49 protein-coding genes (2 of these 49 cut by a window edge) are annotated in these 57,671 nt (G+C 72.4%); 27 read left to right on the plus strand and 22 right to left on the minus strand.

The features are described 5' to 3' along the window. The 5 genes from EDF28_RS14035 to EDF28_RS14055 all read left to right on the plus strand — a co-directional run. On the plus strand, positions 1–1,456 hold the 3' portion of the coding sequence (locus EDF28_RS14035) for a glycoside hydrolase family 6 protein (RefSeq protein ID WP_185094248.1). Its footprint begins 215 nt before the window's first position; the window shows 1,456 of its 1,671 coding nt (coding positions 216–1,671); its start codon lies beyond the left edge, outside the window; its stop codon occupies positions 1,454–1,456. A 225-nt stretch (positions 1,457–1,681) separates the two neighbouring features. Further along, positions 1,682–2,779, plus strand: coding sequence for a hypothetical protein (locus EDF28_RS14040; protein ID WP_123938708.1), 1,098 nt, complete (start codon positions 1,682–1,684; stop codon positions 2,777–2,779). A 54-nt stretch (positions 2,780–2,833) separates the two neighbouring features. After that, a complete protein-coding gene (purE, locus tag EDF28_RS14045; protein ID WP_216834593.1) occupies positions 2,834–3,301 on the plus strand; it encodes a 5-(carboxyamino)imidazole ribonucleotide mutase in 468 nt (155 codons plus the stop codon). A gap of 212 nt (positions 3,302–3,513) precedes the next feature. Next, complete coding sequence (locus EDF28_RS14050) at positions 3,514–3,792, plus strand: hypothetical protein (RefSeq protein ID WP_123938709.1); 279 nt, start codon at positions 3,514–3,516, stop codon at positions 3,790–3,792. Between the two features lie 250 nt (positions 3,793–4,042). Next, positions 4,043–4,798 carry a glycoside hydrolase family 16 protein gene (locus EDF28_RS14055; protein ID WP_123292215.1) on the plus strand — a complete coding sequence of 252 codons (756 nt, stop codon included), beginning with the start codon at positions 4,043–4,045 and terminating at the stop codon, positions 4,796–4,798. A 38-nt stretch (positions 4,799–4,836) separates the two neighbouring features. On the opposite strand, the gene EDF28_RS14060 is transcribed toward EDF28_RS14055, so the two are convergent. The 6 genes from EDF28_RS14060 to EDF28_RS14085 all read right to left on the minus strand — a co-directional run bounded on the left by EDF28_RS14060 (position 4,837) and on the right by EDF28_RS14085 (position 12,090). Continuing rightward, positions 4,837–5,979, minus strand: a complete 1,143-nt coding sequence (locus EDF28_RS14060) for a glycosyltransferase family 1 protein (protein ID WP_123938710.1) — start codon at positions 5,977–5,979, stop codon at positions 4,837–4,839. A gap of 179 nt (positions 5,980–6,158) precedes the next feature. Continuing rightward, the gene (rfbD, locus tag EDF28_RS14065) at positions 6,159–7,010 is read right to left on the minus strand and encodes a dTDP-4-dehydrorhamnose reductase (RefSeq protein WP_123938711.1); all 852 of its coding nucleotides are present in this window, start codon (positions 7,008–7,010) and stop codon (positions 6,159–6,161) included. Next, positions 7,007–7,993 (minus strand): dTDP-glucose 4,6-dehydratase, encoded by a 987-nt coding sequence (gene rfbB / locus EDF28_RS14070; protein WP_111086003.1) that lies wholly within the window; start codon positions 7,991–7,993, stop codon positions 7,007–7,009. Before rfbB ends, rfbD begins: the two co-directional genes overlap by 4 nt. After that, complete coding sequence (locus tag EDF28_RS14075; RefSeq protein ID WP_123938712.1) at positions 7,990–9,603, minus strand: glycosyltransferase family 39 protein; 1,614 nt, start codon at positions 9,601–9,603, stop codon at positions 7,990–7,992. Before EDF28_RS14075 ends, rfbB begins: the two co-directional genes overlap by 4 nt. Beyond that, positions 9,600–11,159 (minus strand): glycosyltransferase family 39 protein, encoded by a 1,560-nt coding sequence (locus EDF28_RS14080; protein WP_123938713.1) that lies wholly within the window; start codon positions 11,157–11,159, stop codon positions 9,600–9,602. The genes EDF28_RS14075 and EDF28_RS14080 overlap by 4 nt, the downstream gene beginning before the upstream one ends. Continuing rightward, a complete protein-coding gene (locus EDF28_RS14085) occupies positions 11,149–12,090 on the minus strand; it encodes a glycosyltransferase family 2 protein (protein WP_111086000.1) in 942 nt (313 codons plus the stop codon). Before EDF28_RS14085 ends, EDF28_RS14080 begins: the two co-directional genes overlap by 11 nt. A gap of 98 nt (positions 12,091–12,188) precedes the next feature. On the opposite strand from EDF28_RS14085, the gene EDF28_RS14090 reads away from it, so the two are divergent. The 3 genes from EDF28_RS14090 (at position 12,189) to EDF28_RS14100 (ending at position 15,511) form a co-directional block, all read left to right on the plus strand. After that, complete coding sequence (locus EDF28_RS14090) at positions 12,189–12,797, plus strand: dTDP-4-dehydrorhamnose 3,5-epimerase family protein (protein ID WP_111085999.1); 609 nt, start codon at positions 12,189–12,191, stop codon at positions 12,795–12,797. Positions 12,798–12,818: 21 nt separating this feature from the next. Further along, on the plus strand, positions 12,819–13,682 hold the full coding sequence (rfbA, locus tag EDF28_RS14095) for a glucose-1-phosphate thymidylyltransferase RfbA (protein WP_111085998.1): 864 nt from the start codon (positions 12,819–12,821) through the stop codon (positions 13,680–13,682). Between the two features lie 119 nt (positions 13,683–13,801). After that, positions 13,802–15,511, plus strand: a complete 1,710-nt coding sequence (locus EDF28_RS14100) for a glycosyltransferase (RefSeq protein WP_185094249.1) — start codon at positions 13,802–13,804, stop codon at positions 15,509–15,511. Positions 15,512–15,639: 128 nt separating this feature from the next. Here the strand turns inward: EDF28_RS14100 and EDF28_RS14105 are convergent, their stop codons facing one another. The 6 genes from EDF28_RS14105 to EDF28_RS14130 form a co-directional block, all read right to left on the minus strand. Further along, a complete protein-coding gene (locus EDF28_RS14105) occupies positions 15,640–16,185 on the minus strand; it encodes a DUF805 domain-containing protein (protein WP_185094250.1) in 546 nt (181 codons plus the stop codon). Between the two features lie 50 nt (positions 16,186–16,235). Further along, positions 16,236–17,090, minus strand: coding sequence for a glycosyltransferase family 2 protein (locus EDF28_RS14110; protein ID WP_123292223.1), 855 nt, complete (start codon positions 17,088–17,090; stop codon positions 16,236–16,238). Further along, a complete protein-coding gene (locus EDF28_RS14115) occupies positions 17,087–18,241 on the minus strand; it encodes a glycosyltransferase family 1 protein (protein WP_221182565.1) in 1,155 nt (384 codons plus the stop codon). Before EDF28_RS14115 ends, EDF28_RS14110 begins: the two co-directional genes overlap by 4 nt. A 74-nt stretch (positions 18,242–18,315) precedes the next feature. Then, positions 18,316–19,455: a glycosyltransferase family 2 protein gene (locus EDF28_RS14120; protein ID WP_221182566.1), complete on the minus strand. Its 1,140-nt coding sequence runs from the start codon at positions 19,453–19,455 to the stop codon at positions 18,316–18,318. Further along, a complete protein-coding gene (locus EDF28_RS14125; RefSeq protein WP_123292226.1) occupies positions 19,374–20,603 on the minus strand; it encodes an ABC transporter ATP-binding protein in 1,230 nt (409 codons plus the stop codon). Before EDF28_RS14125 ends, EDF28_RS14120 begins: the two co-directional genes overlap by 82 nt. A 3-nt stretch (positions 20,604–20,606) precedes the next feature. Continuing rightward, positions 20,607–21,509 carry an ABC transporter permease gene (locus EDF28_RS14130; protein WP_123292227.1) on the minus strand — a complete coding sequence of 301 codons (903 nt, stop codon included), beginning with the start codon at positions 21,507–21,509 and terminating at the stop codon, positions 20,607–20,609. A 190-nt stretch (positions 21,510–21,699) separates the two neighbouring features. Here EDF28_RS14130 and EDF28_RS14135 point away from each other — a divergent pair, with 190 nt between their 5' ends. After that, positions 21,700–22,293, plus strand: coding sequence for a hypothetical protein (locus EDF28_RS14135; RefSeq protein WP_123938717.1), 594 nt, complete (start codon positions 21,700–21,702; stop codon positions 22,291–22,293). After that, positions 22,293–24,848 carry a hypothetical protein gene (locus EDF28_RS14140; protein WP_123938718.1) on the plus strand — a complete coding sequence of 852 codons (2,556 nt, stop codon included), beginning with the start codon at positions 22,293–22,295 and terminating at the stop codon, positions 24,846–24,848. Before EDF28_RS14135 ends, EDF28_RS14140 begins: the two co-directional genes overlap by 1 nt. Before the next feature lie 173 nt (positions 24,849–25,021). On the opposite strand, the gene EDF28_RS14145 is transcribed toward EDF28_RS14140, so the two are convergent. Further along, a complete protein-coding gene (locus EDF28_RS14145; RefSeq protein WP_185094251.1) occupies positions 25,022–26,338 on the minus strand; it encodes a glycosyltransferase in 1,317 nt (438 codons plus the stop codon). Positions 26,339–26,475: 137 nt separating this feature from the next. On the opposite strand from EDF28_RS14145, the gene EDF28_RS14150 reads away from it, so the two are divergent. Both EDF28_RS14150 and EDF28_RS14155 read left to right on the plus strand, forming a co-directional pair. Then, on the plus strand, positions 26,476–28,965 hold the full coding sequence (locus EDF28_RS14150) for a glycosyltransferase (RefSeq protein ID WP_123938720.1): 2,490 nt from the start codon (positions 26,476–26,478) through the stop codon (positions 28,963–28,965). Next, positions 28,962–29,708: a polyprenol monophosphomannose synthase gene (locus EDF28_RS14155; RefSeq protein ID WP_123938721.1), complete on the plus strand. Its 747-nt coding sequence runs from the start codon at positions 28,962–28,964 to the stop codon at positions 29,706–29,708. The genes EDF28_RS14150 and EDF28_RS14155 overlap by 4 nt, the downstream gene beginning before the upstream one ends. 291 nt (positions 29,709–29,999) lie before the next feature. Here the strand turns inward: EDF28_RS14155 and EDF28_RS14160 are convergent, their stop codons facing one another. Then, positions 30,000–31,286, minus strand: coding sequence for an O-antigen ligase (locus tag EDF28_RS14160; protein WP_123938722.1), 1,287 nt, complete (start codon positions 31,284–31,286; stop codon positions 30,000–30,002). A gap of 131 nt (positions 31,287–31,417) precedes the next feature. On the opposite strand from EDF28_RS14160, the gene EDF28_RS14165 reads away from it, so the two are divergent. Then, positions 31,418–32,776 carry a hypothetical protein gene (locus EDF28_RS14165; protein ID WP_123938723.1) on the plus strand — a complete coding sequence of 453 codons (1,359 nt, stop codon included), beginning with the start codon at positions 31,418–31,420 and terminating at the stop codon, positions 32,774–32,776. Positions 32,777–32,833: 57 nt separating this feature from the next. Here the strand turns inward: EDF28_RS14165 and EDF28_RS14170 are convergent, their stop codons facing one another. Further along, complete coding sequence (locus EDF28_RS14170) at positions 32,834–34,213, minus strand: O-antigen ligase (protein ID WP_123938724.1); 1,380 nt, start codon at positions 34,211–34,213, stop codon at positions 32,834–32,836. Positions 34,214–34,278: 65 nt separating this feature from the next. Between EDF28_RS14170 and manA the strand changes: the two genes are divergently transcribed. The 5 genes from manA to EDF28_RS14195 all read left to right on the plus strand — a co-directional run bounded on the left by manA (position 34,279) and on the right by EDF28_RS14195 (position 41,459). Then, positions 34,279–35,487: a mannose-6-phosphate isomerase, class I gene (manA, locus tag EDF28_RS14175; protein WP_123938725.1), complete on the plus strand. Its 1,209-nt coding sequence runs from the start codon at positions 34,279–34,281 to the stop codon at positions 35,485–35,487. 75 nt (positions 35,488–35,562) lie between these two features. Continuing rightward, entirely contained in the window at positions 35,563–36,525 is a 963-nt protein-coding gene (galE, locus tag EDF28_RS14180; RefSeq protein ID WP_123292353.1) for a UDP-glucose 4-epimerase GalE, read from the plus strand. A 188-nt stretch (positions 36,526–36,713) separates the two neighbouring features. Continuing rightward, entirely contained in the window at positions 36,714–37,046 is a 333-nt protein-coding gene (locus EDF28_RS14185) for a WhiB family transcriptional regulator (protein WP_374114433.1), read from the plus strand. Positions 37,047–37,221: 175 nt separating this feature from the next. Continuing rightward, on the plus strand, positions 37,222–40,059 hold the full coding sequence (locus EDF28_RS14190) for a glycosyltransferase family 2 protein (protein WP_123938726.1): 2,838 nt from the start codon (positions 37,222–37,224) through the stop codon (positions 40,057–40,059). Then, complete coding sequence (locus EDF28_RS14195; RefSeq protein ID WP_123938727.1) at positions 40,056–41,459, plus strand: DUF5719 family protein; 1,404 nt, start codon at positions 40,056–40,058, stop codon at positions 41,457–41,459. Before EDF28_RS14190 ends, EDF28_RS14195 begins: the two co-directional genes overlap by 4 nt. A 37-nt stretch (positions 41,460–41,496) precedes the next feature. Here EDF28_RS14195 and EDF28_RS14200 read toward each other — a convergent pair whose 3' ends face one another. Then, positions 41,497–41,937 (minus strand): metallopeptidase family protein, encoded by a 441-nt coding sequence (locus tag EDF28_RS14200; RefSeq protein ID WP_123938728.1) that lies wholly within the window; start codon positions 41,935–41,937, stop codon positions 41,497–41,499. Positions 41,938–42,015: 78 nt separating this feature from the next. Between EDF28_RS14200 and EDF28_RS14205 the strand changes: the two genes are divergently transcribed. Continuing rightward, entirely contained in the window at positions 42,016–42,231 is a 216-nt protein-coding gene (locus tag EDF28_RS14205) for a DUF3499 family protein (protein WP_111085977.1), read from the plus strand. 104 nt (positions 42,232–42,335) lie between these two features. Further along, positions 42,336–43,814, plus strand: coding sequence for an adenosylhomocysteinase (gene ahcY / locus EDF28_RS14210; RefSeq protein ID WP_123938729.1), 1,479 nt, complete (start codon positions 42,336–42,338; stop codon positions 43,812–43,814). A gap of 16 nt (positions 43,815–43,830) precedes the next feature. Here the strand turns inward: ahcY and EDF28_RS14215 are convergent, their stop codons facing one another. Continuing rightward, positions 43,831–44,700 carry an RDD family protein gene (locus EDF28_RS14215; protein WP_123938730.1) on the minus strand — a complete coding sequence of 290 codons (870 nt, stop codon included), beginning with the start codon at positions 44,698–44,700 and terminating at the stop codon, positions 43,831–43,833. Positions 44,701–44,742: 42 nt separating this feature from the next. On the opposite strand from EDF28_RS14215, the gene EDF28_RS14220 reads away from it, so the two are divergent. After that, the gene (locus EDF28_RS14220) at positions 44,743–45,741 is read left to right on the plus strand and encodes a stage II sporulation protein M (RefSeq protein ID WP_123938731.1); all 999 of its coding nucleotides are present in this window, start codon (positions 44,743–44,745) and stop codon (positions 45,739–45,741) included. A 13-nt stretch (positions 45,742–45,754) separates the two neighbouring features. Here EDF28_RS14220 and EDF28_RS14225 read toward each other — a convergent pair whose 3' ends face one another. The 5 genes from EDF28_RS14225 to EDF28_RS14245 are packed head-to-tail and all read right to left on the minus strand — an operon-like array spanning position 45,755 to position 51,411. Continuing rightward, complete coding sequence (locus EDF28_RS14225; protein WP_123292241.1) at positions 45,755–47,107, minus strand: DUF58 domain-containing protein; 1,353 nt, start codon at positions 47,105–47,107, stop codon at positions 45,755–45,757. Beyond that, positions 47,107–48,150, minus strand: a complete 1,044-nt coding sequence (locus EDF28_RS14230; protein WP_260155001.1) for a MoxR family ATPase — start codon at positions 48,148–48,150, stop codon at positions 47,107–47,109. Before EDF28_RS14230 ends, EDF28_RS14225 begins: the two co-directional genes overlap by 1 nt. After that, complete coding sequence (locus tag EDF28_RS14235; protein WP_123938732.1) at positions 48,147–49,379, minus strand: DUF4350 domain-containing protein; 1,233 nt, start codon at positions 49,377–49,379, stop codon at positions 48,147–48,149. Before EDF28_RS14235 ends, EDF28_RS14230 begins: the two co-directional genes overlap by 4 nt. Further along, a complete protein-coding gene (locus EDF28_RS14240) occupies positions 49,376–50,017 on the minus strand; it encodes a DUF4129 domain-containing protein (RefSeq protein ID WP_123938733.1) in 642 nt (213 codons plus the stop codon). Before EDF28_RS14240 ends, EDF28_RS14235 begins: the two co-directional genes overlap by 4 nt. After that, positions 50,014–51,411: a glycerophosphoryl diester phosphodiesterase membrane domain-containing protein gene (locus tag EDF28_RS14245; RefSeq protein WP_123938734.1), complete on the minus strand. Its 1,398-nt coding sequence runs from the start codon at positions 51,409–51,411 to the stop codon at positions 50,014–50,016. The genes EDF28_RS14240 and EDF28_RS14245 overlap by 4 nt, the downstream gene beginning before the upstream one ends. Positions 51,412–51,562: 151 nt before the next feature. Here EDF28_RS14245 and mtrA point away from each other — a divergent pair, with 151 nt between their 5' ends. From mtrA to secA, 6 genes are all read left to right on the plus strand, one after another. Continuing rightward, positions 51,563–52,237 (plus strand): MtrAB system response regulator MtrA, encoded by a 675-nt coding sequence (mtrA, locus tag EDF28_RS14250; RefSeq protein WP_123292246.1) that lies wholly within the window; start codon positions 51,563–51,565, stop codon positions 52,235–52,237. A 5-nt stretch (positions 52,238–52,242) separates the two neighbouring features. Then, positions 52,243–53,964 (plus strand): MtrAB system histidine kinase MtrB, encoded by a 1,722-nt coding sequence (gene mtrB / locus EDF28_RS14255; RefSeq protein ID WP_243649914.1) that lies wholly within the window; start codon positions 52,243–52,245, stop codon positions 53,962–53,964. Next, complete coding sequence (locus EDF28_RS14260) at positions 53,964–55,658, plus strand: GerMN domain-containing protein (protein WP_123292247.1); 1,695 nt, start codon at positions 53,964–53,966, stop codon at positions 55,656–55,658. The genes mtrB and EDF28_RS14260 overlap by 1 nt, the downstream gene beginning before the upstream one ends. Before the next feature lie 100 nt (positions 55,659–55,758). After that, a complete protein-coding gene (locus EDF28_RS14265) occupies positions 55,759–56,427 on the plus strand; it encodes a ComF family protein (protein WP_123938735.1) in 669 nt (222 codons plus the stop codon). Positions 56,428–56,587: 160 nt separating this feature from the next. After that, positions 56,588–57,289 (plus strand): ribosome hibernation-promoting factor, HPF/YfiA family, encoded by a 702-nt coding sequence (gene hpf / locus EDF28_RS14270; protein WP_123938736.1) that lies wholly within the window; start codon positions 56,588–56,590, stop codon positions 57,287–57,289. Positions 57,290–57,460: 171 nt separating this feature from the next. Next, a protein-coding gene (secA, locus tag EDF28_RS14275) for a preprotein translocase subunit SecA (RefSeq protein WP_123938737.1) crosses the window boundary here: on the plus strand, positions 57,461–57,671 show its 5' end (the start). The gene runs 2,570 nt beyond the window's last position; 211 of the gene's 2,781 nt are visible here — the first part of the coding sequence; it begins with the start codon at positions 57,461–57,463; the stop codon falls past the right edge of the window.

The following is a 57,671-nucleotide window of genomic DNA, read 5'->3' on the forward strand; positions in this document are numbered from 1 at the left end:
CTCGGACCCCGCTGGTGCCGCCGCGGCGTCGACCATCGCCCGGTACCCCGTCGCGACGTGGCTCGGCGAGTGGACGCAGGGGACCCAGCTGACCAAGACGATCAGCACGGCGGTCTCGGGGGCCGAGCAGTCCGGCACCACCCCGGTGTTCGTGCTGTACGCGATCCCGGACCGGGACTGCGGCGGGTACTCCGCCGGCGGGTTCTCCGAGGCCTCCTACGACGCCTGGGTCGACCAGGTCACCGCGGCACTCGCCGGACACCGCGCCGCCGTGATCGTCGAGCCGGACTCCCTCGCGATGCTCAGCAACGCGAAGTGCAGCACCACGCTCGACGAGCAGCGCTACCGGATCCTGTCCCGCACCGTCGCCGGGCTCACCGCCGCCGGGGTGCCCGCCTACCTCGACGCCGGCAACTCGAACTGGGTGCCGCCCGCGACGATGGCCGCACGGCTGAACAGTGCCGGCGTGCAGCAGGCCCGCGGGTTCTTCACGAACGTCGCGAACTACTACCCGACCGCGCAGGAACAGGCCTACGCGCAGAAGGTCTCCGGTGCGACCGGGGGATCGCACTACGTGATCGACACCTCGCGGAACGGGCAGGGCTGGCGGGGGACCTGGTGCAACGGCCCCGGCGCCGGACTCGGCACCTCGCCCCGGGTCGCCACCGACGGCACTGCGCTCGACGCCCTGCTGTGGGTGAAGACCCCCGGCGCGAGCGACGGCACCTGCAACGGCGCCCCCGCCGCGGGCAAGTGGTGGTCCTCCTACGCCCAGGCCCTCGTCGCGAACGCCCGGCTCGGGGTCCCCGCGGCCGACCTCGCGCCGCAGGGTTCGCTCGAGGTCGTCGCCGGCACCGGTGGCGGCGTCCGGGTCCGGGGATGGGCCTTCGACGAGGACGACCCCACGCAGCCCGTCCGGGTCCGTGCCACCGTCGACGGCGTCGCCGCTGGAGCCGTGACCGCCGGACTCCGCCGCACCGACGTCGACGCCGCCGCGGGCGTCGGGGCGACCCACGGCTTCGAGGCCGTCGTCCCGACTGCCGCCGGCGCGCGCCGGGTCTGCGTGACCGCGGTGAACATCGGCGCTGGGTCGGACACCACGCTCGGGTGCGCCACCGTCCGCGCCTTCCGGGACGACCCCTACGTCGCGCTCGAGTCGGTGACGGGGAAACGGGGCGGCATCAGCGTCCGTGGCTGGGCCTTCGACGGTGACGCCGTGTCCTCCGCCAGCACGGTCGCGATCACGGTCGACGGCAGACGGGTGACGTCGTTGTCGGCGGGACGCGTGCGCGCCGACGTCGACCGGACGTGGGGGTCCGGGACGAAGCACGGCTTCGCCGGCACCGTCGCCCTCAAGGCCGGCAAGCGGACCGTCTGCGCGGTCGCGCGGAACACCGGCACCGGGAAGGACCGGAAGGCGAGTCCCTGCCGGACGGTGACGGTGGCGCGGCGCTGACCGCTCGGGCCCGTTCCGCTGGCAACCCCGCACCGTGCGAGGTGCGAGGTGCCGGTGCTGCCGTCGCACGGTGCGGCACTGCTCAGTCGGTGCGAGGTTGATCGCTGGGTGCGGTCATGCAGGCTCGCACGGATCGGTCAGCGGGCTCCCCGGCGACGAACTCCGCACGGTGCGCGTCCGATCACTGCGTGCGAGCCAGGTCGCCCGGTGCGAGAGGATGGGCACATGCCGCGTGATCTCGTCCGCCGGGCCGCTCGTCGACTCCGCCGGGTCGTCGCCGGGACGCCCCCCGTGCCCGCTCCGCTGCCGGTCCTCGGCTACGTCGTCGCGGGCGGTGACGGCGCCCACCCCGCATCCGCCCACGTGCGCGTCGTCCGGCGTACCGAGCACCTGGCGGCCAGCGGCACGGCCGAGGTCCGCCAGGTCGACCCCGTCGCGTTCGTCGACGGGACCGACACGACGTCGTACGCCGCCGTCCTGGTGCAGCGCGACATCCTGCCGCGCGACGCCGTGCAGCCCTTCCTCGCGGCGGCTGCGGCCCGCGGCGTCCGCGTCGTCGGCGAGGTCGACGACGACTTCTTCACCGAGTCCGGCCGCCAGCGCCTCGCCCGCGCCGAGTACGACCCGGACCGCCTCGCCTCGATCGACGCACTGGTCCGCGGTGCCGACACGGTCGTCGTGAGCACACCGGAGCTGGCCGAGGTCGTGCGCCCGGTCGCCCGCGACGTCACGGTCGTGCCGAACGCCCTCGACCCGGGGCTGTGGACCGCTGGCGCGACCGAGGACGACGACGATCGTCCCGGAGCAGAGCACCGGGTGCTGTACATGGGCACGCTCACCCACGCCGCCGACCTCGAACTCCTGCGCGACGTCTTCACCGACCTGACGACCACCGACGGCACGCCGATCCGGCTCGAGGTCATCGGTGTGACCGACGAGGGCGGCGCCGACTGGTTCCGCCGCATCGAGGTGCCGGACGGCCACTACCCGGCGTTCTCCCGCTGGCTCGTGGCGCACCGGGAGCGCTGGCGTGCCGGTGTCGCGCCCCTTCGTGACGAGGAGTTCAACCGCGCCAAGAGCGACCTGAAGTTCCTCGAGTACACCGCACTCGGACTGCCAGCAGTGGTCTCGGACCGGCCCTCCTACGCCGTGGCGCGGGCCCACGGGGCCGTCGCGGTGCCGGATGTCGTCGGGGCCTGGCGTGGTGCGGTGCGCGCCGCCGTCGAGCGCGGGACGGCCGACGAACGGGCGGTCCGGTGGGTCACGGGGGAGCGCACGATCGGCCGTGACGACGACGCCTGGCGCCGCGTGCTGCTCGGCTAGGCTCGTCGCGTGACCGACACCGACGCACCCGTCCAGCCGCTCGTCTCGATCATCATGGGGTCGGACTCCGACTGGCCGACGATGCGCGCTGCGGCCGACATCCTGGCCGAGCTCGGCATCCCGTTCGAGGCGGACGTCGTGTCGGCGCACCGCACGCCCGACAAGATGACCCGGTTCGCCCGCGGCGCCGCCGAGCGTGGCATCCGCGTCGTGATCGCCGGTGCCGGTGGCGCCGCGCACCTGCCGGGCATGGTGGCCTCGATGACGACGCTGCCCGTCATCGGTGTCCCGGTGCAGCTCGCACGCCTCGACGGCCTCGACTCGCTGCTGTCGATCGTGCAGATGCCGGCCGGCATCCCGGTGGCGACGATGGCGATCAACGGTGCCGCGAACGCCGGACTCCTCGCCGCGCGGATCATCGGCACCTCGGAGCCCGCGGTCGCGGCTCGCCTGACCGAGTACGCCGACGGCCTCGAGCGACTGGTCGAGGAGAAGGCCGCGCGCCTGCGCGATTCCCTCTAGCGTTCCGCGCGCCTGCGCGACTCCCTCGAGCGTTCCGCGCGGGTGGCCCCGGGACCGTCGAACGGGTTCCCGCCGTTCAGGACGCCGTACGCGATCGCGTTCGTCCGGTCGGCGCAGGCACGGTCGAGCGTCCGCGTCGCTGTCCGGACGACCTCGCCGGTGATCGGTCGGCCGCATTCCTCGCATCGGGTCATGCGCGCTACGGTACCGCCATGCCTGCTCGTCTCCGTCGCCACACCGCCACCCTCGTCCTGGTCGGTGTCGCGGTCGTCGCCGCCGTGGTGTGCGCCGTCGCCGCACGGGGCGCCGGCCCGGTGTCCTGGTGGATCCGAGGCACGGACGAGCACGTCGTCGCGACGAAGTCGCAGTTCGACTCGTGGCTCCTGGCGTCGCACGTGGCCGAGGTCGCAGCGGTGGTCGCGGTCGTCGCCGTCCTCGCCGCGGTCGTCACCGCCGTCGTGTCGTCACGCCGCCGTCGCACGCGGGTCTGAACACCACCGCCTGCCGGAGCCCACGAGTCGCCGGCAGCCCCAGAACGGGGGACGCAACACGGCGCTGATCAGCACTTCTTCGACGTAGACGGAACGTTCTGCAACCCCCGCGTACTGGGGATGCGCCGGTTCTGTCAACCCCGCGCGCGGGCTGCATTTCGCAACTACGGTGAACGGCGGGTGGTCGAGATCCGGCCGCCCGGCACCCACGGGAACGGGTGCGAACCGTCACGTCAGGGAGTGACAGCTCATGCAGAAACGTGCAACCAAGCGGGCCGCACTCACCGTCGTGCTCCTCAGTGCCGCACTCGTCGCAGGACCGCTCGGCACGGGAACCGCAGCGTCCGCCAGCTCGGCACCGATCGGGAACGTCGGGAACTTCAAGCAGACCTTCCGCGAGAACTTCAGCACGGCGGCGGCCGCCAAGGGGAAGTTCGCCAAGACCTACGCGAAGTCGTGGCAGCCCTACCCGGACGGCACCGGGGGGATGTACTACTCGGGCGCCCAGATCAGCTCGCACAACGGGTACATGGACGTCAAGCTGGACGGCAAGCACGGCGCCGCTGGCACCTTCGGCACCCCGTCGGGTGCATGGGGGCACAAGGGCGGCAAGTTCATCGTCCGCGCCAAGGCGACCGGCGGCGACGGGAACGGCGCCGCGTTCATGCTCTGGCCGTCGTCCGACAAGTGGTCGGACGGCGAGATCGACTACCCCGAGGCGAACTTCGAGCAGCAGCCGATGCTGCACCACCACTCGATGACCCCCGGCCAGGAGGTCAACGCGACGAGCCTGAGCACCGGCGTCTCGTGGCGCTCGTGGCACACGTACTCGATCGAGTGGATCCCGGGGAAGTCGGTGCGCTACCGCCTCGACGGCAAGGTGATCAAGACGATCACGAAGCACGTGCCGAAGACCGCGCACCGGTACATGTTCCAGGTCGGCAACTGGGGTGCCACCGGCCACCTGTACATCGACTGGGTCAGCACGTACACCTACAAGAAGTGACGTACACCTCCGAGAAGTGACGTGACGGCCGCGCCGGCTCAGAGGTCGGCGTGCAGCTGCCAGGTCTCGGCGGCGGAGTCGCTCCAGTCGTACATCCGGGCACGGTCCGGCCCGGCGACGGCGAGCTGTCCGGCGAGCAACGGGTCGTTGACGACCTGGTAGACCGCCTGCGCGATCCGCTCCGGGTACGAGTCCCGCGGGTTCCGGGCGACGGTCACCCCGGCGTCGGACGCGACCTCGGCCACCGCGGGGTCGTCGGAGTGGATGACCGGGGTGCCGAAGCTCATCGCCTCGATCACGGGCAGGCCGAAGCCCTCGGCGAAGCTCGGGAACACGAACACGGTCGCCCGGTCGTAGACCACGGCGAGGTCGGCGTCGTCGATCCGCCCGAGCACCTTCACCCGGTCGCGGGCGAGCCCGGCGCGCTCGGCGGTGCCGTACACGTCGACGTCGCCCCAGCCGTCCGGGCCGGAGATCACGAGCGGGATATCGGCGGGGGCGTCGGGGTGCGCGAGCGCCTCGATCAGGGACCCGAGTGCCTTGCGTGGTTCGAGCGTGCCGACGGCCAGCACGTAGCGGTCCGGCAGGCCGAGACGCTCGGCGCGCAGGTCGGCGTCGACGGGCAGCCGCAGCCGACCGCTCGGAGCTCCGCCGATGACGCGCAGTCGGTCGTCGAACCGGTGGATCTCGTTCAGTGCGCTCGCGACCGCGTGGGTGGGCACGACGACGGCGTCGGCGTGCTTCCACGCGCGCTTCACCATCGCCTTGTGGAAGTGGACGCCGCGGGGCGTCAGGGTCTCGGGGTTCGTCCACGGCACGGTGTCGTGCACGGTGACGACGGTCTGCCGGCCCGGGTCCTGGAACCGGTCGTGCTTGACCAGGGGTGCGAGGACGCTCGGCGCGTGCACCATGCCCTTCGCGATGCCACCGACGAAGCCGCCCTGCCACGCGAGCGAGAGTTCACGACGGCCCAGCGGCAGACGCTGCAGGTCGGACAGACCGGGCAGCAGTGTGCGCAGATGCGCCATCTCGTCGGAGCTGACCGCGGACACGACCCCGGCGACGTCGCAGCCGCTCGGCGCGTTCGCCACGAGGTGCCGGGCGAGCTCTTCGGCGTACCGCCCGATGCCACCCGGAACGGGTGCGACGACCTGGTCGACGAGGACGTGGAGGGTGGTCATGGTGCTGCTCTCCTCGTCGTGGTGATGGGGCCGAGGACCGGCCCGGCGCCCGGCTGCCCGACCCTACCAGGGCCGGTGGGCCGCCCCCTGGAAGCCGCGGCAGGAGACCGGGACGGGAGGCCCGGATCACGTTCGCGACGCGGCGGACGTGATCCGGGCCTCCCGGTCGACTGCCGTGCTTACTTCGTCAACGCTCCTGCGGCCACCGCAGCGCGCAGCGCCTCGCGCCAGTCGCGCATCGGCGCGAGGCCGGCGCGCGACCAGCCGTCATGGCCGAGCACGCTGTACGCCGGGCGCGGCGCCGGCCGGACGAACGCGGCGCTGTCGGTCGGCAGGACGCGCTCGGGGTCGAGCCCGAGCTCGGTGTAGATGGCGCGGGTGAAGTCGAACCACGACCCCTGCCCGGCGTTGGTGCCGTGGTAGACGCCCGCGGGGGCGTCGCCGTCGACGAGCTCGACGATCCGCGCGGCGAGGTCGCCGGTCCACGTCGGCTGACCGACCTGGTCGGTGACGACGCTCACGGTGTCGTGCGAGCCGGCCAGCCGGAGCATCGTCGCGGCGAAGTTCGGTCCGTGCGCGCCGTAGATCCAGGCGGTGCGGACGACGTACGACGTGTCCGGGGCGATCTCGCGCACGAACGCCTCGCCCGCGGCCTTGGTGCGGCCGTAGGCGTTGATCGGGTCGGTCGGGGCGTCCTCGGCGTACGGGGCGGTGCCGTTGCCGTCGAAGACGTAGTCCGTCGACACCGTGACGAGCTTCGCGCCGTGGCGGACCGCGGCCTCGGCCAGGAGCTTCGGACCGGTCGCGTTGACGGCGAAGGCGTCGTCCTCGTGGTCTTCTGCGTCGTCGACCTTCGTGTACGCGGCGGAGTTGATCACGACGTCGTGTCCGGCGACGGCGGCGTCCACCGCGGCCGGGTCGGTGATGTCGAGCTCGGCGCGCGAGAGTGCCGTGACGTCGCGGCCGGCGAGCGCGGCCTGGAGGTCACGGCCGAGCATGCCGGCGGCGCCGGTGATGAGGTACCTGGTCATGCGATCGCTGCGCGCTCCTTGAGCGGCTCCCACCACGAACGGTTGTCGCGGTACCACTGCACGACGTCGGCCAGGCCCTGCTCGAAGGGGACCTGCGGCTCGTAGCCGAGCTCGGCCTGGATCTTCGAGATGTCGACCGAGTAGCGCAGGTCGTGGCCGAGACGGTCGGCGACGCGGTCGACGTACGACCAGTCCTTGCCGGTGGCGTCGAGGAGCAGCTGCGTGAGCTCCTTGTTGGTGAGCTCGGTGCCGCCACCGATGTTGTAGATCTCGCCGGCGCGGCCACGGGTCAGGACCATCGCGATGCCGCGGGTGTGGTCGTCGACGTGCAGCCAGTCGCGGATGTTGTTGCCCTCGCCGTACAGCGGGACGTGCACGTCGTCGATGAGGTTCGTGACGAAGAGCGGGATGACCTTCTCGGGGAAGTGGTACGGCCCGTAGTTGTTCGAGCAGCGCGTGATCGAGAGGTTCAGCCCGTGGGTGCGGTGGTAGCTGCGGGCGAGCAGGTCGCTACCGGCCTTCGACGCCGAGTACGGGGAGTTCGGCTCGAGCGGGCGTTCCTCGTCCCACGAGCCCTCGCTGATGGAGCCGTAGACCTCGTCGGTGGAGACGTGCACGAAGCGCTCGGTGCCGTGGCGGAGCGCAGCGTCGAGCAGGCGCTGGGTGCCGACGACGTTCGTCTCGACGAAGATGCCGGAGTCGCGGACCGACCGGTCGACGTGGGACTCGGCGGCGAAGTGCACGATCGCGTCGACCGTCGGGACGACCTCGTCGAGCTTCGCGGCGTCGCGGATGTCGCCGTGCACGAAGGTGTAGCGGGGGGAGTCGGCGACCGGTGCGAGGTTCGCTTCGTTGCCGGAGTAGGTCAGCGCGTCGTAGACGACGACCTCGGCGCCCTCGAGGCCGGGGTACGCGTCCTCCAGGGTGCGGCGGACGAAGTTCGAGCCGATGAAGCCGGCTCCTCCGGTGACGAGGATCTTCACGAGTTCTCTTTCCTGACGGTCGGTTCGTGGGTCGGCGGCGATTCTAGCGGGAGCCCGGTGACGGGGGTGGTCGTGGTGCTCGGCACGGCGGCCGTGGTGCTCGGCACGGCGGCCGCGCGCCAGACGAACACGGCGGCTGCGACGGCGGCGGCGAGGAACAGTACGCCGGCCAGCGCGATCGGGAGCGGCCCGGCGAGCGAACCACCGGCCATCGCCGACAGGCCGCCAGGGGTGACCCGGAACTGGACGTTCTCCCACGCGCCGCGGTACGCGATGCCGAGGCCGTACAGGGCGATGGCGAACGAGCCGACGGCGGCGATCCGGGCGAGCCGGCGGCGCAGTTCCGGACGGACGACCAGGGCACGCCACGCCACGGCCTGCGACAGCACGAGGGCGACGACGGCCACGAACAGGAACCGGCCCTGCAGCCCGTTGCCCTGGTGCGTGCCGAGGTAGTTCCGCCAGTTGTAGGCAAGGGTCGCGACGACGACGAGCGCCGGCCAGACCAGGGCGATGGTCATCACCCGGCGTCCGGCGCCGCGACGCGCGTACGACCAGCCGAGGGCGACGAGACCGATGATCGCCAGGGCGTCGACGACCATGGGCGGCAGCGGCCACTGGTTCGCGCCGAAGTCCCCGAAGAACGAGGCGGTCAGGCCGTCCCACTGCCGACCGGCGAACGCGCCGGGGTTCGCACCGCCCGACGGGTACGGCTGCACCGTGGTCACGCCGCGCAGGGCGTCCGGCAGCAGGGTCCCGCTGACGAGCAGCGTGCGGACCCACCACCAGCCGGACACGGCGGCGGCAGCGACGACGACCACGCCGGCGTGCAGGGCCGACCGGCGCCACGGACGTGCGGTGCGCTGGTCGCGGTCGCGGTCGCGGTCGTCGCGGGCCAGCGCGAACACGAGGACGACGAACGGCACCGCCAGCAGACCGAGTGCGCTGATCGCCGCGAGCCCGGTCACCGCCACGGCCAACCCCGCCGTGGTCCACCACGACCGGTCACCGGTGAGCACCCGCACGCTCAGCCACACGAGCACGGCGCCGAGCAGGATCATCGGCGCCCACGACGTCACGCCGGCGGCGACCTGCGCGAGCTGCGGCACCGCGAAGAGCAGCAGCGGTGCGACCAGGGCGGTCCGCGGCGACCGCGTCACCCGGCGGACGGTCGCCCACACGAGCACCGGCAGCGCGGTCACGAGCACGACGTCGAACAGGCGCAGGACGAGCACCGAGGTGGCCCAGTCGTGCGCCCCGAAGCGGATCAGGCGCAGGATGCCCGCGGCGACGAGCCAGTACGTCGGCGGGTTCTGCGACATCGGGTCGATCGCGGGGGAGTCGCCGGGGACCGCCGCCAGGAGCGCGTCGACCGTGGGGCGGTCGACGGCGGGCACCGGGTGCTCCACGATCTGCCGGATCGCAGCGAGGTAGTGCATCTCGCCGCCGTGCGGCCACCCGAGGCCGAGCGCCAGCCGGAACGCGGCGTCGACGTGGGCGGGCTCGTCAGGAGCGCCGAACGCGGGGGTGAGCAGGGCGAAGCCGAGCAGCAAGCCCAGCCACGCGACGGTGATCGTGCCGAGCACGAACCACTCGCGGCGGGCGGTCACGCCGTCACCGCCGTCCGGCGCACGAAACGCACCAGCAGGACCGCCGTGGCGATCAGCGCGACCGCTGCCACGGTGGCCAGCGTGAAGTTCCCGCCGGCGGCGAGCATGCCGTACTGGTCGAACTTGACGATCGAGAACTCGTCGATCCAGAACGCGGCGTCACGGCCGAACGCCCGGAGCGCGTAGACGACGCCGTAGAGGGCGATGGCCGTCGCTGCGACGGACATGCCGACGGCCAGTCGTGTGGCGCCGGCCGCGGTGACGGTCACGCGCCGCCAGGCCAGGGCGCTCAGGGCGATCAGGGCGATGAGGGTGGGGTAGTAGTAGCGGCCCTGGGTGCCGGCGACGATCGTGTTCCGCACGTAGCCGCCCCACCCGCTCTGCATGTGCAGGGCGATCAGGATGACGGGGTACGACGCCAGGACGATCGCGGGTCGCAGCGACGGGCCGCGGCGGAACGCCCAGATGACGATGCCGGCGATCGACACGATGGTCAGGCCGTCGATCAGGAACTGGGCGAACTGGAACTGCGTCAGACCGCCGACGCTGCCCCAGAACGTGCGGGTCACGCCGTTCCAGTAGTCGCGCAGGAAGACCTCCGGACTGGCGGCGGTGTCGTCCGGGAACGGCATCGACGGACGGGCGTAGGCCATGCCGTCGGGCTGGATCGCGTGGTACACGAGGATGTTCCGCAGCCACCACCACCCACCGACGACGCCGGCGATCCCCAGCGTCCAGGTGGTGCGCAGCACGTTCCGCCAGACGGTCGCGCGGGTGCAGCCCGCCGCCATCACGGCGATCCCGACGAAGGGGACGGCGGGCAGGGCAGTTCCCTTGGTCAGCAGCATCGCGCCGAGCAGCAGGCCGATCCACACCGTGGTCCGCACCCGCTGGTCGCCCGTGAGCAGCCGGACGGCGAAGTACACCAGCGCGCCCGCGAGGGGCAGCATCAGGGCGTCGTTCGTCACCGAGGTGCCGATCGACGCGACCTCGGGGACGGCCAGGATCGCCGCCCCGCCGACCACGGCAGCCCGGGGCGAGCGGGTCAGCCGACGCACCGTGGCCCACGCCAGGAACGGCAGGGGCAGCACGAGCAGGGCGTCGAACAGCCGCAGGGCCATCACGGCGTGGTCCCACCGCAGGTCCTCGAAGTGCACCAGGTGGAGCACCCCGGCGGCCAGCGCGTAGTACGTGGGCGGGTGCTGCGACATCTGGTCGATGCTCGTCGGGTGCACGCCGGGGAACTCCCGCAGCAGCTCGCCCCACGTCGCGTTGTCGGATGCCGGCTGCCGCAGGTTGCTGATCTGCGTGTCGTGCGTGGCGTTGAGGTAGTGCATCGCACCCGGCTCCGGCCAGGCGTCACCGATCGCCAGGTGCAGGACGGCGTCGACGTGCGTCGGCTCGTCCGGCGCCTTGTACGTGGTCGTCACGATCGCCCAGACCGCCAGGACGGCGGCGAACGCGACCGTCAGGGCGATGACGACGACGCGCTCGGCACGGCCGACCCGTGGGCGGGCGACGGTGCCCGACACGGCCGGGGCCGTGTCAGTCGCCATACCGCTGCAGTTTCTGCAGGTCGAGCTGCTCCTCGGCCAGCGTGCGGTTGAGGCGGGTGAGGTCGGCGACGACGCCGATCACGATGGAGAGCAGCGCCGTGATGAGCAGCACCACACCGAGGATGATCGACTGCAGGTGGTTGCCGGGGGTCTGCATCGCGAGCAGCACCAGGTAGCGGACGAGCGGCCAGAGCCCGAGCCCGCCCAGGATCACGCTGACCCAGGCGAAGAGCGCCATCGGCCGGTACATCAGGTAGACCCGGGCGATCGCCGAGCCGGACTCGAACATGTGCTGGAAGATGTTGCTGAACAGCCGGGACTCGCGGGTCTTCGGGTTCGTCGTGATCGGCACGGACGCGATCGCCAGGCGCTTGTAGCCGGCCTGCACGATGGTCTCCATGCAGTAGCTGAAGCGCGTGACGATGTTCAGGCGGATCAGCGAGTACTTCGAGTACGCGCGGAACCCGCTCGCGGCGTCGGGCAGGTCGAGCCCGGCGGCGCGGCTGGCGACCCACGACCCGAAGCGCTGCATGAGCTTCTTGAAGCCGGAGAAGTGCTCGATCGTGCGGGTCTGCCGGTCGCCGATGACGATCTCGGCTTCCTTGCGCAGGATCGGCTGGACGAGTTCGGCGATCTGCGCCTGCGGGTACTGGTTGTCGCCGTCGGTGTTGACGACGATGTCGGCACCGTGCAGCAGGGCGTAGTCGACGCCGTCGCGGAACGACCGGGCGAGCCCCATGTTGGTCGTGTGGTGCACGAAGTGCTTGACGCCGTGCTCCTTGGCGACCTCGACGGTGCGGTCGGTGCTGCCGTCGTTGATGACCAGGATCTCGATCTCGTCGATGCCGTCGATCTCACGCGGGATCGAGTCGATGACGCTGGCGAGGGTGTTCTCCTCGTTGAGGCAGGGGATCTGGACGAATAGCTTCACGGGCTCGCTTGGTCTCGTTTCGGGAGTCGCAGCGCGCGGGGCGCGGGGCACAGAACCAGGACAGCCTATGCGATGCGCCACCTTGCTAGGCTTCCCCGGTGCAGATCCGCGAACTGAAGATCCCCGGCGCGTGGGAGTTCACGCCCGTCCAGCACGGCGACGCACGAGGAGCATTCCTCGAGGCGTACCGGGCCGACGTCCTCGAAGAGACGGTCGGTCACCCGCTGGACCTCCGCCAGGTGAACATGTCGATCTCGTCGGCCGGCGTCGCGCGGGGCATCCACTACGCCCTCGTCGCCCCGAGCCAGGCGAAGTACGTCACCGCCGTCCGTGGCGCCTTCATCGACTACATCGTCGACATCCGCGTCGGTTCGCCGACGTTCGGGCAGTGGGACTCGGTCCGCATCGACGACGTCGACCGCAAGGCCGTGTACCTGTCCGAGGGCCTCGGCCACGCGATCGTCGCGCTCGAGGACCACTCCACCGTGAACTACCTGGTCAGCGCGCACTACGACCCCCAGCGCGAGAAGGGGATCACGATCCTCGACCCGACCGTCGGGCTCGAACTGCCGGACGGCATCGGTGAGCCGGTGCTCTCCGAGAAGGACACGAGCGCCCCGACGCTCGAAGCGGCCGCTGCCGCCGGTCTGCTGCCGACGTACGAGGAGTGCGTGGCCTACACCGAGTCTCTCCGCACGACGAAGTAACGAAGTAAGGAAGCGATCCCGATGAAGGGCATCATCCTCGCCGGTGGATCCGGCACGCGCCTCTGGCCGATCACCAAGGGCATCAGCAAGCAGCTCATGCCGATCTACGACAAGCCGATGGTCTACTACCCCCTGTCGACCCTGATGATGGCCGGCATCCGCGAAGTGCTCGTCATCACGACGCCGGAGTACAACGAGCAGTTCAAGGCCCTGCTCGGCGACGGCTCCGCCTTCGGCATGGAGATCCAGTACGCCGTGCAGCCGTCCCCGGACGGGCTCGCGCAGGCCTTCGTCATCGGCGAGGACTTCATCGGCGACGACAGCGTCGCACTCGTCCTCGGCGACAACATCTTCCACGGCACCGGCCTCGGGACGAACCTGCGGAAGAACACCGAGGTCGACGGTGCGACGATCTTCGCGTACCACGTGGCCGACCCGAAGGCCTACGGCGTCGTGGAGTTCGACGACGACTTCACGGCCGTCTCCATCGAGGAGAAGCCGGCCGAGCCGAAGTCGAACTACGCCGTCCCCGGCCTGTACTTCTACGACAACAAGGTCATCGAGATCGCGAAGACGATCGAGCCGAGCGCCCGTGGCGAGCTCGAGATCTCGACGGTCAACGAGCGCTACCTCGAGGCCGGTGAACTCGGCGTCCAGGTCCTCGACCGTGGCACCGCGTGGCTCGACACCGGCACGTTCGAGTCGATGATGCAGGCGTCCGAGTACGTCAAGGTCATCGAGGACCGTCAGGGCTTCAAGATCGGGTGCATCGAGGAGATCGCCTGGCGCAACGGCTGGATCGACGACGCGCAGCTCGCCGAGCTCGCCGCGCCGCTCGTCAAGGGCGGCTACGGCGTCTACCTCCAGCGGCTCCTCGGCGCCTAGCACCGCCCGTGGCGTCCGGTTCTGGGTGGTTCGGTCGCCGTCGTCGCGACACGACGGCTGCCGACCACCCCGACCGGGAGGCCCGTCCAGCGCCCACAGCGACGGCTGACGTCGTCCGCGTGGCCGGCTTCGACGACCCCCTGCCGCACCTGGACCAGGACGTCACGGTCCTCGTCACGACCCGGTCGGACCGGCACGCCGAGGTCGTGCGCCTCGTCGCCGTCGCCCGCGAGGCCTTCGGCCGCGGCACTGACGTCCGCGCCGTGAGCTACGTCGCCGACGCCTCACCGCGCGATCCGTTCGGTCGTCGCCTGCCGTGGGTGCGGACCGTGCCGGTCGACGGCCTGGGGTCCGCGATCAACGCCGGCCTCGCCGCCGGGGTCGGACGGGTCCTCGTGCTCGTCGACACCTCGGTGACGATCGATGCCGCCGGTCTCCGGGCACTCGCCGCGGCCGACGCGGTGGCACAGGCACGGGTCCGCCTGCCGGACGGCGCACTCCGCTCCGGCGCCCGGCTCCTCCGTCCCGGGGCGCTGCCCTGGTCCGACGACGCCGTTCCCGGAGGCGCCGCCGAGGACGCCGACGCCGTGTTCGCGGCGGACCAACCAGTGCTCTCGATGCCGGGGGCGGCGCTGATGCCGGCACCGTGCCTCCCGGACGAACGCATGACCCTGACTGCCTGGACCCGCGCCGTCGCCGATGTCCACGGCGGACCGGTGCGCGTCGTCGGTGCGGCGACCCGCTCGGTCGAGGCCGGCCGCACGGTCGACGCCGCGACCGTCGACGCGTTCAGCGCATGGCGGGACCGTGGGCCAGCGACACGTGACGTCGTGGCCGGGCCGCCGCTGCCGCCGTGGGGAGCGCGACCGGTGACACCGGTCCGCCGGACGACCAGCAGCGCCACCGACCCGCTCACCTGGTCGCTGAAGATCGCCGCTCCCGCCGGGCCCGAGGGTGACGGCTGGGGCGACGTGCACTTCGCCGCCGAGCTGGCCGGGGCCCTCGAGCGGCTCGGGCAGCGTGTCCGGATCGACCGCCGTGACGCCCACGTGCGGGACGACGATGCCTCGGACGACGTGACGCTCGTGATCCGCGGGCTCGACCGGGTGCCGCCGAACCCCGCGTCGGTGAACCTGCTCTGGGTGATCAGCCACCCCGACGACGTCTCCGACACCGAGCTCCGGTCGTTCGACGCGGCCTTCGCCGCCGGGCCGGTCTGGGCTGCTGCGGCCGCAGCGCGGTCGGGGGTCCCGGTCCGCACGCTGCTGCAGGCGACCGACCCCGCGGTGTTCCACCCGGACGCGCGGGCGACGACGAGCCCCGATGCCGACCGGGTGGTGTTCGTCGGCTCGACCCGCGGCGCCGCGCGCCCGGTGGTCGCCGATGCCGTGGCGCTCGGAGCCGACCTGCGCGTCCACGGCCCGGGGTGGCACGGAGTCGTCCCTGACGCAGCGCTCGGCGAACCGTCGCTGAGCCGGGCTGAGGTCGCCACGGCCTACGCCTCGGCGCGCGTGGTGCTCAACGACCACTGGGCGGACATGGCGGCCGGTGGCTTCGTGTCGAACCGGGTGTTCGACGTGTTGGCGTCCGGGGGAGTCGTCGTCACCGACGAGGTCGCCGGGCTGACCGAGGTGCTCGACGTCCCGACGCTCGCGGTCGCGCGTTCCCGTGACGAGCTCGCCGCGCTCCTGGACCCGGCACGAGTGTGGCCGTCCGCTGCCGAGCGGGCGGCGGTCGCGTCGCGCATCGCCGCGGAGCATTCCTTCGACGCCCGAGCCGCCGTGCTGCTGGCCGCCGCCCGCGCCGAGCGCGCCCGCCTCCGCGCCTGACCCCGTCGCTCCGCGTCGACGAGTCCCGTCCCGAGCTGCGCCCCGCCGTGGTCATCGCGCCCCGACTCTTCGGGGCGCGATGACCGTGCCGGGGCGCGCCCGGCGTCGATCCGGATCGGGCGAGCGGGTCAGGCGGCGCGGTGGGCGACGGGGAGTTCGGCGCCGGACGGGTCCGGGTCCGGGTCCGACGGGAGCGTCGGGCGCCAACTGCGGCGCAGGGCACCGAGCAGCAGGAACAGGTCCAGGATCGGGAAGCCGCCGAACAGCGCGATCCACGCCGGCGACCCGATGTCGCGGAGTCGTCGCGCGCCGAGTGCCAGGTTCGGGATGACGGTCAGCACGCACCACACGAACAGCACCCACTGCGACGGCGGCCCCTGGGCGACGACGTGCCAGCCGTCGGGGCTGCCGTTGAGGCTCAGGACGGACTGCCCGATCCCGAGGAACCCGGGGGTGTTCTGGAAGGTCGACATCGAGTCGTCGGCGTCCGGGATCCCGGTGGCCATCGGCACGAACGTCACGACGAGCCAGACCACGAGCACGTCGACGGCGCGTGCCCACCAGAACTCGGCCCGGCTCGCACGGGCACGGCGGAACGTGAACGCCCCCGTCCAGTAGCGGCGGGCGGCGTCGATCGGGCCGCAGCCGAGCCAGGGTTCCGGGTCGCGGTGCACGGCGCCGAGCCTAGCGGGGTAGCGCACGGCCCCGCAGGCCCCCGACCGGGCTACTTGCGTGTGACCCAGCGGGCACGGGCGGAGAGGCCCGCGTGCAGGGCGACGCGCAGCGGCCAGAGCCACCACGCCCGGTACTTCCGCGACAGGAACCGGTACGCGCTGCGGTGGTGCTCGATCTCCATCCGGCGCCGGTTGGACGACGTCGAGTGCGCCCCGGTGTGGGTGACCACGGCCGTCGGCACGTACACGTTCGCGCGACCGGAGCGACCGACGCGCTGGCCCAGGTCGACGTCCTCGAAGTACATGAAGTACGACTCGTCGAACCCGCCGAGCTCGCGGAACACCGACGTCCGGATGAGGAAGCACGCGCCGGACAGCCAGCCGGCCTCGCGCTCGACGACCTGCGTGGTGGACCAGTACCGCTGGCTCCACGGATTGGCGGGCCAGAACCGCGAGAACGCCGCGTGGCCGAGCCCGGTCCGGAGCGACGGCAGCTGGCGTGCGGACGGGTACGTCTCACCCTGCTCGTCGAGGATCCGCGGCCCGAACGACCCGCCGGACGGCAGCCGGTCGGCGGCGCGGACGAGTTCGTCGATCGAGCCGGGTGCGAGCACGACGTCGGGGTTCGTGACGAGCAGGAACTCGGGGCGGACGTCGGGCAGGACGTCGTCGAGGGCGCTCAGTGCGGCGTCGATGCCCCCGCCGTAGCCGCGGTTGCCCCCGGAGGACACCACGACGGCACCGTAGGACTCACCGATCGCCCGCAGTGCGTCGATGTCGGCGGAGCCGTTGTCGGCGATCACGACGGCGACCGGCTCCGAGGACGCCGCCGCGACGCTCGCCAGGAACGGCCGGATGGTCTCGCCGGTGTTGTAGGTGACCGTCAGCACGGCGACGCGGATCACCGGGTACCCCCGGCCCGCGCGTCCCGGGCCACGGCCGAGTAGGCCTCGACGTGCACGGCTGCCGTGGCCTCCCACGTGAACGAGGCGGCCCGGGCCAGTGCGGCCGCCCGGTGCGACGCGACGAGCGACGGGTCGTCGAGCAGCCGCGTCATCGCGGACGCCAGTGCGGAGGCGGACGGCTCGGTGTACACCGCTGCGTCACCGCCGACCTCGGGCAGTGACAGCCGCCGGGTGGTCAGGACGCAGGCGCCGGACGCCATCGCCTCGACCACCGGCAGCCCGAAGCCCTCGCCGAGCGACGGGTAGACGACGAACTCCGCGCCGCCGAGGTAGCCCGCCAGGTCCTCGAGGGGCAGGTAGCCGGCCTCGATCACGTGGTCGTCCGGCTGCAGCGCGTCGAGCCGGGCGATCGCGGACTCGTCCCAGCCCCGCGCTCCGGACAGCACGAGCCACGGGGCGTCCGCCCGCGCGGCGCGCACCGCGGCGTAGGCATCGAGCAGCGCGGTGACGTTCTTCCGCGGTTCGATAGTTCCGAGGAACGCGATCCAGGGCGCACCCTCGGGCAGCGTCGCGGCGATCCGGGCGTCCTCGACCTCGGCGGTGGACGGCTCGTGGAACACGGCACGGTCGACGCCGAGCGGTGCGACCCGGACGTCGGCGCGGATGCCGGTCACGACCCGTGCGGCCTCGGTCGCGGTGGCCGCGCTCGGCACGATGACGACCGGGCGGGAGCGCAGGGACCGACGGCTCCACCAGGTGAAGAACGTCCGCTTCAGGCGGGAGTGCCACTCGGGGTTCGAGAAGAACGTGGCGTCGTGCAGGGTGACGACGGATCCGCCGCGCCAGCCGAGCGGGAACGTGTAGTGCGGGGAGTGCAGCACCTGCGCGCCGAGTCGTCGGCCGAGCGCCGGCAGCCCCGTCTGCTCCCACAGGAACCGGAGCGGCACCGAGTCGGTCCAGCCCGGCGCGGTGTGCACGGTCGCGTGCGGCGCGACGGCGGCGAAGTGCGGAGCGTGCACGGGTCGGACCACCAGGTGGACGTCGAGCCCCGGGTCGGTCAGGTGCGACACGACCCCCTCGACGTAGCGGCCCACACCGCCGAGTGCACGCGGTACCGCGGTCCCGTCGACGAGGACGGTGAGCTGCGGCACGCGAGGGTCCTTCCGAACGGGGGCGCCACGGTCGGGTCCGTCGGCGGGGGAGTGACCAGGATAGCCCTCCGCGCTCATGCGCCCGGGTCCACGCTGCGGCGCGGGACGGACGCGCGCCGCGACTCGCGGAGCCGCCGCGCGAGGTGCGACGGGAGCGCCCCGACGACGTCCGCGAACGCTGCCAGGACGAGCCGGGCCTCCCGTCGGGTGGGAGCAGTGAGCAGTCCGCGCAGGCCGCGGAAGAGGGTCCGGGCGCTCGCCCGCAGGACGGTGCCCCACGGCGCGTGCCAGAGCGCGACGACCACCCGGTTGCGCGCGTTGCGGAAGAGGAACAGGTCGCTCTGCACCCCGGACGACGCCGAGTGGTCGTGCTCGACGACCGCGTCGGCCGCGTGTTCCACGCGCCAGCCGCGTCGGCGGAGTCGCCACGCGAGTTCGGTGTCCTCGTAGTACATGAAGAGCGACTCGTCGAGCAGGCCGACGTCGTCGAGGGCGCTCCGCCGCAGGGCGGAGGCCCCACCGGAGAACCCGAAGACGTCGACGTCCGCGACCCGGTCGACGGGCGCGAACCAGTCGCGGTCCATGCCGTTGCCGTCGCGGTCGACGCGCACGCCGGTCGAGTTGAGGCGCACGTCGCCGTCGGGCGACGGCGTCCACAGACGGCCGTCGTGGCCCTGCAGCACGCGCTGGCCGGGTGCTGGTGTCGCGCCGACCGGGAGGCCCGTCCAGCGTCCGGCGAGCACGATGCGGCCCGTCACGGCCGCGACCTCGGGCCGCGCCTGCGCCAGGTGGTCGCGGAGCGCCGCGACGAAGCCCGGCGCGGGGACCGCGTCGTTGTTGAGCAGGACGACGACGTCGGCGTCCGCGTGCCGGATGCCGGTGTTGGCGCCGGCCGCGAACCCACCGTTGTGCTCCCGCGCGACCACGTCGACGTCGGGCAGCTCGCGGCGGAGGACGGCGACGGAGTCGTCCGACGAGCCGTTGTCGACGACCACCACCTGGTCGGCCGCGCCCTCGGCGAGCACGGCGCGGACGGCCGCGGTCGTCAGGTCGGCGCGTTCCCAGTTGACGACGACGACCGCGGTGCGCGGGACGCCCGGGGTCCGGACGTCGGTGCCGTCGTCGGTCGGGCTCAGTCCAGCTCCTCGATCGAGGGCTGCGCGTAGACCGTGCCCACGGCGTTCTCGAACCCGGGCACCTCGAACGAGTCGCACTCCGGCATGTCGTGCAGGTGGCGGCCGGCGGAGTCCATCATCGACACGTTGATGAAGTACTTGCCGGTGCCGAACGCGGTGTCGGCGATCCGCAGGCGGAGCTTCCGGCGTCCGTGCAGCGGCTGCAGTTCGAGGCCCATGATGCCGGTGGTGGTGCCGTACACGACCTGGCCGCCGGCGTTGTTGATCTGCACCGCGGCCTCCCAGTCGGCGATGCCGTCCAGGTGCTCGAACTCCATGTCCACGACGAGGTCGTCGCCGGGCATGACCTCGGCGCGGGGCTCCTTGCCGTCGACGTGCACGCTCGCGCCGAGGACCTTGCCGCGGCCGACGGCGACGTCGGTGCTGAGCTCGCCCTGGCGGCGTTCCTCGAGGACCTCGCGGAACATGCTCACGGCCTGGACGGGATCGCCGTCGTGCAGCACCTTGCCCTTGTTGAGCAGGACCACCCGGTCGCACATCTCCTGCACCTGGCTGAGCGAGTGCGTGACGATGATGATCGTCTTGCCCGCCTCTTGGAAGGTGCGGATGCGGTCGAGGCACTTGCGCTGGAACGCCTCGTCGCCGACGGCCAGCACCTCGTCGACGAGCAGGACGTCGGGGTCGGTGTGCACGGCGACGGCGAAGGCGAGTCGCACGTACATGCCGGATGAGTAGAACTTCACCTGGGTGTCGATGAAGTCGCCGATCCCCGAGAACGCCAGGATGTCGTCGAACTTCTCGTCGGTCTGCTTGCGGCTCAGCCCGAGCAGCGACGCGTTGAGGTAGACGTTCTCGCGCCCGGACAGGTCAGGGTGGAAGCCGGCGCCGAGCTCGAGCAGGGCAGCGAGGCGACCGCGGCGGGCCACCGTGCCGGAGGTCGGCTGGATGATGCCGCCGATGGCCTTGAGCAGGGTCGACTTGCCGGAGCCGTTCTGGCCGATGAGGCCGACCGTGGAGCCGGCCTGGATCGACACGGTGACGTCGTCGAGGGCCCAGAAGTCCTGGCGGTGCTTGCGGCCGGCGCGACCGAGCGTGACGATGCGCTCGCGCAGGGTGTTGTCCTTGCGGACCGTGAAGCGCTTGCGGACGTGGTCGATGACGATGACGTCCGGCCGCTCGGCGGTGCCCTCGGTGGGCGTCGGGGCGACGGGGGTGCTGATGGCCATGGTCTACAGCTCCTGCGCGAAGTTGCCCTGCAGACGGGAGAACACCCGCTGCGCGCCGAGGAGGCAGAGGACACCGATGACGAACGCGATGCCGAGGCGCAGCATCAGGTGGTCCGGGTACGTGACGTCGGCCGGGTCGTGCAGCCAGATCGCGTTCTGCATGCCGAGCACGGCCAGCGTCAGGGGGTTGTTCGTGTAGGCGGTGATGAGCCAGTCGGTGTTCACGGTGGCGACCACCCGCGAGTACGAGTACACGATCGGCGAGGCCCAGAGCAGGACCATGAGGCCGACGTCGATGACGAACTGCACGTCGCGCAGGTACACGTTGAGCGCGGACAGCACCAGGCCGATGGCCGCGCCGTAGACGAGGATCACCGCGAGCGACGGGATCAGGTAGACGAGCCCCTCGTGGAACGGGAAGACGCCGATGACCACGGTCGCGGCGAGCAGGATCGCGAACTGGATGGTGAAGTTGACCAGGGCCGCGCCGACGCTGGCGAGCGGAAAGACCTCGCGCGGGACGTAGACCTTCTTGATCAGCCCGGAGTTGCCGACGATCGAGCCGGTCGACCCGGCGACGATCTCGCTGAAGAGCGTGTAGGCGGTCAGGCCGGTGAAGACGTAGATCGCGAAGTTGTCGATGCCGTTGGCGGCGCCGAGGACCTTGCCGATGACGAAGTAGTAGATGAGCAGCTGGGTCAGCGGGCGCACCAGCGTCCACACGAACCCGAGCGCCGAGTCCTTGTACCGCGCCTTCAGGTCGCGTCGGATGAGCATCCCGAGCATCTCGCGCTGCCGGAAGACGTCGCGCAGCTCTCGCCAGGTTCCGCGGAAGGCGCTCGTCGGAGCGCCGATCACGACGAGGGGTTCCTTCGCGAGCGCCGCCATGCGGGCTTGATCGACCATACGTCTCTTCGTTCGTGGGGGCAGGACCGGAACAGCATACTCACCGGGCCCGCGCGGCAGGGATGGGCGACGGCCGTCGTGCACCCCGAGCGGGGGTGATTCCGGACCGATCCAACCCTCAACCTTCACTTTGGGGTTACCGTTGTCGCAACCCGGACCCTTGTCAACATCCACAGGACGGCCCGTCAGCATGCTCCTCGCATCCAGGCCGATCGCTGCGTTCGCGGTGGTCGGTGCCCTCAGTGTTCTCTTGGCCGGTTGTTCCGGTGGTGGCGACGACGCCACCCCGTCGCCGTCCGCGTCAGCGACCCGCACCGCGAGTCCGACCCCGACCGCCGACGACTCGTCGTCCACGGAGCCCACCGGCACCGCGTCGTCGCCCGCGTCCGAGGCCACCGACGACCCCACGGCCTCGGACGACGACACCCCCGGTGCCTTCCCGGGGAGCGGCTCGACCAACGAGCCGGACACCGACCCGTCGGACTTCCCGGCGACCGCCGTCGTGACCTACAGCGGCTGGGACACGGCCTCGAAGTCGCTGCAGGCCGGCGGACTCGTCTCCGGCACCACCGACACCAGCGGGACCTGCACGTTCACCGCGAAGAAGGGGAGCGTCACGCGCACCGCCACGAGCGCGGCGCAGGCGAGTGCCTCCTCGGTCAACTGCGCGCAGGTCGCGTTCCCCGCGGCCCAGGTCCCCAGCGGCACCTGGTCCGTCACCCTGACCTACGCCGTCGGCTCCGCGTCGACGACGTCCGACCCGATGCCGGCGGAGGTGCCGTGATGCGTTCCATCCAGACCGAGTCGGACGAGCGCCGTCGCCGACCGTTCCGGACCTCCCTCGCGATCGTCGCGGCACTCGCCGTCGCCGTCAGCGGGCTGACCTTCGGCACGATCCTGTCCGAGCAGACGACGACCGAGTCCGCCTCGGCGGCCGTCGCCGGCGACTTCGACCCGGGCAACATCATCAGCGACGCCAACTTCTACAACGGCTCGGCGATGAACGCCGCGTCCGTGCAGTCGTTCCTGACGAGCGTCGCGCCGAGCTGCAAGCAGCAGAGCGGCGGCCCGGCCTGCCTGAAGGACTTCTCCCAGAAGGTCAACACGATCAACGCCGTCTCCGGCCGGTGCAGCGCCATCGCCGGCGGCACGAAGTCGGCCGCGACGATCATCGCCCAGGTCGGTGCCGCGTGCGGCATCAGTCAGAAGGCGCTCCTCGTCCTGCTCGAGAAGGAGCAGGGCATCGTCTCGACCTCGCGGCCGACGTCCTACATGTACCAGCACGCGACGGGGTTCGCTTGCCCGGACACCGCTCCTTGCGACCCGGCGTACCGCGGCTTCGCGCAGCAGGTCTACGCGGCGGGGCTGCAGTTCAAGCGCTACCAAGCGTCACCTAATTCTTGGGCCTACCAGGCGGGCCGCAGCAACGCGATCCTTTACAATCCGAATCCAAAGCTGAAGTGCGGGACCAAGTCCGTCTACATCCAGAACCAGGCGACCGCGGGGCTGTACATCTACACCCCGTACACCCCGAACGCCGCCGCGATGTCGAACCTCTACGGCACCGGCGACAGCTGCTCGGCGTACGGCAACCGCAACTTCTGGCGCATGTACACCGACTGGTTCGGCTCGGCGACCGGCGGCGGCAACCCGTACGGCAACGTCGACGCGGTCACGCCGAGCTCGACCTCGTCGATCACGGTCAGCGGCTGGGCCGTCGACCCGGACACCACGAGCGCGCTCCGCGTCGCGTTCTACGTCGACGGCGCCGGGGCGAAGACCGTCACCGCGAACGTGAACCGGCCCGACCTGTCCGCCACCCTCGGCGCGAACAACCTCAAGCACGGGTTCTCGACCGAGCTGACCGGGCTGAGCGTCGGCAAGCACTCGGTGTGCACCTACGCCATCAACCAGGGCAAGGGCAGCAACACGCTGCTCGGCTGCTACACCCGCACCGTCGTGAGCGCAGCCCCGAAGGGTGCACTCGACACCGTCACCGGCAGCGCCGGCACGATCACCGCGACCGGCTGGGCGCTCGACCCCGACTCGGCGAAGCCCGCCCCGTGGAAGATCCTGGTCGACGGCGTCAGCAAGGCGACCGGCACCACCGACCGCACCCGCACCGACGTCGCCAAGGTCTACAAGGGCGTCGGCAGCACCCTCGGGTTCTCGAAGACGATCGGCGGCATCACGCCGGGCACCCGCACCGTGGCGTTGTACACGCAGGACAAGCCCGGCACCGACTACGTCAAGGTCGCGTCGAAGTCCGTCACCGTCAGCGCCCCCACCACCGGCAAGACCGGCAAGACCGGAGCGCTCCGCGGCTCGTACGAGTCCGTCACCGGCGGCGCCGGCACGGCCACGGTGCGCGCGTGGGCGATCGACCCGGACGTCTGGGACCCCGTCAAGTACAAGGTCCACGTCGACGGCGTCAGCACGAACAGCGGCACCGCGAACGCCACCCGCACCGACGTCGAGGCGAAGCACCCGTCCTGGGGTTCCGACGTCGGCCTGGCACTCCGCCTGACCGGGCTGAGCGCCGGCAACCACACCGTGCGGGTCTACTTCCAGGACCTGCCGAGCGGCACCTACAAGAGCTTCGGCACGAAGACCGTGAAGGTGACGTCGGCCACCGCCCCGTCGTCCGGCACCACCGGCAAGACCGGCAAGACCGGCGCGGTGACGGGCTCGTACGAGTCGGTGACCGGCGGCGTCTACAGCGCGACGGTCAAGGGCTGGGCGATCGACCCCGACGTGTGGGACCCGGTCAAGTACAAGATGCACCTGGACGGCGTCGCGATCGACCCGGGCGTGGTGAACGCCAAGCGCACCGACGTCGAGGCGGTCCACCCGGGCTGGGGTTCCGACGTCGGCCTGTCCGTGCAGCTCACCGGTCTGAGCGCGGGCACGCACACCGTCCGCGTGTACTTCCAGGACCTGCCGAGCGGCACGTACAAGAGCTTCGGCACGAAGTCCTTCACGGTCATCGACCCGCCCGCGACGGGCAAGACCGGCAACACCGGCGCGGTGAAGGGGTCGTTCGACTCCGTCACCGGCGGCAAGGGGACCATCACCGTCAAGGGGTGGGCGATCGACCCCGACGTGTGGGACCCGGTCAAGTACAAGATGCACCTGGACGGCGTCGCGATCACCCCCGGCACGGTGAACGCGACCCGCACCGACGTGCAGAAGAACTACCCGAACTGGGGTTCGGACGTCGGGCTGTCGCGGGTGCTCACCGGGCTGCAGCCCGGCACGCACACCGTGCGCGTCTACTACCAGGACCTGCCGAGCGGGACGTACAAGAGCTTCGGGACGAAGACGGTGACCGTGCAGTAGACGGTCGCCGAGACGGACGGGAGGCCCGGTGCCAGCTGGCACCGGGCCTCCCGTCCGTCCTGTGGTCGCGCCCAGGGCGGCGGATCGTGAGCAGCAATGGTCGGGTCCGGTGGACGGACCCGACCATTCCTGCTCACGAAGTGAGCGCGCTGAACGTCGGTGCTGGTCCCACGTCAGCGGCGCACGCGCCGGGCCATCAGGCCCACGCCGTGCAGCAACCGGTACTCGGGGGAGCGGGTGAGGCCCGCGAACCGCGCCGCGATCTGGTCGCGCTCCGCCTCGGCCTGGCGACGGGCGGTGTCGTACGCGCCGACCTGCTGCTCCGACGCGACGAGCCGCCGGTTGATGTCCTGCACCCCGGACAGGTGGACGTCACGGTCGTGCTCGGCCTGCCGCAGGACCTCGCGCTGCGCGGTCGCCCAGCGCAGGAACGCGTTCCGCTCGCCGGACCGACCCGAGGCGATCGCCACGGCCGCGTCCAGGACCGGGCCGACCTGTTCGGCGCGCGCACGGAACGAGTGTCGCTCGACCACCACGGCACGGAGTCGGGCCGTCAGGGCCGTGCGCTCGGCGCGGGGCATCGCGAGCACCCGCTCGAGCGAGGCGGCGTCGTCGAAGACCGGCACGTCGGACAGGCCGAGCTCGTCGAGGCCGAGCGCGCAGTCCGTCACGGGCAGCGCCCCGGACGCGAGTGCCTCGTACAGGCGCGAGTTCAGGGTGCCGTACTCGGCGGCCGGGGCGATCACGTCGTCGACGACGAAGCCGGCGGCGCGGTACACCTCGGGCAGCGCGAAGTAGGACACCGCGGGGCGGAGCTCGACGCCGGCCGTGGCCTCGACGTGGTCGACGTTCGCGGCGAACCACACGATCGGCTCGGCCGGGGCGACCTCGGCGAGCACGTCCTGCACGCGGCGGCGCACGCCCCAGAAGTTGACGGTCGTGACGGCACGGTCCGTGCGCTCGGACGCCGTGGCGACCGCGGTCGTGCCGGCCTCGTGCGGTCGCTCGTCGGTGAACAGGTCCAGGTCGACACCGATCGGGACGACCTCGACCGGACCGTCGTACTGCGCGGCGACGGCGTCGCGGGCGGTGCCGGACGACGTCCACACCGCGTCGAACTCACCGAGGTAGGGCAGGGCCGCCCACTTCGCGGTCCAGTTCCGCACCCACGCGACCAGGGCGGTACCGGCGGGGACGTACCCGGGGACGAACGACTCGATCATGCTGACCACGACGGCGGTGTCGGCGGGGACCGCTTCCCCCCAGCGCTCGAGCGGCCACATCGCGACGCCCCAACCCTCGGCACGGAGCGCCCGTGCGAGTCCGAGTGCGACGAACAGGTCGCCCTTGCCCTCGGTCGGGTCTGCGGTCGACACGGCGAACCGGACGGTGCCGCGCGGCCCCTCGGCGTGCGCACCGGCCGCGATGGCCGCGTACTCCGGTGCGAGGGGCGAGGACAGGGGAGTGTTCGGGATCACTGCGGCAGTCACGCGGCCCATTCTGCACGAATCGGCGACGGCCACAGGGGAGTGGCGGGGCGCGCCTTGTAGGGTGTCATCGGCTCGCGGCACCCCGTGGGCCGAGCCACCGATCCGCGCCGTGCGCGGCAGCTGCTGGAGGAACTCGCGTGACAGAGCGCAAGCCGGGAGTCGTGTCCGTCATCCTCGTGAACTACAAGGGCACGGACGACACCCTGACGAGCATCGCGGAACTCCGCAAGCAGGACTGGCCGCAGGACAAGCTCGAGGTGATCGTCGTCGAGAACGGCTCCGGTCCGGAGCACCTCGGTCGGCTGCAGGCCTCCGACCTCGACTTCACCCTGATCGACGCGGCCGCCAACCTCGGCTTCACCGGCGGGTGCAACCTCGGCGTCGAGAAGTCCTCCGGCGAGGTCGTCGCGTTCCTCAACAACGACGCCCGTCCCGACACCGGGTGGGTGCGCGAGGCGATGGCCACGTTCGCGTCCGGCGCCGACATCGGTGCCGTGGCGTCGAAGGTCCTCGATTGGGAGGGCGTCAACATCGACTTCACCGAGGCCGCGATGACCTGGTACGGCATGGGCTACAAGCCCTTCGCCGGGTCACCGGACACCGGCCGCTGGGAGAGCGAGACCGACGTCCTGTTCGGCACCGGCGCCGCGATGTTCATCCGCGCCGAGCTCTTCGAGCAGCTCGACGGCTTCGACGACCGCTACTTCATGTTCTACGAGGACGTCGACCTCGGCTGGCGGCTCAACCTGCTCGGCTGGCGCTTCCGGTACCAGCCGAAGTCGGTCGCGTTCCACAAGCACCACGCGTCGATGAACAAGTTCGGCGACTTCCGCGAGACCTACCTGCTCGAGCGGAACGCCCTCTTCACGCTGTACAAGAACCTCGGCGACGAGCAGCTCGCCGCAGCCCTGCCCGGCTCGCTGGCGCTCGCCGTCCGGCGTGCCGTGGGCCGCGGGGAGCTCGACTCCACGGAGCTCGACCTGCGGAACCCCGGCGACGACAGCGTCCCCACCATCCCGGTGCCGAAGACGAGCATGGCCGGCATCTACGGCGTCGACCAGTTCGTCGAGCAGCTGCCGTCGATGACCGAGTCGCGCCGCGCGATCCAGGCCACGCGTGTCCGCAGCGACCGCGAGCTCCTGCGCCTGTTCGGCAACCGCGACGAGCCCGCGTACCCGATCGAGAACTACCTGGCCGGCTACGACAAGATCGTGCACTCCCTCGGCGTGCTCGAGGTCGGCACCCGTCGTCGCATCCTCATCATCACGGGCGACTCGATCGGCGCGAAGATGGCCGGTCCCGCGATCCGCGCCACCCAGATGGCCAAGCAGCTCGCGTCCGAGCACGACGTGCGCGTGGTCAGCCTGACCCGCTCGTCGCAGATCGACCCGTCGTACGACGTCGTCACCGTGCCGCACCGCCACCCCCGTCAGATGGTCGAGCACGAGGGCTGGGCCGACGTCATCATCGTGCAGGGCCACGCGCTCCGGCTGTTCCCGGTGCTCGAGTCGACGAGCAAGATCCTGGTCGTCGACGTGTACGACCCGCTGCACCTCGAGCAGCTCGAGCAGGGCCGCAGCGACGACGTCGACCAGTGGAACCGTCAGATCCTCGACGCCTCGGACACGCTCAACCACCAGCTCGAGCTCGGCGACTACTTCATCTGCGCCTCGGAGCGCCAGCGCATGTTCTGGCTCGGCCAGCTCGCCGGTTCCGGCCGGGTCAACGCCCGCACGTACTCGCGCGACGCTGACCTCCGCTCGCTCATCGGCGTCGTGCCGTTCGGGCTGTCCTCGACCCCGCCGGTGCACGACCAGCCGCGGGTCAAGGGAGTCGTGCCGGGCATCGGCAAGAACGACAAGCTCGTCGTCTGGGGCGGTGGCATCTACGACTGGTTCGACCCGATCACCCTGGTCCGCTCGATCGCCCAGCTCGCCGCCCGCCGGCCGTCGGTGAAGCTCTTCTTCATGGGCGTGCAGCACCCGAACCCCGACGTGCCCGAGATGGACATCGTCGCGAAGGTCCGCGCCGAGGCCGACGCCCTCGGTCTGACCGGCAAGCACGTGTTCTTCAACGACTCGTGGATCCCGTACGAGGAGCGCGGCGCCTACCTGCTCGAGGCCGACGCCGGCGTCTCGACGCACTACGAGCACCTCGAGACCACGTTCTCGTTCCGCACCCGCATCCTCGACTACCTGTGGGCGCGCCTGCCGATCGTCACGACGGCCGGCGACTCCTTCGGTGACCTGGTCGCCGAGCAGCAGCTCGGCGTCGCGGTGCACGAACAGGACGTCGACGGCCTGGCCACGGCGCTCGAGACCGCGCTCTTCGACAAGAAGGCCCGGGCACAGTTCATCGCCAACGTCGACCGCGTGCGCGAGCAGTTCACGTGGGAGAACGTCCTGGCACCGCTCGTCGAGTTCTGCCGGAACCCGATCCGCGCGGCGGACAAGTCGGTGCGCGACACCACCACGAAGCTCGCGCCCCACACGATGCGCGTGCGCGTGCCGGACCGCAAGAAGCTCTCGGGCGTCCGCTACGACGTCGGGCGCGCGGTGCACTACTTCCGCACCGAGGGCCCGCGCAGCGTCGCGGGGAAGATCAAGCGACGCCTCGGCAACCGGTGAACCCAGCCGAGACCACGGCCCTCGTCATCGTCCCGACGTACGACGAGGCCGAGAACATCCGAGCCATCGCCGACGCGATCCTGACGGCGTCGCCCGGTGCCCACCTGCTCGTCGTCGACGACGGCAGCCCGGACGGCACCGGCGACATCGTGCGGTCCATCGCGGCCGACGACGACCGGGTGCACCTGCTGCAGCGGTCGGGCAAGCTCGGGCTCGGCACGGCCTACGTCGCCGGGTTCCGGTGGGGCCTGGAGCGCGGGTACCCGCTGCTGGTCGAGATGGACGCCGACGGCTCGCACCCGGCCGACCGGCTGCCGGCGCTCATCGACGCGGTCACCTCGTCGGACGACGTGCTGCTCGCGATCGGGTCGCGCTGGGTGCCCGGTGGGTCGGTCGTCGACTGGCCGCTCCGTCGCCAGGCCCTGAGCCGCGGCGCGAACACGTACGCGCGGTTGGTGCTCGGGATCCACGTGCGGGACATCACCGCCGGGTACCGCGTCTACCGTTCCGACGCGATCGCGCGGATGGACCTCGGCTCGATCGACTCGAAGGGGTACTGCTTCCAGGTCGACATGACGCTGCGCGTGGACGCCCTGGGCGGCCGCATCGTCGAGGTGCCGATCCGGTTCCGAGACCGCGTGCACGGGGTCTCGAAGATGAGCCGGTCCATCGTCGTCGAGGCGATGCTCCGCGTCACGCAGTGGGGCCTGCAGCGCCGCCTGGGTCGTCCGACGCGCCCGTAGCTCGCGCCGGCGCTGCCCCCGCACGCCCGCACCCCCGCGCCCCCCCCCGCCCCCGTGTGCGCCCCCGAGGTTCCGAGATCTCGGAACCTCGGCGCTCACACCGCCGCTCCGTGGAACCTCGGCGACACACGGGCGGCGTGTCGTGGAACCTCGGCGGTCTGCGCACGAGCAGGCATGGCGACGGCGGCGGCTGGCGCTTCGTGAGCAGAAATGGTCGGGTCGCCGCGGCGGACTCGACCATTCCTGCTCACGAAGTGCGTCACACGCCGTGCCTGCGCGCCCCCGCGGCACCTACGCCCGCGGCAGGTGCCGGCGCCACGAGCGCCGCCGCGCCGCGATCACGAGCACCGTCACGAAGAACATCAGACCCGCACCGTGCAGCAGGTAGCTCTCCGCCGTGCTCGTCACCGCGAGCAGCACCAGCACCGCGGCCGGCCACACGTAGGCCACCCCGGGGAACGTCGTCGCCGTGACCCATGCCCGAGCGAAGGCCAGCAGCGCGGCGATCCCCAGGATGATCGTGCCGGCCACCCCGAGCTGCAGCCACGCGTCGACGAACGCGTTGAGGCCGGACGTGAACCGCGCGCCGGACGGGTCGATGAGCGTGACGTACGGCACGACGGGCTCGGTCGGCCAGGTCCCGACCCACCCCCAGCCCTGGATCGGGTAGCGCTCGGTCAGGACGCGGATCTGCGACCACAGGTCGATGCGCGTCGCCGTGCCCCCAGCCGCGCCGATCTCCGCGAGCAGCCGGTGCCGCGCGAACACGGCCACGACCAGGGTGAGCAGGACCGCGCCGCCGAGGACGCCGTTGACCACCGGTCTGGTGGCGGGCCGTGCGTGCCGGAGCGACCAGAGGGCCAGCGCGGTGACGGCGAGGGCGATCATCGCGAGGCCGGTGATGGGGGACTGCACGAGCATCAGCGCGATGACGGCGAGGGCGGTGGAGCCGATCGCCCGCCACATGGTGACCGAGCGGGTGAGGAACTCGACGACGAAGGTGACCAGGGCCATCGCGGCGATGAACCCCATGAAGTTGCGGGTGCCGCCGATGCCCTGGATCGGGCCGCCGTAGGCGATGTCGCCGCGGATCCCGAAGGCCGGCAGCGGGACGTCGAGCACCAGTCCGGACAGGACCTCGAGGCCGAGGGCGACGACGAGCAGGATCCGGAACGCGTCACCCGACGCCCGGATCACCTGCACCAGGTCCCGCCCGAGCGCCAGGTAGAGGCCGAGCCCGATGAAGCACACCGTCTGCACCAGGCCGCGCAGGGCGACCCACGAGTACTCGCTCCAGAGCACGCTCAACGCGCAGTACCCGACGAACGCCAGCAGCGACAGGGGCAGCACGCCGTGCCACTCGATCCGGTACCGCTGCCCGAGCAGGCTCAGCCCGGCGAGGACGAACAGCGTCACGAGCACGGCCCACGTGCCCGACCGGCCGACGAGGGCCTGGACGGTCGGCTGCCCGAACCCGAACAGCACGATGACCGTCGCGAGCGCCTGGCTGAACCGTCCACCGGCCGAGAAGCCGATCCAGGCGGAGAGGTACCGGCGCCCGAGCACGTGTCTGCTCACCCGGCCGTCCGTCACGCGTCCATCTTGGCGTACGACCTTGTGACGAGTCGCCCGCATCGCGGAACGGCTGTATCGACGATCCGCGGTGTGGCGTCATCGACGATGCGCGATGCTGACCTAGCTTCACTGCAATGGACCCCCTGCGGAGGGCCGCCGGCCTGCCGCTGGTCGCGGTCGTCATCGGCTTCGCCGCCGCCGCGCTCGCCTGGTACCGGCTCGGCCCCGTGCCCCGGAACACCGTCTGGGCCGAGGACGGCGGGGTCTTCCTGCGGGAGCGCATCGCCCTCGGCCCCGTGGACACCCTGCTGCACCCGTACGCCGGGTACGTGCACCTGCTGCCCCGGATGGTGGTCGACCTCGGGTACGCACTGCCGACCGCGCGGTACGCCCAGGTCGTCTCGCTGTCGTCCTGCCTGGTGGTCGGAGCCGTGTGCGCGCTGGTCTTCGTCCTGTCCCGCGACGTGGTCCGACCGTGGCCGTTCCGCCTCGTGCTCGCCGCGGTGCCCGTCGTGCTGCCGCTCGCGCCGTACGAGATCAGCGGGAACGCCGCCAACCTGCACTGGTACCTGCTCGTGCTGGTGCCGTGGGTCTTCGCACACCGCAGCCGGACCTGGTGGGGAGCCGTCGGGCTCGCCGTCGTCGCCGGACTCGCGGTCCTCACCGAACCGCAGGCGATCCTGTTCACGCCGCTGCTCCTGCTCGCCTGGCCGCTGCGTCGTCCTGGACACGGCGGGTCTCGCCGCGCGCGCCTGCTCCCGCTGCCCGTCACGGTCGTGGCGCTTGCCGGGGCCGTCGTGCAGGTCGTCACGACGCTCACCCACCCGCGGGACCTGACCCCCGGCGCTCCCGCGTTCCACGACGTGCTCGCCGGGTTCCTGCTCCGGCCCGTCGCCGGCGCGTGGGACCCGCACCTCGGCGTCGTGGTCACCACGGTCGTCGAGCACGGCTGGGCGCCGGTCCTGGCGCCCGTCAGCGCACTGGTGCTGGTCCTGGTCGCCGGTGTCGTCGTCGGTCCGGCCCGCTCCCGGTGGATGGTCGTCGCGCTGACGGTCGCGTCCGGTGCCGTGTGGTGGGCGGCGCTGCTCGCGAACGCTGGCGCCGGGCAGCCGTGGGCGAACCCCACGGCCGCCATGGCGGCGATCCCGCCGCAGCGCTACGCAGCCGCGTCCGGCCTGCTGCTCGTCAGCGCCGCGGTGGTCGCCGCCGCCGCGCTGGTGGACACCGACCGGTGGTCGCGTGTCGCGCAGCGGACGGGAGGCACGGGTCGCCTCGTCGGGGCGCTGGCCGCCTGGTGCGTGGTCGCCGCCGTCGTCGCGTCGGCCGTCCTGCACGTCGCGCCGGCGGACACCCGGCGCAGCGACGGGCCGGTGTGGGCGGAGCAGCTGCCCGCGGCCGCCGAGGCGTGTCGCGCCGACCCGACGCTCGAGGTCGTGCGGGTGCGGTCGAACCCGTGGTCGTCACCGGTCGCGTGCGCGTGGCTGTTCCGCTGACGCGGGACGCTGACGCGGGACGCTAACGCGGGACCGCTGACTGCGGGCCGCTGACGATCAGCGCGTGGTGGCCCAGCGGAACTCGCGCTTCGCGGGCGGGGTGCGCGGGCCGTCGCCGGTCGACGTCGGTTCCTCGCCGGTCAGGACGATCCGGGTCTTGATGGCGATGAGCGCGAAGAGCACCCAGTTCCCCTGGTAGAGCAGCCGGGACTCCGCGACGGACTGCACGAGCAGCGCGACGACGACGAGCAGCGGCAGGAGCGACACCGGGTCGAACGTGCGCGGACGGAGTGCGGCGTCGTAGCCGATCCGGGTCGCGCACGCCCACGAGCGCGACAGCGTCGTGACGACGTACAGCAGGAACAGGACGAGGCCGATGATGCCGGTCTGCATCCAGACGTCGAGGTAGGCGTCGTGTGCCTGCAGGTACGTGACGCCCTTGCGGTGCGCCAGGTCGGCCAGGGTGGGGATGCCGGGCCACCAGTACCCGATCCAGCCCCAGCCGACGACGGCGTGCTGGTCGATCAGACCGAGCACCTTCGCCCAGATCTCGCCGCGGCCGGTCGCGTCCGATCCCTTGCCGAGCAGCTCCGAGACCGGGCCGCGCAGCACGAACGCCGCGCCGGCGACGACGACCGCGCCGACCGCGAGCAGCAGGTAGCGCGGGGTGCGTCGCTCGGTCGGGACGCGGCGCATCCACACGGCGACCAGGGCGACGACGGCGACGACCAGCGCGGCCGCGATGACCGTGGAGGACCGGGTGAGGACGAACCCGAGGGCGGCGACCACGAGCCAGCCGGTGGCCCGCTGCCGGCGCATCCGGCCCTCGGCGAGCTGCAGCACGACGACGATCGCGACGAGCAGCGCGACCATCGCGAGCAGGTTCGCGTTGCCCGGCAGGCCCTGGATGCGGCCACCGGTGAAGAGCTCGGCGCGTGAGAAGTAGAAGGCGTCCGGGATGTCGGCGTCGCCGTAGTCGGTCCAGATCGGCGCGATGGGGTGCCGCACGAACACCGCGACGACGGCCTCGAACAGGATCGAGAGCAGCAGCACCCAGCGGAGCGCGAGGCTGAGCGCGTCGAGGATCCGGCGCCAGGTCAGGGTGGACGCGATCGTGAAGGCCACGGCAGCGCAGATCACCTGCACGGTCAGGCTCGAGATCGTGGCGAACCGCCAGTGCGACCAGACGACGGACAGCAGGCACCACCCCAGGAAGGCCCAGAGCGGCCAGGGGGAGCGCACGAGCGGCGGCTTCGCCCGGACCAGGATCGTGATGCCCCAGGCGGCGACGAGCGCCCACAGGACGCCTGCTCCGACCCAGGTGAGGGTGTTCGGGACGGCGTCCCCGGCGAACAGCACGAAGATCGTGGTCGCACCGAAGGCGAACGCCTCGCGCTCGGGTACGGTCCCGCGTGCCAGCGGCCAGGTGTTCGTCACGACGTCAGGCTACCGGCGGCGGCGGGCCACCGGAGTCCCCGGATCCCGCCGGTAGGCTCTCGCCCATGTTCCTCGGCATCACGAACACCCCCCGCGACTACGCCTGGGGCTCGGTCACCGCGATCCCGGAGCTCCTCGGTCGCACCGTCACCGGCGCCCCGCAGGCAGAGCTCTGGCTCGGCGCCCACCCGGGCAGCCCGAGCGTGGTCGTCAACCCGGCGATGGTCGGCGGTGCCGACACACTGCTCGACTGGATCGCCGCCGAGCCGCAGGACGCCCTGGGCGGCGACCGCACCGGCCTGCCGTTCCTGCTGAAGGTGCTCGCAGCGGCGGCGCCGCTGTCGCTGCAGGCACACCCGACGCCGGAGCAGGCCGAGGCCGGCTTCGCGCGCGAGGAGCGCGAGGGCATCGCGATCGACGACCCGGCGCGCAACTACAAGGACCCGTTCCCGAAGCCCGAGCTCGTCGTCGCGCTGAGCGAGCGGTTCGAGGCCCTGAGCGGCTTCCGGCCGGTCGAGGAGACACTGGCCGAGGTCCGCGTGCTCGACGCCGGCAGCGGTCGGCTCGGCCCGCTCGAGGTGCACCTGCAGCACGGCCTCGAGGACACCGTGCGGTGGCTCGAGACGGCCGACGACTCCGCGCTCGCCGTCGTGCAGGCCGCGAGCGACCTCGCCGTCGCCCTCGACGACGACCTGCTCACCCCGAACACGGCGACGGTCCGCGACCTGGCGACGAGCTGGCCGGGCGACCCCGGCATCGTCGTCTCCCTGCTCATGCACCGGGTGACGCTCACCGCGGGGCAGGCGATGTACCTGCCCGCCGGCAACATCCACGCCTACCTGGACGGCCTCGGCATCGAGCTGATGGCACCGTCCGACAACGTGCTGCGCGGGGGACTGACGCCGAAGCACGTCGACGTCCCCGAACTCCTGCACGTGCTCGACTTCACGGCCTACCCGGCACCGGTCCTCGAGCCGGAGCGCCTGGCTCCCGGCGTGGACCGCTTCGCACCAGAGGGCGTCGGGTTCGCGCTGCTGCGGGTCGACGGCGACGGGCGACCGGTCGGCCTGAGCACCGGCGGGGTGGCTCCGCTGGCCGGCCCGTCGATCGCGATCTGCACCGAGGGCGTCGTGACGCTCGTCGGCGCGACGTCCGCCACGTTGCTCCGCAAGGGCGAGTCCTGCTTCATCACACCGGACGAGGGCGACGTCACGGTCGAGGCCGACTCGTCGAACGGCGTGACGTCCACGGTCTTCATCGCGACCGGCCGGTAGCGCGGAGCCGCACCGGCTGGCGCGGTCCCGCACACCGCGACCGGGGTGCGCCGTCCGTCCGCTAGCGTGGCGACCATGAGTTGGCTGGTCACCGGCGGTGCCGGGTACATCGGGTCCCACGTCGTCCGAGCACTGCGCTCGGCCGGCATCGACACGGTCGCGTTCGACGACCTCTCGAGCGGCTTCCGCGCGTTCGTGCCGGACGACGTGCCGTTCGTCGAGGGCACGATCCTGGACGGCGAGCTGGTCGCCCGCACCCTGCGCGAGCACGACGTCACCGGCGTGGTGCACGTCGCGGGCTTCAAGTACGCCGGCGTCTCGGTCGAGCGTCCGCTGCACACCTACGAGCAGAACGTCACCGGCATGGCGACGCTGCTCCGTGCGATGGCCGAGAACGGCGTCACGAAGGCCGTCTTCTCGTCGAGCGCCGCGGTCTACGGCACCCCGGACGTCGACGTCGTCGTGGAGTCGACCCCGAAGGCACCAGAGTCCCCGTACGGCGAGTCGAAGCTCATCGGCGAGTGGCTGCTGCGCGACATGGAGGTCGCCGCGGGCTTCACGACGACCTCGCTCCGCTACTTCAACGTCGTCGGCTCCGGCGAACCCGACCTGTACGACGCCAGCCCGCACAACCTGTTCCCGCTCGTGTTCGACGCCCTGCTGGCCGGCCGCACGCCGCGCATCAACGGTGACGACTACGCCACCGAGGACGGCACCTGCGTCCGTGACTACATCCACGTCGCCGACCTCGCGCACTCGCACGCCGTCGCGGCGCAGAAGCTCGAGGCGGGGGAGTCGCTCGAGCAGGCGTACAACCTCGGCAGCGGCGACGGTGTGAGCGTCCGGCAGATCATGGACGCCATGGCGAAGGGCACCGGGATCGCCTTCGACCCGGAGATCGCGCCCCGCCGCCCCGGCGACCCGGCGCGCATCGTGGCCACCGGCGAGGCCGCCACGCGCGACCTCGACTGGGCGATGCGCCACACCCTGGACGAGATGGTCACGAGTGCGTGGGAGGCCCGGCGCAGCGCCTCCTAGCGGCTGAGGACGTGTCAGTTGTCCCCCGAAACCCCGACAGACCGGGCGCGACACGCCCAGACGGGGGACATGACACGCCGAAGCGGTCAGTGCCTTCTATGATCCGCGACTTGACTCAGGCGAATGACACCGCTGTAATTACAGGCAACGACTTCAATCGTTGTGGTCCCGTTATCGAGACGTCAGGGGTGATCAGGGTGAACGGTTCCGACTTCCACGCCGGAGTTCCGGAGGACTGGCACGTCGACCCCGTGGCGCTCGGCGTCCCGGGTGTTCGACGGCCGGAGACGGACGACGAGGAGAACCCGCTCGCGTGGCAGGTCGACTCGTTGTGCGCACAGACCGACCCGGAGGCGTTCTTCCCCGAGAAGGGCGGCTCCACGCGCGAAGCGAAGAAGATCTGCACGTCGTGCGAGGTCCGGGCGCAGTGCCTCGAGTACGCGCTCGAGAACGACGAACGCTTCGGCATCTGGGGCGGCCTGTCCGAGCGCGAGCGTCGCAAGTTGCGCAAGCGGGCGTAGTCGCGGTCACGGCGCGCGCCCGGCGCACACCGTGCGGTCCCGAATCCTCGTCGCAGGCTCCTCGGCGCGACCTCGCACGGCGCTGGCGCGCCGTGACCGCTCGGCCGCGCAGGTTCACGGCGCGCCGCCGTCCGCAGCGGACGCCGTGCCTCCAGACCGTAGAGTGACGCCCGTCATGCAGCCCAGAGTCACCGCGATCCTCGTCGCCGCCAACGGAGCGGCCCACCTCGACCGGACCCTGGACGCACTCGCGGCCCAGACCCGCCACCCCGAGAACCTGGTGGTCGTCGACGTCGGATCGACCGACGGCTCCACCGCCGGCCTGTCCTTCGGCGGGTCCGCCGAGCTCCTGCGCCTGCCGGCCGGACGCCCCTTCGGCGAGGCCGTCGCCCGCGGGGAGCGCGAGGCCCCGCCCGCCGTCGTGGACGAGCCCGTCGACGAGTGGCTGTGGCTGCTCGGGCACGACAACGCGCCGTCGCCGACCGCACTCGCGGACCTGCTCTCCGCCGTCGAGATCGCGCCGTCCGTGGTCGTGGCCGGCCCGAAGCTCGCCGACGACGACGACCCCTCGCTCATCCGCGCGTTCGGCGAGAGCATGACGCGCTTCGGCCGATCGATCGGTCTCGTGCAGGACGAGCTCGACCAGGGCCAGCACGACCGGCACACCGACGTGCTCGGCGTCGCCGCCGGCGGCATGCTCGTGCGCCGCTCGGTGTGGACCGAGCTCGCCGGCTTCGACCCGGCGCTGCCCGACGTCGACGCCGCCCTCGACTTCTGCGTCCGGGTGCGCCTGGCCGGGCACCGCGTCGCCGTGGTCCCCGAGGCGAAGGTCACCACCGCCGGTCCGGTCGAGGAGTTCGGCCGCAAGCGCGTCTCCGAGGCCCGCCGTGTCCGCATGCACCGGCAGGCGCAGCTGCACCGCCGGATGACCTACGCGCCGGGCGGACTGCTCTGGCTGCACTGGCTCACCCTCGTCCCCTTCGCACTCGGCCGGGCGATCGGCCACCTCGTCGCCAAGCACCCCGCGGCCGTCGTCCCCGAGCTCGCCGCGGCGTTCGCGGTGGCCTTCGGCGGAGGCACCGGTCGGGCCCGCAGGAACCTCGCCCGCACGAAGAAGCTCGGTTGGGCCGCCGTCGAACCGCTCCGGGTCAGCTGGCGTCGGGTGCACGAGCACCGCACCACCTCGCGCGACGTCGAACTCGCCCGGGTCGAGGACGCCCCGATCGCGCGGGCGTCGTTCCTCGGCGACGGCGGGATCTGGGTCGTGCTGGCCGCGGCCGTCCTGAGCGTCGTCACGCTCTACCCCCTGCTCGGCTCACCGGCGCTGACCGGCGGTGGCCTGCTGCCCCTCAGCACGAGCGTCGGGCAGCTCTGGCAGAACGTCGGGTACGGCTGGCACTCGCTCGGCACCGGGTTCACCGGTCCGTCCGACCCGTTCGCCGCCGTGCTGGCGGTCCTCGGGTCGATCGTGTTCTGGTCGCCCTCGACGTCCGTCGTGCTCGTGATGCTCGTCGCGTTCCCGGTCTCCGCCCTCGGCGCCTGGTTCGCGGTCCGCAAGGTCACCACGCGCAAGTGGGTGCCGGTGATCGGTGCCGCGCTGTACGCCATCGCGCCCTCGCTCGTCGGCGCGGTCACGACGGGCCACCTCGGCGCCGTCATCGCGCACCTGGTGCTGCCGTGGCTGTTCGTCGCCGTGCTCGAGGCGCACCGCTCGTGGGCCTGGGCCTCTGGTGCCTCGCTGCTGTTCGCGGTCGTGGCGGCCTCGGCGCCGTCGTTGCTGCCGGTCCTGCTGATCGGGTGGCTCGTCGCGCTCGTCGTCGGGTGGCGCCGTGCACACCGTCGGGCCTTCATCCCGGTGCCGACCGCCGTGCTCTTCCTGCCGCTCGTCCTCGCCCAGGTCGCGCGCGGCAACGTCCTCGCCGTCTTCGCGGACCCCGGCGTCCCGTCCGCCACGCGCGCACCGTCCGCGCTGCAGCTGGCCATCGGTCAGCCGCTGCCGGACTGGAGCGGGTGGCTGCCCGCCACGTCCGGACTCGCAGCCGTCGGCACGTGGCTGCCGATCGTGATGGCCGTCCTGGCCGTCCCGATCGCCGCCGCGGCGATCGGCGCGATGCTCGGACACCGCTGGGCCGTCGCCGGCTCGGCGCTCGTCGTCGCACTGCTCGGGTTCGGCACCGCGTTCGCCGCCACCCACGTGACCGTCACCGGCGTCGGGTCGACCACCACCATCGTGTGGCCGGGCAGCGGGCTGTCGGTGTACTGGCTCGCGATCGTGGTCGCTGCCTGCATCGGGATCGACGTGCTGCCCAAGGCCGCCCCGGTCACGGGACTCGTCGCGACGGTGCTCGCCGGTGTCGCGGTGGCCCCCGCCTTCGCCGCGTTCTACCTCGGCAACGCCGCCATCCAGCCGACCACCGGCCGGGTGCTCAGCGCGTACGTGAACGCCGAGGCGCAGGCGAACCCCGACGTCGGCACGCTCGTCGTGGTGCCGCAGGACGACGGGTCGCTCGCGGTCGCGCTCGAACGCGGCCAGGGTGCCACCCTCGACGACCAGTCGACCCTCGACGCCACCGCCCTGCGGTTGAGCGAGTCCGGCGCCCGGCTCACGACGCTCGCCGGCAACCTGGCGAGCCGCAGCGGCTACGACCCCCGGCCGGCACTGCAGGAACTCGGCATCAGCTTCGTCCTGCTCGACGACGCCGGTGACGACCCCGAGGCGCAGACCGTGCACGACCGTGCCGCTGGCGCGATCGGGCAGAACGCGCTCTTCACGAGCATCGGTGAGACGACGAACGGCCAGCTGTTCCACTACGAGGGCGACGTCGACCGGACCACCACCGGGTCCGCCGCCGCCCGTGCCACGCACGTCCTGTACCTGGTCGTGCTCGGCGTGGTGTTCGGGGCGGCCGCCCTGCTCGCCGTGCCGACGGCCCCGCGCCGTCGCCGCGCCACCTCGAACGTCATCGAGGCCGAGGAACCCGCGACCACCTTCGACGAGGAGCGCGACGAATGAGCACCACCACCCGCTCCGTCCGACGCTGGGTCGTCCGCGGCACCGCGACCGCGATCGCCGTCGTCGTCGCTGCCGGCGCCGTCACGGCCGCGCACGCCTACGGCACCGCGGCCGAACCGGGTCGCCCGGCCGGCCGCACCGTCACCCCGGTGCCCGCCGACGCCGAGCGCGTCTGCGCCGGCAGCGCCCTGCGCCTGTCCGACGACTCCGGCAACGACGCCACCCAGGCGAGCACCGTCGGGTCGGCGACCGTGGCCACGGCGACGACCGGTTCGACCGTCGAGCGGACCTCGCTCGACCCGTCGTCCACCGGCGGCAGCGACCCGCGCCTGCTCACCGCCCCCGCGGGCGACACGACACCGCAGGTCGCGGGCAGCAGCTACCAGAGCGTCTCCAGCGGCGACCTGGTCGGTGCCGGCGCGGCGTCGTGCGACGATCCCTCGCAGTCGACCTGGCTCGTCGGCGGCTCGACCGAGACCGGGCGCACCAGCCTCGTCACCCTGTCGAACCCGACCGACGTGAACGCGACCGTCGACCTGGCGATCTACGACGGCACCGGCACGGTCAGCGCCCCCGGCACGACCGGCATCGTCGTCGCCCCGAACACCCAGAAGGTCGTCCCGCTGTCCGGCTTCGTGTCCGACCAGGGATCCACCGTCGTGCACGTGTCGTCCTCGGGCGGGCAGATCGTCGCCCACATGCAGGAGACCGTCGTCCGCACGCTGACCCCCGGTGGCTACGACATCGTCTCCGGCGGCGCCGCTCCCTCGCGGTCGCAGGTCATCCCCGGCGTCGTGCTCGCCGGCGCGCAGGAGGCACAGCGCGGTGACGACACGGCGGACGCTGCGCCCGTCGTCCGGCTGTTCGTCCCCGGTACCGAGTCGGCACGCGTCACGCTCGGCATCAGCACGGCGGACGGCGGCGGCACGACCGTGAACGCCACCGCCGAGCCCGGGGTCGTGACCGACGTCGCGCTCGACGACTTCCCGGACGGCCGCTACTCGTTCACCGTCACGTCGACGCAGCCCGTCGTCGCCGGTGCCCGCACGACCTCACCGACGGCCGACGGCAACAGCGACCTCGGCTGGTTCGCCTCGGCCGAGCCGCTGGGTGACCAGGTCATCACCGCGGTGGCACCGGGGGAGGGCGTCCGCATGAACTTCGTGAACCCGACGCGTGAGGACCGTGCGATCACGATCCGCTCCGGCGACGAGAAGCGCACCATCACGGTGCTGTCGGGTGCCACGGCCACCATGCCCGTGCAGACCGCGAAGCAGCTCTCGATCTCCGGCGCCGAAGGGGTCGTGGTGGGCGTGACCTACCGCGGGGACGACGGCATCGCCGGGTTCCCGGTCCGACCGTCCACCCAGGTGTCCACGCCGGTGCGCGTCTACCCCTGACGGTGACGTCGGTGCGGTGCCCCCGGGCGCCGCGTCGTCACCAGTGGCGGTAGCGGTCCGGCGCCAGGTCCCACGGGTCCTTGCCGATCAGCTCGCCGACGGCGCGGAACACGGCCGTCTCGATGATGATCCGCCGGTCCGCGTCGTCCTTCTCGGGGCTGCGGTTCACCCGCTCGACGGGGATCCGGAACACGGTGACCCTGCGGGTGTCGCGGTCGATGCGCCAGCGGGGCATCGCGTCGGGCAGGGTGGCGTCGGTCGGCATGTCGGCCACCTGGAACACCACGCCCGACAGCTCGTCGGGCCAGAGCCCGATCAGGTAGTGGGCACTGTCGCCGACGATGCGGTCGAAGGCCTCGGCGCGGGTGGTGATCGGTGCGAGCTCGGGACCGGTCACGCTCGACCGCCCGCCGCGTCCGTGCCGGGAGCGGCCTCGACCGCGGTCGACCGGAGTGACGAGGCGGGGCTTGCGACGCATCCCCACATCGTACGCGTGCCGTCGTCACTCCCGGTCGCTGCGGTCGCTCGTGCGCGCTCCGCTAGGCTCCCTGACGACATGGACGTGAGGATCTGCAGCAAGGTCGCGTGCGCCGCGAGCGCTTCGGCGACCCTGACCTACGACTACGGGGACTCCATGGTCGTCGTCGGGCCGCTCTCCACGCGGGTCGAACCGCACGGCTACGACCTCTGCGCCCGGCACGCGGCCGGCCTGCGCGTCCCGCGCGGCTGGCAGGTGGTGCGGCGCGAGCCGCTGCAGCGCGAGACCGACTGACGGCTCGCGTCCGCGACGCACCAGCGGTGGTGGACGGGAGGCCCGTGGAACGTGACCGACGTCGGCTGGGGACCCGCGCCTCCCGGCATGGAAGACTGATGGGCATGCCCACCGAAGCCCAGACCGCAGCACCGTACCGCGTCGCCGACCTCTCGCTCGCCGAGGCGGGCCGTCACCAGATCCGCCTCGCCGAGAACGAGATGCCGGGCCTGATGGCCCTGCGTGAGGAGTTCGGTGCGTCGCAGCCGCTGGCCGGCGCGCGCATCGCCGGTTCGCTGCACATGACGGTGCAGACGGCCGTCCTGATCGAGACGCTCGTCACCCTGGGTGCGCAGGTGCGGTGGGCGAGCTGCAACATCTTCTCGACGCAGGACGAAGCCGCCGCGGCGATCGCGGTCGGGCCGACCGGCACGCCGGACGCGCCAGCCGGCGTCCCCGTGTTCGCGTGGAAGGGCGAGACGCTCGAGGAGTACTGGTGGTGCACCAGCCGCATCTTCGACTGGACCGCCGAGGCCGCTGCCGTCGGAACCGAGTGGGCCGGTCCGAACCTGATCCTGGACGACGGCGGTGACGCCACCATGCTCGTGCACACCGGAGCCGACGCCGAAGCCGCTGGTGCTGCGCCGGTCGCCGGTGCCGATGCGAGTGCCGAGTGGAAGATCGTGCTCGACACCGTCGCGGCGTCGCTCGAGACGTCCTCCGACCGCTGGACCCGCATCGCCGCGGACATCGAGGGCGTCACCGAGGAGACCACCACGGGCGTGCACCGCCTGTACGAGCTGTCGCGCAACGGACAGCTGCGGTTCCCCGCGATCAACGTGAACGACTCCGTGACGAAGTCGAAGTTCGACAACAAGTACGGCATCCGCCACTCCCTGCCCGACGGTCTGAACCGTGCGACCGACGTCCTGATGGGCGGCAAGGTCGCGTTCGTGGTCGGCTACGGCGACGTCGGCAAGGGTGCGGCGGAGGCACTGCGCGGTCAGGGCGCCCGCGTCATCGTCAGCGAGGTCGACCCGATCTGCGCGCTGCAGGCCGCGATGGACGGCTACCAGGTGGCCCGTCTGGCCGATGTCATCGAGACCGTCGACATGGTCATCACGTGCACGGGCAACCTCGGCGTCGTGGGCGTCGACGAGATGCTCGGGCTGAAGCACCTGGCGATCGTCGCCAACGTCGGCCACTTCGACAACGAGATCGACATGGCCGGGCTCGAGTCCCTGCCGGGTGTGGAGAAGGTCGAGATCAAGCCGCAGGTGCACGAGTGGCGCCTGCCGACCGGCCGCTCGATCCTGGTGCTGTCCGAGGGGCGGCTGATGAACCTCGGCAACGCCACCGGGCACCCGTCGTTCGTGATGAGCAACTCGTTCACGAACCAGGTCCTGGCGCAGATCGAGCTGCACACCCGTCGTGACGAGTACCCGACCGGGGTCTACGTGCTGCCGAAGCACCTGGACGAGAAGGTCGCCCGACTGCACCTCGGCGCCCTCGGGGTGGAGTTGACGACGCTGCGCCCGGAGCAGGCGGCGTACATCGGTGTGCCGGTCGAGGGCCCCTTCAAGCCCGAGCACTACCGGTACTGAGGCGGGGCGCAGCGCGCTAGCGCGGGAAGCCCGGGGGCCGCGCCGTCGCCGACGCGCCCGCCTCGGTGAGCAACCCGACGCGGGAGCGCAGCGCCTGCACGTCCCGCCCACGGCGCAGCACGACGACCCCGGCGAGGAACACCTCGGCGGGCACCTGCGGCACCGGGTGGGCGAAGGGTGCGACGTCCGCGGCCAGCGCGCGGGCGGCGGACTCCCGGAGTTCGGGGCGCATCACGGCGGCCCCGCGGAAGAACGCGCCGAGCCGGTTCTCGAGTCGCTGCGGCAGCGCCGAGACGTCCGCGACCGTGGCCCAGGCCGTCAGCTCGGGTGGCAGCACCACCTGAGGGTCGCGCTGCTTCGGCAGCCGCTCGTGCTGCACGACGGTGCCGGCGAGCAGGTCCCCGAGGCGCCGCGGACGACTGCCGAACAACGCCACGAGCAGCGCCACCGACCCGAACGTCATCCACAGCTCGAACAGCCCGACGAGCGCGCGGGTGAACGCGTGCCGGAACCCGATCGCACCGCCGTCGACCCGGACGACCCGCGTGCCGACGGCGTACCGGCCGACGCTGCGGCCCCGGGTCACCGTCTCGACGGCGGCCGGCACCAGCACGAGCACGGCGACGAACAGGGCGATGCTCAGCGCGGCGCCCCACGCCTCGTCGAGGCCGCTCGGCCACAGCCGGGACACCCCGAACATGAGCAGCAGGTACAGGACGAGCAGGCACACCCCGTCGAGGAGCGCCGACGCCAACCGCAGGACGAGTCCGGCCGGCTGCACGTCGAGCGCGACCGCCTCGCCGACCACGAGCTCGTCGGCGGTCTCGTCCAGGGCGAGCGAGAACCGGGCATCGGCGAGGTCGCGCGGCGTGCGGGGCTTCGACATGGGATCATTCTGTCGGAAGTCGGCCGACACGAGGGGGAACACGTGGACCTGGACGCCTACGCCGAGGTGCACCGCGACCGGTGGCAGGAGCTCGACCGCCTCGCGCGCGCCCGGCACACCACCGGTGCCGACGTCGACCGGCTCGTCTCCGGCTACCAGGCCGCTGCGACGGACCTCGCCCGCATCCGCGGCGCCGCACCCCGCACCGCGACCGGCGACCGGCTGTCCCTCACGCTGTACCGCGCCCGCCTGCGCTTCACCGGCACCCCGGTCGACCCGCTCACTGCGGTCGCCCTGTTCTTCACCCGGCAGCTGCCCGCGGCGCTGTACCGGATCCGCTGGGTGACGATCTGGGTGGCGCTGGCCACCGTCGCGATCGGCGCGATCGTGGCCGTCTGGATCACGACGACACCGGGGGCGACGGCGACCTTCGGCACGCCGGAGGCGCTCCGCCAGTACGCCACGCAGGACTTCGTCGACTACTACTCCGACCACGGCCTCGGCGCGTTCACGGCGCAGGTCTGGACGAACAACGCCTACATCGCGGCCACCATGGTCGCGTTCGGCATCACGGGCGTCTTCGTGCCGTTCTCGATCATGCAGAACGCCGTCGGGCTGGGGGTCTCCGCGGCGATCATGCACTCGCAGGGCCGCCTGGGCGACTTCTTCCTCTACATCGCCCCGCACGGTCAGCTCGAGCTGTACTCGGTCTTCCTCGCCGGCGGGGCGGGCCTGATGATCTTCTGGTCGTGGGTCGCTCCGGGGCCGCACCGGACCCGCGCGCAGGCCCTCGCCGAGGACGGCCGTGCCCTCATCACGATCGCGGTCGGCCTGACGCTGACGCTGCTGCTGTCCGGCCTGGTCGAGGGCATCGTCACCCGTCAGGACTGGCCGTGGCCGGTCAAGATCGGCATCGGGACGATCGCCCTCGCTGCGGTCCTGGCGTACCAGTGGGTGCTCGGCGGTCGCGCGTACCGGGCCGGGGAGCGCGGCGACCTCGACGAGTTCGAGCGCGGCACGTCCGCCCTGGTCGCCGGGTAGGGTCCGTCCGGCTTCAGAGCCGGCCGGTCGCCTTCGCGCGCAGGTAGGCATCGGCCACGAGCGGTGGGACGTCCTCCGGTGCGCCACGGACGACCTCGGCGCCGCTCCGGCGTGCGACGTCGGCGACGCCGTCGGCATCGAGCAGGGTGCGTTCGGCGGCGGCCCGCCGGTACACGTCGCGCTCCGCGCCGGTCGGGAGGCCCGGCACGCGTCCGCCCCGCGCCGTGCGGATCGTCGTGGCCGGGTCCACCCCGCCGCGTGCGGTCCGCTGCACCGCCGGGTCCTCGATGCTCGTCACCACGACGGCGTGCCGCCGGGTGAGCCGCGGCAGCACCGCCAGCAGGTCGCCGGAGGCACCGACCGAGTCGAGGCTCGACGCCAGCACGACGAGCGCCCGCGAGGTCGTGATCGAGTCGACGAGCGCCGGCACGGCAGACCAGTCGGTGGCGGCGAGCCCGGGTTCCGCCATCGCGAGGGCCTCCCCGAAGCGCTGGACCACGTCGGTGCGGGTCGCCCCGTGCACACGGTCGTGGACGGTGTCGTCGAGGACCGCCAGGTCGACCCGGTCGCCGGCGGCCGCGGCCAGGGCGCCGAGGAGCAGTGCGGACTCGATGAAGGTGTCGAGGCGCGGTTCGTCCGCGACCCTGCCGGCGCCGGCGCGTCCGGCGTCGACGACGACCACGACCCGCCGGTCGCGCTCCGGGCGCCAGGTGCGGACCACGAGGTCCTGCCGTCGGGCGGTCGCTCGCCAGTCGATCGAGCGGACGTCGTCGCCCCGGACGTAGTCGCGCAGCGAGTCGAACTCGGTGCCGTGGCCGCGGAGCTGCAGGGTGGTCTCGCCGTCGAGTTCGCGCAACCGGGCCAGCCGTGACGGCAGGTGCCGTCGCGAGCGGAACGGCGGCGTGACGACGAGTTCGCCCGGCGCCGTGACGACCCGCTGCCGGGCGGCGAGACCGAGCGGACCGAACGCCCGGACCGCCACGCCGGCCGTGCGGCGTCGACCGCGGCGGAACGGGGTGAACCGCATGCGGGCGGTCCGTCGTTCACCCGCGGGCACCGTCATCCGCACCCGGCGTGGCCGGTGTCCGGCCGAGGGCTCCCACATGTCGCGGACGATGCCCCGGAGCACCCGCCCGCCGTCGTTCGCGAGCACGAGCGTGCCGTCGGCGGTGCTGTCCCGACGGGCCAGTCGCGGCATCCGCCGTTCGACCCGCACGCGTGCCAGGTCGGCGGCGAGCAGGACGTCGAGGGCCGCGGCGAGCAGCACGACGACGACCCACGCCAGGCCGGCCCACCCGCTGGCGAGCAGCACGGTGGGCACGACGGCGACGGCGAGCAGCGCGACGAACCGGCCGGAGACCGCCACTAGATCGGCACCCGCACCTGCTCGAGCACCTGCTGGAGCACCCCGTCGGCGCCGACGCCCTCGAGCTCGGCGTCGGCGGCGACCCGGAGCCGGTGCCGCCAGACCGGCAGGGCCATCGCCTGCACGTGGTCGGGCGTGATGGCGTCGTAGCCGGTGAGCCACGCCCAGGCCTTCGCGGCGGCGAGCAGGGCCGTCGCACCGCGCGGGCTGACCCCGACCCGGACGGACGGTGCCTGACGGGTGGCACGGGCGAGGTCGACGATGTACGCCAGCACGTCGTCACGGGCACCGACGGCCCGGACGGCGCGCTGCGCGGCGAGGACCTCGTCGACGCCGACCACGGGGGTGATGCCCGCCGACCGGACGTCCCGCGGCACGAAGCCGTCGGCGTGCCGGCGGAGGACCTGCCACTCGACGTCGCGCGGCGGGATGTCGAGCGTCAGCTTCACCAGGAAGCGGTCGAGCTGCGCCTCGGGGAGCGTGTACGTGCCCTCGAACTCGATCGGGTTCATGGTCGCGGCGACGAAGAACGGGTCGGGCAGCAGCCGGGCGTCACCGTCCACGCTGACCTGGCGTTCCTCCATCGCCTCGAGCAGGGCGGACTGGGTCTTCGGGGGTGTGCGGTTCACCTCGTCGGCGAGCAGCACGTTGGTGAAGACGGGGCCCTCGCGGAACGGGAACGTGCCGGTGGAGGCGTCGTACACGAGCGAACCGGTCACGTCGCCGGGCATCAGGTCCGGCGTGAACTGGATCCGCTTCGTGTCGAGGGACATCGCGGCGGCCAGGCTGCGGACGAGCAGGGTCTTGGCGACGCCGGGCACGCCCTCGAGCAGCACGTGCCCCTGCGCCAGGAGTCCGACGATCATGCCGGACACCGCGCCCTCCTGCCCGACGACGGCCTTGGCGACCTCGGCCCGGACGCGCCCGAAGGCGTCGCGGAGCCCGGGGTCGTGCTGGTTCCGGTCGTGCTGGCTCCGATCGTGCGGGGAGCGGTCGCCCGGTGCGGGGACGTGCTGGTCGGGGGCTGCTGGCAGGTCGGTCACGGTCGTGCTCCTGGTCGGTCGTGGTCGGTGCTGGGACGGTCGCCCGAGGCGGATCGTCGGACGGCCCGTTCGAGGTCGTCGAGTGCCCTCGTGCCCTCGACGAGGGCGCGGTCGTCGGTGGTCGGACCGCCGACGAGGACGGCGCCGACGCGGTCGTGGGGGATGCCGGTCGCGCGGGCTGCGGCGCGGACGACGTCGTCGACGTGCGCGGAGCGGGGGAGTCCGAGCAGCCGACCGATCCGGCGCACCGCGGCGACGCGGAGGGTGTCCAGGGCGTGGGTGCGGTCGTGGGTGCGGGCGTACATCCGGGCCCGGCCCTCGGTGGTCTCGGCGGCGCGGACCACGACGGGCATCCGTTCGACGACGAGCGGCCCGAGGCGGCGGCCGCGCCACACCGCGGCGGCGACGGCGACCAGGGCGAGCAGCGCGATGCCGCTCGGCACCCACGGCGGCGCCAGCTCGCCGAGCGTCGGGGCCGCGTCGGGTGCGCCGACGGTCGGCGTGTACCAGGTGAGGCGGTCGTCAGCCCCGAGCAGCCCGAGGGCGAGCGCGGCGTTCCCGGCGGTCGTGATCGTGTCGTTGCGGAACGCCGAGGTGGTGCCGACCAGGGTGACGTCACCGCCGGGCGTCGCCGCGCGGACGAGTCCCCAGGCCCGGTCGTCGCCGCTGCCGGACGGCGCGCACCGGTCCGCGTCGGGGTCGTCCACCGTGTAGCCGTACCCGTCGGTGGACACCCGCGCTGCCGATGCCGCGGCCGGGATCGCACACGACGCGGTCGACACGGTGTCGCCGCCCCCGGGCGCCGTCGCCGTCGTGACGTCGAGCCCGAAGGACGTGAACGGCGTGGAGTCGACACCCACCAGGACCACGTGCTCCGCGGTCCGGGCGATGCGCTCGGCGACCGCGGGGTCGAGGACCCCGTCGGAGTCGTCGACGAACACCGTGCCGCCGTCGATCCCGTCCGCACGGTCGGTGACCCGGACGGAGGTGCCCCGCTGCTCCAGGACACGGACCAGCGCAGCCGATCCGCTCGCCGTGGTGGACGTCGGGTCGAGCGGCCGGCGGTCCGGGCCCTCGGCGCCCTGGACCACGGCGGTGAGCACGGCGAGCACGAGTCCGACGACCACGATCGCGGCCCAGAAGCCGAACCGGAACCGGCGGCCCTCTGGCTGGTCCTCCGACGGCGCACCCGTGCGCGGCGCAGCGGCGGTGGCGGTGCTGGCGGTCATGCCGGTACCACCGGCCCCGAGGACCTGGCCGGACGAGCCTGGCGCACGGCACGCTCGGTGTCGAGGACCCGGCGAGCGGTGCCCTCGTCGGCGTCGAGCCCGAGGTAGCGGACGGCGTCGAAGGCCGTCGCGGCGTCGTCGAGCGCCGCGGCCTCGGCGGGGAAGGGCACGGCTGCGCGGGCGGCGATGGTGCGTGCGGTGGCCCCGGGGACGTCCGGGACCAGGTCGCGCTCGCCGAGGCCGCGGGCGGTCGCACGGAAGCCGTCGAGGACCGCGGCCGACCAGTCGCCCCGGCGGATCGCGGACTGTGCGGCGTCGAGCAGTTCCCGGGCTGACCGGAGGTCGTCGTCGTCGAACACCCCGCCGGCGTCGTCCGCGCCGCTGCGTGCACGACGTCGGGGGAGCCCGCGGGCCACGACGACGAGCACGACGACGGCGACGAGCACCACGATGGCGATCACGAGGGCCGTGCGGGCCGCGACGGGGGAGTCGAGTCCGTCGGCGCGGAGCGACCCGAGCCAGTCCAGGAACGTCCGTGACGCCCGGTCCCACCAGGTCACGTGCGCGCCGTCGTACGCGGGCCGGTCGAGTTCGCGTTCGAGCAGACGGCGGGCCTCGTCGGGGTCGACCGCGGTCATGCGGTCCCGTCCGGCGGGCGGTGCTGCCCCTGCTGCGGCGGGTGTTGCGGCCACGGTTGCTGCGGTCCGGGCCAGGGCTGCTGCGCCTGCTGCTGTCCGGGCCACGCCTGCGGGGGCTGTCCGGGCCACTGCTGCGGCTGCTGCTGCGCCCACGGCTGCTGCTGCCCGGCCCACTGCTGCGGCGGCCACGGCGGTCGGGAGACCGGCGCGGACGGTGCGAACGGGTCGGCCGGCTGCCCGGTGTCGAGGTGCGACGCGATGCGCTGGTCGAGGGCCTCGGTCCGGATCCGCCGGTCGATGTTCAGGAAGGTGACGACCGCCGCGCTCAGCACGTCGGTGACGCACTGCACCGCGATCGCGAGCAGGCTGCCGATGACGATCAGGACGAGGGCGCCCGCACCGATGCCCGAGGACGCGTCGGTCTGCCCGAGCGGGTCGAACACCCCGCCGACGAGCACGGCCCCGATGGTGAGCGGCGCCGTGGCGATCGAGGCCGCGACGCCGAACATCACCTGCACGAGCAGCAGGATGCCGAAGGTCCGCCAGAACGCACCGCGAGTGAGTCGCCACGACTGCGCGGCGGCGGCGAAGATCGGTCGGCCCTCGAGCGCGATGGTCGGCACGGTGAAGGCGAAGCGGATGCCGAGCCACGTCAGCACGACACCGAAGCCGAGGACCATCACGAAGACCGCCAGGACGAACCACCCGGCGCCGGCGTCCCCGGCACCGAGCGCCGCGAAGAACGCGACGAAGACCACCGCGACGATGATCCCGACGACGAGCCCCGCGCCGATCTGCACGAACATCCACCCGACGACCGGCCACCGCCGCCCGGCGAGCAACGCCCAGAGACCCCGGAAGGTCGCGCGACGGCCGAGCACCCGCTGGCCGGTGTCCGCGGCGACCGGTGCCACCAGGAAGCCGCGCCCGAGGTACGCCAGGAACGGCAGGCCGATCGTCAGCAGGATCCACAGCGTCACCGAGCCCGCGACGATCGTGTCGCCGCCACCGCTGCCGTCGAACGCCGTCATCATCCGCGACTGCAGCGCCTGCTGGCCGAACGTGCTGACGAGCGTGGAGAGCAGCCCGAGCACGCCGCTCAGCAGCACGCTCCAGAGCAGCAGGACGCGGGCGTTGCGGCGGAAGACCGTGAAGGCGCCGCCGAGCACGTCACCGAACCCCAGCGGGCGCAGGGGGATCACCGGACGCGAGCCGGACGGCGCACGACCGCCGGGGGGTCGACCCGGCCCCGGGGCGGGCGGCGGCGGCGCGGAGAAGCGGGGCGGGCCTCCCGGCTGTCCCTGCCACGCGCCCTGCTGCCCGGCGCCCTGCTGCCCGGCACCCTGCTGCCCGGCCCCCTGCTGACCACCGCCAGGCGTCTGCCAATCGGACATGACCTCGGCCCCCTTCGTCGTGTCGGTCCGCGCTGCGACGCGCGGTCCACCTCCATCCTGGCGGAAAACGCCGCGTGACGGGGCCTCGGCTATCGTGTGGGGACACGTGCCGACCCGGCACCACCCGCACGCCACACGGAGTCCACATCACATGACACCGCGCATCCTCGTCGTCGACGACGACCAGGCCCTCGCCGAGATGATCGGCATCGTCCTCCGGTCGGAGGGCTACGAACCCGAGTTCAGCGCTGACGGCAACGACGCCGTCGACGCGTTCCACAGCACGAAGCCGGACCTCGTCCTGCTCGACGTGATGCTCCCGGGCATCGACGGCATCGAGGTCTGCAAGCGCATCCGTGCCGAGAGCGGCACGCCGATCATCATGCTCACCGCCAAGAGCGACACCGCCGACGTCGTCCTCGGCCTCGAGAACGGTGCCGACGACTACGTCGTCAAGCCGTTCAACCCGAAGGAGCTCGTCGCCCGCATCCGCACGCGGCTGCGGCCGAGCGCCACCGACGCCACGGTGCTGCACGTCGGTGACGTGACGGTCGACGTCGCCGGGCACGAGGTCCGCCGCGGCGACACCGTCATCGCGCTCACCCCGCTCGAGTTCGACCTGCTCCGCGCGCTCGCCGAGAAGCCGAACCAGGTCTTCACCCGCGAGATGCTGCTCGAGCAGGTCTGGGGCTACCACTACAAGGCCGACACCCGCCTGGTGAACGTGCACGTCCAGCGCCTGCGCGCGAAGATCGAGCACGACCCGGACAACCCGAAGACCGTCACCACGGTCCGCGGCGTCGGGTACCGGGCCGGAGGAGCCTGACCACCGTGCCGCCCGCCCCGCCCGCCGGCACCACTCCCGGCACGGCAGCCGGTGCCGCCCCCGGCACGGCCACAGTGTCGATCGGGGTGGTCGGCCGCGGCCGACGACGGATGCGCCGCTGGGTCCGCCGTGGCTGGCGGCCCGTCGCGTACGTGTGGCGTCGGTCCCTGATGTTCCGCTCGGTCGCCATCACCGTGATGACGACCGGACTGGCGGTCGGGATCATCGGCACCGCCGTCATGGTGAGCATCTCGACGAACGTCTACTCGCAGCGCCGCGACCAGATCGAGTCCGAGTCGGCCCGCGCGACCATCGTCGCGCAGGGGATCTTCGACGCCGCCACCGCGGCCGAGGACAACAACCAGTCCGAGCTCGAGACGCTGCAGAACGAGGCGCAGCAGGCGATCCTGTCGAACACGACGAGCCCCGGCGGCACGAGCATCGCGATCGAGCGGAGCCCGGACCAGTCCACCCCGCAGACGCTGCAGACCATCGCGAGCCAGGACTTCCCGGACGCCGTCATCACGGACGCCCTGCGCAAGGAGGTCGGCGCGAACACCGGCAAGCTCAGCCTGCAGCCGGTGCAGCTCGACGACGACGGCCGCCGCGTGCCCGGGTTGGCCGTCGGCTCCACGCTGCAGATCCCGAGTGCCGGCCAGTACGAGCTGTACCTGGTCTACGACCTGTCCGATGCCCAGCAGACCCTGGACTTCGTGTCGCAGACGCTCTCGATCGGCGGCGTCGCGCTCATGGTGCTCATCGCCCTGGTGACGTCGCTCGTCGTCCGGCTGGTCGTGGTCCCGATCCGCGAGGCGGCGGAGACGAGCCGCAAGATCGCCGCCGGACGCCTCGACGAACGCATCCCGGTGCGCGGCCAGGACGACCTGGCGACCCTCGCGCGGAGCTTCAACGGCATGGCCGAGGCCGTCAGCCGGCAGATCACCCAGCTCGCCGAGCTCTCCCGCGTGCAGCAGCGCTTCGTGTCCGACGTGTCCCACGAGCTGCGCACGCCGCTCACCACCATCCGGCTCGCCGGCGACATGCTCTTCGACTCGCGGCACGCGTTCGAGCCGTCGGTCGGGCGCTCGGCCGAGCTGCTGCACGCCCAGGTGGAGCGGTTCGAGCTGCTGCTCGCCGACCTGCTCGAGATCTCCCGCTACGACGCGCAGGCCGTGCAGCTCGACACCGAGCCGTCGGTGCCGGCGGCGCTCGCCGCGGACATCGTCGAGGAGTTCCGCCCCCTGGCCGAACGCGCCGGCATCGACCTGCAGCTCGCCACGCCCGGCGGCCACACCACGATGCGACTCGACGCCAAGCGCGTCCGCCGCATCCTGCGCAACCTGGTCGGCAACGCGATCGAGCACGGCGACGCCAAGCCCGTCCAGGTCGTCGTCGACAGCGACGCCCGCACGGTCGCCATCGCGGTGCGCGACCAGGGCGTCGGGATGCCGCCGGAGGACGCAGCACGGGTGTTCGACCGGTTCTGGCGTGCCGACCCGAGCCGCAAGCGCACCATCGGCGGCACCGGCCTGGGTCTCGCGATCAGCCTGGGCGACGCGAAGCTGCACGGTGGTCGGATCGACGTGTGGTCCCGCCCCGGTCAGGGGTCGACCTTCGTGCTGACCCTGCCCCGCAACGAACAGGTCACCGCCGCGACGTCGGCGATCCCGCTGCCCGAGCTCGACGAGTCGTACGACGGCCCCCGTGCCGTGCGAGAGGAGTCCTGATGCGCCCCCGTCTCCGTCCCCGCTTCCGGCACGTCGTCGCCGCGGCACTGGCGGCCGTCAGTGTGCTGGCGCTCACCGCCTGCGCCGCCATCCCCGTCGACGGCGCCGTCCGCACCGGGCAGACGATCAAGGACGAGTCGCTCTCCGGCGTCGACTTCCGGCCGGACAAGCCGATCACCGGCTCCGACCAGACGGCGATCCTGCGCGGGTTCATCGCGGCGGCCACCGGTGCGCAGGACAACTACGCCATCGCCCGGCAGTTCCTCGCCTCGGACTTCTCGCAGCAGTGGAACCCGCGGCAGGGCGTCACGATCCGCGACGGCAGCGGCACCGTCGAGCGCGCCGACGACCGCGAGCTGACGTACACGCTCACCGCGAGCGCGACGGTGGACTCCGAGGGGGAGTACACCCAGGCGGTCCGCCCGACCTCGTCCACCCTGACGTTCCAGTTCACCCGCGAGGACGGCGAGTGGCGCATCGCCTACGCCCCGGACGGCATCATCCTGTCCCCGGTGAGCTTCGACTCCGTCTTCCAGCAGCACGCCCTGTACTTCTACGACCCGACGTTCCGGTTCCTCGTGCCCGACGAGCGCTGGTTCCTCGCCCGCTCGTCCACCAGCACCCGCATCGCCAGCGCCCTGATGGCCGGTCCCGCCGACTGGCTGAAGGGCGCCGTGGTCTCGTCGTTCCCCGAGGGCACCCAGCTCTCCCTGAACGCGGTCACCATCGACAGCGGCACGGCACTCGTCGACCTGTCCAGCGACGCCCTGCGCGCCAGCACCGTCGACCGCGTCCGGATGCGCGAGCAGCTGAGCAAGTCGCTCGCCTCGGTCGCCACCATCTCGTCGGTGTCGATGACCATCGAGGGCGCGAGCCTGTCCGTCCCCGACTCGAGCGGGGCGAACGCGCAGCAGAACCCGGACGTCGACCCCCGCCCCCTCGTCGACGAGGACGGTGTGGTCGGCTACGCGGCCACGGGAACCGGCAAGGTCTCGAAGCTCGGCGGCGGCGTCGGCGACACCGTGGCCGGCCTCGACCCGACCTCGATCTCGCTGTCCGCCTCCGGCACCACGGCCGCCGTCGGCAACCGCGACGGTGCCGTCGTCGTCCGCGGCGACGACCACCTGCGCGTCGACGCCCGCGAGGACCTCGTCGCCCCCGCGATCGACGACCTCGGGTTCGTCTGGGTCGGCCAGTCGTCGGACACCCGCCGGATCACCGCCTACGGCCTCGGCGGCGACCCGCACCAGGTCGCGACGTCGTTGCCGCGCGGCGACCTCGTGTCGTTCCAGGTCTCCCGCGACTCGACCCGGGCACTCGCCCTGATCCAGACCGCCGACGGCCCCGGCCTGTACGTGATGGCGATCATCCGCGGGTCCGACCGGTCCCCGACGTCGTTCGGCGCAGCCGTCCGGGTGCAGGCGGCCACCGGCGACGCGGTCGGGGCGACGTGGGTGAACGACACCGACGTGGCGTCGGTCGGGCAGACCACGGCCGGGCCGAACGTCGTCCGGACCACCATCGGCGGGCAGTCGAGCACCCTGCCGAAGCCGGACGGTCGCGCGACCTCGATCAGCGGCGGGAGCGGTGGTGCCCTGCTGCTCCGAATGTCGAGCGGGTCGGTGCTGCAGTCCACCGGCGGCGGTTGGGACACCACCGGCGTGACCGCGGACGTGCTCGGCGTCCAGCGCTGACGTCGCGGTCACCCCTCCACACCCACCCCGGCCGGGAGGCCCGTCCACCGTCCGCACCATCGGCCCACGCCCGCCGTCCGGTCGCCACCACACTCGTCGCATGCGCACCGAGGATCTGCTCACGCCGTGGCGCGACGCGGTGCTCGCGGTGCTCGGCCTGTTCCTGCCGGTGGACTGCCTGGGCTGCGGACGGCCGGACCGTGCGCTCTGCCGGGCCTGCCGCGCCGCCCTGGTCGCGTGCCCGCGCCGGGTCCGACTCGTCGCGGGCGTGCGGCTCGACGCCGCCTTCGAGTACGAGGGACTCGTCCGGACCCTGCTGCTCGAGCTGAAGCTCCGCGGTCGGGTGGACGTCGCACGACCGCTCGGCGCTCGCTTCGGCTCGCTCGTGCGTGCCGCGCTCGCCGAGGCACCCGTGGACACCGTCGTGCTGCGGGTCCCGCCGTCGCGGGCGGGGGCACGGCGTCGGGGGTTCGACCCCGTGGTGCTGCTGCTCGCCCGCGGCGGCGTCCGTGGCACCGGGCGGCTCCGACGGGTGCGGGTCCGGGGTGGACCGGCGAGCGGGGGGCCGGGCCAGAAGGAGCGGACGGCGATCGAGCGGGTCGCCGCGACCGTCGGCACGCTGCGGGCGTGCGGGGTCGACGGGCGGGACGTGGTGCTGGTGGACGACGTCGTGACGACCGGCGTCACGATGGCCGAGGGGGTGCGGGCGGTCCGCGCCGCGGGCGGCCGGGTCGTCCGGTGCGTGGCCGTCGCGAGCGTCGAGGACTGACGGCTCGGTGAACACCGGGTGACCGCTGTGCGTCCGGTGGGTGTCCGGCAGACTCGCCGACGCACCGTGACGCGGGACCTGCGGCGGGTCTAGCCTCGCGGCAAGGCGTTCGGGTTCGCCGGATGGAGGCGACGCGCCGAAGCTCGATGGGAGCCGCGACATGGACGTGACGATCACAGGCCGGAACGTCGGGGTCACCGACCGATTCCGCACCTACGTCGAACAGAAGTCCGAGAAGATCGACGTGCTCGCTGACCGTGCGCTCGCCTTCGAGGTGCGCATCAGCCGCCACCACGAGAAGTCGGGCGGCAGCCAGGGCGAGGACCGCATCGAGCTGACGCTCATCGGTCCCGGGCCCCTCGTGCGGGCGGAGTCCGCGGCGTCCGACAAGTACGCCGCCTTCGACCTCGCCTTCGCCCGCATCATGGAACGGCTGCGTCGTGCTCGTGACCGGCGCAAGGTGCACCGTGGTCGTCACCGCCCGACCTCGGTGGCCGAGGCCGCAGGCAGTGGCTTCGACGGCATGGGGGTGGTCCCCGCTGACGGCCGCCTCATCGAGGACGTCGCCACCGGCGCGGTCACGGTCGTCGACGCCGACGCACCGGAGGACGAGGACGACGAGGTCTACAGCCCCGTGGTCATCCGGCACAAGGTCTTCGAGGCCGCCCCGATGACCGTCGACGACGCCCTGTACTTCATGGAGCTCGTCGGACACGACTTCTACCTGTTCGTGGACGCCGAGACCCACCGCCCGAGCGTCGTCTACCGACGCAAGGGCTGGGACTACGGCGTGATCGGCATCGACGACCAGACCGGTGCCGCGGCATCGGTGGACGTCGAGCCGGCCGCCGCGCTCGCCTGACGCGATCGCTGCGGACACCGTCCGACCCGTGTGTGCGCGGTCCGTTCGCGGGCCGCGCACACCGCTGCCCCCACACCGACGCCCCTCACAGCGCACGGCACCGGGGGGTTGCTAGCATGACTGGTCGATCGGGCGCGCAGGTCGCGCACGACGACCCCGTAAGGAGCTCACGTGGCAAACGTGCTGGAGAAGGTCCTCCGCATCGGCGAAGGACGCACCGTCCGCCGGCTGAAGGCGTACGCCTCGGCGATCAACGACCTCGAGGACGACTTCTCGAGCCTCACCGACGAGGAACTCCAGGACGAGACGAAGGAGCTGCGCGAGCGGTACGCCAACGGCGAGACCCTCGACGACCTGCTCCCCGAGGCGTTCGCCGCCGTGC

Source organism: Curtobacterium sp. PhB137 (genome assembly GCF_003814955.1).
Lineage (GTDB): Bacteria > Actinomycetota > Actinomycetes > Actinomycetales > Microbacteriaceae > Curtobacterium.

What these genes read in the sequence shown, in the direction of transcription:
- EDF28_RS14050 (WP_123938709.1), top strand. Translation starts at nt 3,514, where the DNA reads ATGCCTGCTCGTCTCCGTCGCCACACCGCCACCCTCGTCCTGGTCGGT.
- EDF28_RS14215 (WP_123938730.1), bottom strand. Translation starts at nt 44,700, where the DNA reads ATGTCGAAGCCCCGCACGCCGCGCGACCTCGCCGATGCCCGGTTCTCG.
- EDF28_RS14080 (WP_123938713.1), bottom strand. Translation starts at nt 11,159, where the DNA reads ATGGCGACTGACACGGCCCCGGCCGTGTCGGGCACCGTCGCCCGCCCA.
- EDF28_RS14040 (WP_123938708.1), top strand. Translation starts at nt 1,682, where the DNA reads ATGCCGCGTGATCTCGTCCGCCGGGCCGCTCGTCGACTCCGCCGGGTC.
- mtrA (WP_123292246.1), top strand. Translation starts at nt 51,563, where the DNA reads ATGACACCGCGCATCCTCGTCGTCGACGACGACCAGGCCCTCGCCGAG.
- EDF28_RS14130 (WP_123292227.1), bottom strand. Translation starts at nt 21,509, where the DNA reads ATGGTCGATCAAGCCCGCATGGCGGCGCTCGCGAAGGAACCCCTCGTC.
- EDF28_RS14245 (WP_123938734.1), bottom strand. Translation starts at nt 51,411, where the DNA reads ATGTCCGATTGGCAGACGCCTGGCGGTGGTCAGCAGGGGGCCGGGCAG.
- EDF28_RS14240 (WP_123938733.1), bottom strand. Translation starts at nt 50,017, where the DNA reads ATGACCGCGGTCGACCCCGACGAGGCCCGCCGTCTGCTCGAACGCGAA.
- EDF28_RS14195 (WP_123938727.1), top strand. Translation starts at nt 40,056, where the DNA reads ATGAGCACCACCACCCGCTCCGTCCGACGCTGGGTCGTCCGCGGCACC.
- manA (WP_123938725.1), top strand. Translation starts at nt 34,279, where the DNA reads ATGTTCCTCGGCATCACGAACACCCCCCGCGACTACGCCTGGGGCTCG.
- purE (WP_216834593.1), top strand. Translation starts at nt 2,834, where the DNA reads ATGGGGTCGGACTCCGACTGGCCGACGATGCGCGCTGCGGCCGACATC.
- EDF28_RS14060 (WP_123938710.1), bottom strand. Translation starts at nt 5,979, where the DNA reads ATGACCACCCTCCACGTCCTCGTCGACCAGGTCGTCGCACCCGTTCCG.
- rfbD (WP_123938711.1), bottom strand. Translation starts at nt 7,010, where the DNA reads ATGACCAGGTACCTCATCACCGGCGCCGCCGGCATGCTCGGCCGTGAC.
- EDF28_RS14125 (WP_123292226.1), bottom strand. Translation starts at nt 20,603, where the DNA reads ATGGCCATCAGCACCCCCGTCGCCCCGACGCCCACCGAGGGCACCGCC.
- EDF28_RS14205 (WP_111085977.1), top strand. Translation starts at nt 42,016, where the DNA reads ATGGACGTGAGGATCTGCAGCAAGGTCGCGTGCGCCGCGAGCGCTTCG.
- EDF28_RS14190 (WP_123938726.1), top strand. Translation starts at nt 37,222, where the DNA reads ATGCAGCCCAGAGTCACCGCGATCCTCGTCGCCGCCAACGGAGCGGCC.
- EDF28_RS14135 (WP_123938717.1), top strand. Translation starts at nt 21,700, where the DNA reads ATGCTCCTCGCATCCAGGCCGATCGCTGCGTTCGCGGTGGTCGGTGCC.
- EDF28_RS14260 (WP_123292247.1), top strand. Translation starts at nt 53,964, where the DNA reads ATGCGCCCCCGTCTCCGTCCCCGCTTCCGGCACGTCGTCGCCGCGGCA.
- EDF28_RS14140 (WP_123938718.1), top strand. Translation starts at nt 22,293, where the DNA reads ATGCGTTCCATCCAGACCGAGTCGGACGAGCGCCGTCGCCGACCGTTC.
- hpf (WP_123938736.1), top strand. Translation starts at nt 56,588, where the DNA reads ATGGACGTGACGATCACAGGCCGGAACGTCGGGGTCACCGACCGATTC.
- EDF28_RS14235 (WP_123938732.1), bottom strand. Translation starts at nt 49,379, where the DNA reads ATGACCGCCAGCACCGCCACCGCCGCTGCGCCGCGCACGGGTGCGCCG.
- galE (WP_123292353.1), top strand. Translation starts at nt 35,563, where the DNA reads ATGAGTTGGCTGGTCACCGGCGGTGCCGGGTACATCGGGTCCCACGTC.
- EDF28_RS14055 (WP_123292215.1), top strand. Translation starts at nt 4,043, where the DNA reads ATGCAGAAACGTGCAACCAAGCGGGCCGCACTCACCGTCGTGCTCCTC.
- EDF28_RS14200 (WP_123938728.1), bottom strand. Translation starts at nt 41,937, where the DNA reads ATGCGTCGCAAGCCCCGCCTCGTCACTCCGGTCGACCGCGGTCGAGGC.
- rfbA (WP_111085998.1), top strand. Translation starts at nt 12,819, where the DNA reads ATGAAGGGCATCATCCTCGCCGGTGGATCCGGCACGCGCCTCTGGCCG.
- EDF28_RS14265 (WP_123938735.1), top strand. Translation starts at nt 55,759, where the DNA reads ATGCGCACCGAGGATCTGCTCACGCCGTGGCGCGACGCGGTGCTCGCG.
- EDF28_RS14165 (WP_123938723.1), top strand. Translation starts at nt 31,418, where the DNA reads ATGGACCCCCTGCGGAGGGCCGCCGGCCTGCCGCTGGTCGCGGTCGTC.
- ahcY (WP_123938729.1), top strand. Translation starts at nt 42,336, where the DNA reads ATGCCCACCGAAGCCCAGACCGCAGCACCGTACCGCGTCGCCGACCTC.